The organism is Azospirillum sp. Sh1, from assembly GCF_008365135.1.
GTDB lineage: Bacteria > Pseudomonadota > Alphaproteobacteria > Azospirillales > Azospirillaceae > Azospirillum > Azospirillum oryzae.
The window spans coordinates 1-55,610 of the sequence record NZ_VTTK01000019.1 but is presented as its reverse complement, the minus strand read 5'-3'; the positions used below and the strand labels follow the sequence as shown (position 1 = coordinate 55,610).

Here is a 55,610-nt window from a genome sequence, read left to right as displayed (position 1 = left end):
GACACCGGATCGACCGGTGTCCGGCATTTCCGGGAGCATGGCCTCAACCGCCATGGCCGCGCCAGCGGAAACCGCGCCCACTTCCTCTCGGCATCACACGTCGGTGGTCGCCGGTTCCTGCACCCGCTTCACGCCGAGCAGCTTCAGCACATAGCGTTCGTACACCGGTTCGCTGATGCCCTTGCGGACCTTGCGCAGGAAATAGCGCTCGAACCCGATCTTGGCGAAATGGACCCAGCGTCCATGCGACGACCAGTTGACGTTGCGCGGCGGAATCTGCGGCATGGCGATGAAGGCGACGCCGCTGTCGCCGAAATCGGCGAGGCACAGCGCGCTCCAGGTCGCTTCCTCCACCGGCTCCTTGCCGTCGAGCAGGGAGCGGACATTGCGGGCGGCGGCGGTGACCATCGTTTCGATCATATAGCCGGTCTTCGGCACGCCGACCGGCACCGGCGTCTTTTCCACCGGCGGGATGGCGATGCAGACGCCGACGCCGAAGACGTTGCGGTGGGTCGGGTTGCGCTGGTGCTTGTCGGCCAGGACGAAGCCGCGCGGGTTGACCAGCCCCTCCACACCGCGCAGGGCGGCGATGCCGCGGAAGGCCGGCAGCATCATGGTCAGGCGGCTTTCGACCACATGCGCCGTCTTCTCCCGGCCGTTCTCGTCCATCTCCGTGACATGCACGGCGTCGGGGGTGAAGCGGTCGGTGCGGGCGTTGACGATCCACTTGATGTGACGCTCGCGCAGCGCCGATTCCAGCAGCCCCTTGGTGTCGCCGACGCCGCCCAGCCCGAGATGGCCGACATAGGGCTCCGAACTGATGAAGGTGATCGGGACCTTGTGGCGGATCTTCCGGCGCCGCAGGTCGGCATCGGCGATCATCGCGAATTCGTAGGCCGGGCCGAAGCAGGAGGCGCCCTGCACGGCGCCGATCACCAGCGGGCCGGGGTCGCGGCAGAAGGCCTCCCACCGCTCGGCCGCCTCCACCGCATGGTCGACATGGCAGATGGAGATGGTGTTGGCCCGCGGACCGAAACCCTCGATCTCGTCGAAGGCAAGCTCGGGACCGGTGGCGATCACCAGTTGGTCGTAGTCGAGGCTGGTGCCGTCGTTCAGCTCCAGCCGGTTCTCCTCAGGCCGCACCTGGCGGCAGCCGACGGGGGTGAAGGCGATGCCCTTGCGGGCGAAGGGTTCGGCAAGCGGGACGGTGATGTCCTCCCGCTTGCGCCAGCCCACGGCCACCCAGGGGTTGGACGGCACGAACTGGAAGCTGTCGCTGTTCGACACGACGGTGATCCGGTCGCCCGGCCGTGCCAGCTCCTTCATCTCGTAGGCCATCGGGATGCCGCCGATGCCCGCGCCGAGGACGACGATATGCGCCATAGCTGTGTTTCCTCTCCTGGTTCGTCGGGGCCTTCTTGTCGGTCACCGCATCCGGGTCACCGCCGGGCCTTTGCCGTTTTGGGGTGAAGAGCGCCGCCGCTCCCTCAGGAGAAGGCGACGCCGGAGCGCGCGCCCAGCCGCTTCAGGATCATTGCCAGCGGGCAGAAGCGGGTGAAGGAGGCCTGCAGCAGGTTGGCGCCGACGAAGGCGGTCAGCCAGAGCCACTGCGGGCTATGCAGTTGCGACAGCGCCAGACTGACCAGGATCATGGTCCCGGCGAAGGCCATCACGATACGATCGATGCTCATGTCCGTGTCTCCGCTGAAGAAGAAGGGGGTGCCGACGCATGGTCCGGCGGCGGCCCGTCGCAATAGAGGCCCTGCAGCACGCCGATCACCGTGGCGGCCTCGGCACTTGCCAGCGCGTAGACGATCGAATGCCCAACGCGCCGGGTGCTGACGAGGCCGTCGGCGCGCAGCCGGGCCAGATGCTGCGACAGGGCCGATTGGCTGAGACCGATGGCGGCCACGAGCGCGCCGACGCACATCTCCCCGTGCGCCAGATGGCAGAGGATGGAAAGGCGCCGTTCGTTGGCGATCGCCTTCAGCAGGCGCGCCGCGGAGCGGATATGGCGGCCATCCGAATCATTCATTGACACTAAATTAGAGTATTCTAAATTAAAGGTCAACAGGCGTCCGTCCCTTCCGTTCAAGGTGGCCCCAATGTCCCGTCGACCCTTTCCAGCCCTTCTGGTGGCCCCGCTCGCACTGGCCCTTCTGTCGGTGGCGTTTCCTTCGGTGTCGCGCGCCCAGCAGCCGGCCAGCATCACCATCCAGCCCCGCCCGGTGGAGGATCTGAAGGCCGTCTTCGCCACGGTGGAAAGCGTTCACGAGACGCTGGCCCGCACCCGCATCGGCGGCACCATCGCCGAGCTGAAGGTGAAGGAGGGGGACAAGGTCACCACCGGCCAGCTGCTGGCCACCGTCCGCGACCCGAAGCTGCCCCTGCAGATCGTCTCGCTGGACGCCCGCATCCAGGCTTTGCAGGCGCAGCAGCATCAGGCCGAACTGGAGCTGGACCGGGCGCAGCGCCTGCGCGCGAGCGGGACGGGCACGCAGCAGCGGTTGGACGACGCGCAGTCGGCGGTGGACGTCGCCCGCGCCCAGATCGCCGCAATGAAGGCGGAGCGGGCGGTGGTCGAGCAGCAGCTGCGCGAGGGGGAGGTGCTGGCCCCGGCCAACGGCCGCATCCTGCAGGTCAAGGTCATCGACGGCGCGGTGGTGGTTCCCGGCGAGACGGTGGCGAGCATCGCCACGGAGACCTATGTGCTGCGCCTGCACCTGCCGGAGCGCCATGCCCGCTTCATGCATGAAGGCGACCCGGTGCTGGTCGGCAACCGCGGGCTGGCGCCGGCCACTCCGCAGGCAACAGCGCCAATTGGTGAGACGGCGCTGAAACGCGGCACGGTGCGGCAGGTCTATCCGGAGCTGTCGGGCGGGCAGGTGGTCGCCGACGCCACCGTCACCGGGCTGGGCGATTTCTTCGTCGGCGAACGGGTGCGCGTCTATGTGGCGACCGGCACGCGGCAGGCCATCGTGGTGCCGCCGGACTGGATCGTCCGCCGCTTCGGCACCGATTTCCTGCGGCTGGCCGACGGCACCGAAACGCCGGTCCAGGTCGGCGGACCGATCCCCGCGCTCGACGGCCAGCCCGGCGGGATCGAGGTGCTGTCGGGATTGAAGCCGGGCGACGTGATCGTCCGGCCGGAGGGCGTGTGATGAAGCTCGGCATTTCCGGGGTGTTGACGCGGACCTTCATCCGCTCGCCCCTGACCCCCCTGCTGCTGCTGGCCTCGCTGGTGGTCGGCGCCGTCGCCCTGATGTCGCTGCCGCGCGAGGAGGAACCGCAGATCAGCGTGCCGATGGTCGACATCCTTGTCCGCGCCGACGGGCTGAAGGCGGACGACGCGGTCGAGCTGGTGACCAAGCCGCTGGAGGAGATCGTCAAGGGCATCGACGGGGTCGAGCACACCTATAGCCAGACCATGGACGACCGGGTGGTGGTGACCGCCCGCTTCCTGGTCGGCACCTCGTCCGACGACGCCATCCTGCGCGTGCACGAGAAGGTGCGCGCCAACATGAACCGCATCCCGCTCGGCATTCCCGAACCGCTGATCGTCGGGCGCGGCATCAACGACGTGGCGATCCTGACCCTGACGCTGGCGCCCAAGCCGGACGAGGCGGGGCGCTGGACCGACACCGCGCTGCACGGCGTCGCCGACGAACTGCTGGCCCAGCTGGTCCAGGTCGAGGATGTCGGCAAGAGTTATATCGTCGGCGGCCGGCCCGACCAGATCCGGGTGGAGCCGGACCCGGAAAAGCTGGCGCTGTTCGGGGTGACGCTGAACCAGCTGGTCGACAAGGTGAAGAATGCCAACCGGTCCTTCATCGTCGGATCGGTGCGGGCGCAGGGCGGCAGCCTGCCGGTGGTGGCGGGCCAGACCTTGCAGGGCACCGCCGACATCGGCCTGCTGCTGGTGACCACCCGCGACGGACGCCCGGTCTATGTCAAGGACGTGGCCGACATCGTCGTCGGCTCGCGGCCCGACGACAGTATGGCCTGGACGATGATGCCGGACGGCAAGGGCGGGCTGGTCCGCACGCCGGCCGTCACCCTCGCCATCGCCAAGCGGGCCGGCGCCAACGCCGTTACCATCGCCGAGCGCGTGCTGGAGCGTGTCCACGCCATCGAGACGGAGTCGCTGCCGAAGGGCCTGACGCTGACCGTCACCCGCAATTACGGCGAGACCGCCAACGAGAAGGTGAACGAGCTGCTGTTCCATCTGGCGCTCGCCACCGTCACCATCGTCGCGCTGATCGTGCTGGCCATCGGCTGGCGCGAGGGCATCGTGACGCTGATCGTCATCCCGACCACCATCCTGCTGACCATGTTCGCGTCCTGGCTGATGGGCTACACCATCAACCGGGTCAGCCTGTTCGCGCTGATCTTCTCCATCGGCATCCTGGTGGACGACGCCATCGTCGTGGTCGAGAACATCGACCGCCACTGGAGCATGAAGGACGGCCGGTCCAAGGCGCAGGCCGCCATCGAGGCGGTGGCCGAGGTCGGCAACCCCACCATCGTCGCCACGCTGACCGTCATCGCCGCCCTGTTGCCGATGATGTTCGTGTCCGGCCTGATGGGGCCGTACATGAGCCCGATCCCGGCCAACGCCTCCGCGGCGATGGTGTTCAGCTTCTTCGTCGCCATGGTGCTGACGCCCTGGCTGATGGTGAAGCTGCGGCCCGGCGAGACGCCGGCTGCGGGGCATGGGGCTGCGGGGCATGGAGATGGCGGCCATGAGGGCGGCGGCGCCCTTGGGCGGATGTATCTCGCGGTGGCGCGCCCGCTGATCCGCAGCAAGCGGCGGGCCTGGACCTTCCTGCTGGTGGTCGGCGTCGCGACGCTCGCCTCGACCACGCTGTTCTACACCAAGGACGTGGCGGTGAAGCTGCTGCCCTTCGACAACAAGTCGGAACTGCAGGTCGTCGTCGATCTGCCGCACGGCGCCTCGCCGGAGGAGACCGAGCGCGTGCTGCTGACCGCGGCACGGGCGATCGCCGATCTGCCGGAACTGGAGAGCGTCCAGGCCTATAGCGGCACCGCCTCTCCCTTCAACTTCAATGGTCTGGTCCGGCATTACTACCTGCGCGACCAGCCGGAGCAGGGCGACCTGCAGGTGAACCTCGCGCCGAAGGGCGAGCGCAGCCGCAGCAGCCACGAGATCGCGCTCGACGTCCGCGCCCGGCTGAAATCCGTGGCGGTGCCGGACGGCACGACGGTCAAGGTGGTCGAAGTGCCGCCCGGCCCGCCGGTGCTCTCCACCCTGCTGGTCGAGGTCTATGGCCCCGACGCGGCGACGCGGCAGAAGGCGGCGCACGTCGTCGAGGACGCCTTCCGCAGCGTCGACTTCATCGTCGACGTCGACAACACCGTCCGTCCGCCCGGCGAGCGGCTGCGCTTCGCGCTCGACCATGAAAGCCTGGAGTTCAACGGCGTCGAGGAACAGGCGGTCTACGACACGCTGCAGGCGCTGGTCGGCGGCGTGCCGGTCGGCTATTCCCACCGCGGCGCCGGGCGCAATCCCATCGAGATCGCGGTGCAGCTGCCGAAATCCGGCCTGTTCCTGTCCGAACGCATCCTCGCCACCCCGGTGCCGGGGGCGCGCGGAACCGTAGAACTGGGCGACCTCGTCACCATGACGCGGGAGCCGGCCTCCTACCCGCTGTTCCGCCGCAATGGCCGCTATGCCGAGATGGTGATGGCCGACCTCGCCGGCCGGTTCGAGGCGCCGATCTACGGCATGCTGGCGGTGCAGGACCGCTTGAAAACGGTCGACTGGAAGGCCGCCGGACTGGGTGCGGAGCCGGAGATCCTGCTGCACGGGCAGCCGGAGGACCAGAGCAAGCCGGCGCTGCTGTGGGAGGGCGAATGGGAGATCACATATGTCACCTTCCGCGACATGGGGGCGGCCTTCGGCGTGGCGATCCTCGGCATCTATCTGCTGGTGGTCGGCCAGTTCGGCAGCTTCAAGCTTCCGCTGGTGATCCTGGTGCCGGTGCCGCTGACGCTGATCGGCATCGTTCTCGGCCATTGGCTGTTCGGCGCGGCCTTCACCGCGACCTCGATGATCGGTTTCATCGCGCTGGCCGGCATCATCGTCCGCAACTCCATCCTGCTGGTGGACTTCATCCGCCATCTGCGCGAGCGTGGGATGAGCGTGTTTGATGCGGTGCTGGAGGCCGGGGCGATCCGCTTCAAGCCGATCCTGCTGACGGCGGTCGCCGCGATGATCGGCGCCGCCTTCATCCTGACCGACCCGATCTTCCAGGGGCTGGCGATCTCGCTGCTGTTCGGGCTGCTCAGCTCCACGCTGCTGACCGTGCTGGTGATCCCGGCCATCTACGTCGTGCTGCGCGGCGACGCGCCCACCCTGCCGCCGCAGCGGGGGGAGACGGCGGAGAGTCCGCGTGAAAAAATGGTGGCGGGGGAACTGGTCGGGACGTGAGGTGGCCACAATCGCCCTCTCCCGCCCCGGGAGAGGGAGGGGACCCACGAAGTGGGGAGGGTGAGGGGGAGTCCAAGTAACCATGCGATTCGGGATTCTTGCGCCACCCCTCACCCTTCCCTCTCCCGGGGCGGGAGAGGGAGGCTCTTACGGCGCTGAATCGCCGGACGCGCAGAACAGGTGGTAGAGGTCGCCCAGGATCGGGCGCACCCGGTCGGAGCCGATGCGGTAATGGATCGCGGTGCCCTGCCGGCGGGTGGCGACCAGCCCCTCCTCGCGCAGCTTGGCGAGATGCTGGGACAGGTTGGATTGCGACAGGCCGAGGCGGCGCACCAGCTCGCCCACCTGCTTCTCGCCCTCCAGGAGGCTGCACAGGATCATCAGCCGGTGCCGGCTGGCGATGGATCGCAGGAAGCCTTCCGCCTCCGCGGCGCGCGCTTCGAAATCGGCAGCCCCGAAATCGGAGGAGTTGAGAGTTGAGTCGCCCAGCGTTGAGGTCATCGCCTGGACCATCCTGATACCGGAAATCGCAAAATTAGCTTAATCTAAAATACCTGCTGTCCCCACCGGTTCAAGGGATTTGTCGGCCGCATGGCGACTCAGCCGATCCGCCGCAGCGACAGCCCCGACGCGGCGATGCGGAAGCCGCCGTCCGGCATCGGCTCCACCGCCTCGCCGCCGTCCAGGCGATAGCTCTTGCCTTCCGGAACCCAACCGGCCGGGCCGCGGAAAGTCACCATCTGGATGAAGCTGGTCGTCTCGACCACGGCATGGATGCTGCCGTCCTCGGCCGTCGCCTCGAAGCGGTCCGTTTCCATCTCCTGACGCAAAGGCATCCGTCTGCTCCCTCCCACATCCGTAGCGGCCCATAGCCTGCCACGGGGCTGCCGAAGCAAGGCATAAGTTTAATTTTGGTCTTCCGCGAGGAAAGCTCGTTTGTTCGCGCACCCCCGGCTTTCTATCGTCCGGCCATCGCAACAGCGGAAAACGGGGTTGGAGATGATCGGAAGACGGGAATTCCTGGCGGCGACGGGCGGGGTTCTGCTGCTGTCGGCGGCCGGGGCGCAGGCTGCGGAAAGCAGCAAAAACAAGGCCGGCAACGCGTCTAACAGCGATGCGCTGGCCGGGAAGATGACGGAGCTGGAGGCGCGCAGCGGCGGCCGGCTCGGTGTCGCGGTGCTCGATACCGCAAACGGCAAGCTGCATGGCTGGCGCGGGGACGAGCGGTTCCCGATGTGCAGCACCTTCAAATTTCTATTGGCTGCCGCCGTCCTGAAGACGGTGGACCAGGGCAAGGACCGCCTGGACCGGCGGATTCCGGTGACCAAGGCCGATCTGGTGCCCTATGCGCCCTTCGCCGAAACCCGGCTGAACGGCACGCCGCCGACGGTGGCCGAGCTGTGCGAGGCGGCGATGACGCTCAGCGACAATGTCGCGGCCAACCTGCTGCTGCCGGGCATCGGCAATCCGGCCGGCCTCACCGCCTTCATGCGGGGCATCGGCGACAGGACCACCCGGCTGGACCGCAACGAACCGACGCTGAACACCGCCATCCCCGGCGATCCGCGCGACACCACCACGCCGGCCGCCATGGTGCGAAGCATGGAGCGGATCCTGGTCGGCGACGTGCTGCGGCCGGACTCCCGCCGGCAGCTGATCGACTGGATGGTCGCCAACAAGACCGGCGACAAGCGCCTGCGCGCCGGGCTGCCGGCCGGCTGGCGGGTGGGGGACAAGACGGGGACCGGCACCAACGGCACCGCCAACGACATCGCCATCGTCTGGCCGGAGGGCCGTGCGCCGCTGCTGGTCGCCTGCTACCTGACCCAGACGGCGGAGGGCTTCAAGCAGCAGGACTCCATCCATGCCGAGGTGGCGCGGACGGTGGCCGGCCTGATCGGTTGAGGCCTTTTAAGCGGGCCGGGGCAGGCGGGTCGGGTCAGGCGGGAGATGCCGGCGCCTGCTGCGGCTGCTGCGCCCATCGCACGATGGACCGCACGGCGTTCAGGGCGTTCACATTGTCCTGAATGTGAAAATGCCGCCGCAACTCGGCGACCGCCGCCCACTCGCCGCTCTCGTGAAACGCCTTCTGGATTGCGGCGGCTTCATCCTGGCTGACGCTGAACATCCGAACCTCATGGCCGACCTTGCGACCTTCGCCGCCGATCATGCACCGGCGAGGAACAAGGTTGCAAGGCCACCGATGGTCGAGTCTCGTCAGCGGGCGGAAAATGGATGGGCGGCGGCATAGGCGGCGATCCGGCCGGCCAGATGGTCGGCCAGCGCGTCGACCCGCAAGGGGCGGCGGCGGCCGGAGGCGAACAGGAGCTGGAGCGGGGTGTCCTCGTCGCTCCAGTCCGTCAGCAGCGGGCGCAGGCGTCCGGCGGTGACATCGGCCGCGACATCCAGCCAGGATTTGTGGGCGATGCCGCAGCCCGCCAGCGCCCAGTCGCGCAGCACGGCGCCGTCGTCGGTGGCACGGTCGGCCTCCACGACGATGCTGCGTTCGCCCGCCGGCCCGGCGAAGCGCCAGCGGTTCAGCGGCTCCCGCCCGCGCAGCAGCACGAGGCAGCGGTGGCCGCGCAGATCCTCCGGCACGGCGGGGGTGCCGTGCGCCTCCAGATAGGCGGGCGAGGCCACCGGAACCCGGCGCGACGGCGCCATCCGCCGCCGGACGAAGGCGGAATCCGGCAGGGCGCCATAGCGCAGCGCGCAGTCGAGGTCGTCGCGCAGCAGGTCGGCCAGATGATCGCCCAGCAGCAGGGTGATGCGGATGGCCGGATGGCGGTCATGGAATTCGTCGAGCCACGGGCGCAGGACCGTCCGGCCGAAGTCCGACGGCGCTGCCAACCGCACCGGCCCGGCGAAGCGGCTGCGGTCCCCGGCCAGCCGTTCGGCCGCCGCGTCCAGCTGTTCCAGAGCCTGCCGGCAACTGGCGAGATAGGCGGCCCCGGCATCGGTCGGGCGGACGCTGCGCGTCGAGCGTTCGAACAGGCGGGCGCCCAGCGCCTGCTCGATCCGTTTCAGCGCGGCGCTCGCCGTCGCCGGCAGCAGGCCGAGCTGCCGCGCCGCCGCCGACAGGTTGCCATGCTCCGCGACGGCAAGCAGCAGGCGAAGGTCGTCGAGCGCGATCATTATCAAGTTCCAATTGGCAATATGTCAAAAACTCCTGGGATTATCTGCCGGGGCGCCGAGGGACACAATCGGGTTCAAGGCAAGAGGGATGGCAAACGCCGTCCGGCCTCCGGAGATTTTCCCATGACAGACCCGATCGCCACCAGAACAAGACGGCGGATTGCCGGCGGTGCGCTGTCGCTTTTCATCGCTTTGGCCGCCGCTTCCGTGCCGATGGGACCAGCGACAGCGGCGGCGGAGGCGTTGCCGCAGCCCGCCCATCTGGCCGGCGATGCCGCATCGCCGACCGTGCTGGCCGCGCGCCGCTATGCCGCCTTCTGGAACAGCGGGGACGAAGCCTTTGCCCGCGCCGCGCTGGCGCCGGGCTTCACCGACCGCACATTGCCGCCGGGTCGTCCGCAGGGCATCGACGGGCCGCTGCAGGCCTCCCGCGCCTTCCGCGCCGCGGTTCCCGATTTGACCGCCGCGATCGAGGACATGGTGGCGGACGGCGACCGGGTGGCGGTGCATCTGCGCTTCCGCGGCCACTTCACCGGGAGCTTCGGCGAGGCCCAGGGCAACGGCCAGACGGTCGATTTCCAGGCCTTCGACCTTTACCGCGTCGCGGACGGCCGCATTGCCGAGAACTGGCATCTGGAAGACAACCTGACGCTGCTGCGGCAGCTCGGCATCGTCAAGCAGTGAGGGCGGGCATCATGGACAGGAACGAAAAGGCGGCGGGTGCGGCATCGCTGGCGGATCGCAGCGTGGTCGTCATCGGCGGCGGCTCCGGCATCGGCCGGGCGGTGGCCGCCGCGGCACGCGGGCAGGGGGCGCGGGTGTTCATCGCCGGCCATGATGCGGTGAGGACCCGCATCGCCGCCGAGGCTTTGGGGGTCGAGGGGCTGGCCGCCGACCTGGGCGACCGCTGTAGCCTGGACGCCCTGTTCCGCAGCGTCGGCAGCCTCGACCATCTGGTGGTGACCGCAGGGCCGCAGATCGGCTCCCCAGCCTTTGCGCAGCTCGACCTCTCCGCCGCCCGGCGGGCTTTCGAGGTGAAGCTGTGGGGTGCGGCCGACGCGGTCCAGGCGGCGCTGCCGCATCTGGCGCCGGACGGGTCGGTGACGCTGACCTCCGGCCTGTTGTCGCGCAAGGCGAGCGTCGGGTCGCTGGCCAAGACGGTGATGAACGCCGCCGTCGAGGCGTTGGGCAAGTCCCTGGCGAAGGAACTGGCGCCGCTGCGGGTCAACGTGGTGTCGCCGGGCGTGACGGCGACGGAGAACTGGCGGGCCATCCCGCCGGCCGGGCGCGACGCCTTCTATGCGAAGGTCGGGGGCGGGCTGCCGGTCGGGCGTGTCGGCCGCGCGGAGGAGGTGGCCGCGGCCTTCCTGTTCGCGATGACCACGGGTTTCGTCACCGGATCGGTGATCGACGTCGATGGCGGAGGCTTGCTGTGAGCGGATCCCTGTTCTCCCCCTACCGGCTGGGCGGTCTGGAGCTGTCCAACCGCGTGGTGATGGCGCCGATGACCCGTGCCCGCGCCGGCGAGGACGAGGTGCCGTCGAATCTCGCCCCGGCCTATTACGCGCAACGGGCCGGCGCCGGGCTGATCGTGACCGAGGCGACCCAGATCGGTCCCGGCGCCAAGGGCTACTCGCGGACGCCGGGGCTTTACACGCCGGCGCAGATCGCCGCCTGGACAGCGGTGACCGATGCGGTGCACCGGCGCGGCGGGCCCATCGTCGCGCAGCTGTGGCACACCGGGCGGGTGTCGCATCCGATGTTCCATGGCGGGGCGAAGCCGCCGGCTCCCTCGGCCATCCTGCCGGCGGACACCGCGATCTGGGCGGTGGAGCCGGACGGGACCGGCGGGATGGTGCCCTGCGTCGAGCCGCGGGAGATGGATGGGGTGGAAATCGCCGCAACGGTTGCCCAGTTCGCCGCCGCTGCCGCGAATGCCGTGACGGCCGGGTTCGACGGGGTCGAACTGCATGGCGCCAACGGCTATCTGATCGAACAGTTCCTGCGCGACGGCAGCAACCGGCGGACCGACCGCTATGGCGGGTCGGTGGACAACCGCCTGCGTTTCCTGATCGAGGTGGTGGAGGCGGTGACGGCCGCCATCGGGGCGGAGCGCACCGGCGTGCGGCTGTCGCCGCTGATCACGCTGAAGGGGATGAGCGACGGCGATCCCTACGGCCTGTTCACCCGTGTGGTCGAGCGGCTGGATGCGCTGGGCGTCGCGCGGCTGCATTTCGCCGAGGATGACTGGAACAACGGCACGCCTCTGCCGATGGAGTGGCGCAAGGTCTGGCGCGAGCGCTTCCGCGGCACCATCATCGTCGCCGGACGCTATACGGTGGAGCGGGCAGAGGCGCTGCTGGAGGCCGGGCTGGTCGATCTGGTCGCCTTCGGCCGGCCTTTCGTTGCCAACCCGGACCTGCCGGAGCGCCTGCGCCGCGGCCTGCCGCTGGCGGAGTTCCGCGCCGACAGCCTGTTCGGCGGCGGGGCGGCGGGCTACACCGATTATCCGGCGGTCGATTCCACCGGTTGAGGGTCAGGCGCCTTCCATCTCGGCGTCGGGCTCCATGCCGCCGGACTCGTCGAAATAATCGCCGGCGACGTCCGGCCCCCATTCCTGGACCAGCGCCACCTTCTTCTGCTTCAGCACCTCCACCCGCTTTTCGGCGCGGGTGACCTCCATCCCGGCGACCAGCGGCGGGATGCCGTAATAGAGGCCCCAGCCGACGGCGGCGGCGCTGTACATCACCAGCCAGGCCAGCGGGTCGGCGAACACCTTCGCGGCGGCGCCGATGGTGTGCTGGTGCTTCCACAGGTCGATGGCGAAGGGCATGCAGCCGCAGAAATTCAGCCCGCCGACGGTGATCGGCGCCGATTTGTCGGGATCGCGGTCGACGACATAGGCGACGATGGTCGGGATCATGCCGATGCCGAACAGGATGGTGGTCGGCAGCACGATCAGCGCCGCCGGGATGATCAGCAGGATCAGCGTGAGGCCGCCGCCCTTCTTCTTCTTCTTGCGCGCCATGGCGATCCCCCCGTCGATTGACTTTACGCGATCCGGTCAGAAGGCGAAGAACAGGATGATGCCGGCGACCAGCACGGTCGACAGCAGGCTGGACGCGATGGCTGCGACCTGCCGGCCCGAGGTTTCGATGATGGAATTGCGGTCGGCGATGGTGTGGCGGATCTTGTCCATCTCCGCATCGGCCTCGCGGTAGGCGATCTGCGCCGCCTCGAACTCCAACCGGTCGCGGCGCAGCGCGTCGGGATCGTCGACCACCTTCAGCAGCTCGGTCAGCCGGCCGTTGTGCGCGGCGGCGTCCGCCATCTTGCGCACCTCCTGCTGCTGGGGCCGGTTGTGGAAGCGGCGGAAGGCGGGGTCGAGCAAAGCCACCACCCAGCTGGCAAGATGGGTCAGCCCATCGACCCCGGTGCGGGCCTGGATGTCGGACAGGATGGTCAGCATGGCGATGATGCGCCGCATCGGCTCCACCCCGCTGCCGAGCTGGGTGTAGAGCAGCTCGTCGCCGCGTTTGTGGCGGGCGCCCAGGAAGGCGGCGATCTGGCGGTCGATGGGGTCCTTGTGCCGCTCGCCGCCCGCCGCGATCCAGTCCAGCGCCCGCAGCAGCTCGGCCAGGGTGGTCGGCAGCTGCTTGGCGACCAGGCTGCTCATGCAGGGCATGGTCGGGTTCATCTCGTACAGAACACGCTCCACCCCCAGCCCGTAGCTGGAGCGGTCGAGGAAGCCGCGCAGCTGGTCGAAACTCTGCACCAGCGGCACGAATTCCGGCTTGAAGTCGGTCTGGACGTTGACCCAGAACATCGGCAGCTGGTTGGCCAGCACCTCCGCCACCGCCTGGGGGGATTCGCCGCGCATGAAGGCGTCGGCCAGCATGGTGGCGATGCCGTCCGGCATCATCGCCCGGCCGCGGTAGCGGATGGGGGCGGCGGGGTCGAGCGCGATGCAGACGCGGGCCACCAGCCGGTCGCCCTGGCTGCCGCCCTTGCCGCTGGAGGCGGTCTGGATGGCGTTGTTGACCGCCTCCGCCCGCACGTCGTCGCCCATCGACCGGCGCAGCCACTTGTCCAGCTCCCCGCTCTCGATGACGGAGGCGGCGGCGGGGGCATGGCGGGCGAAGGCGCGGGCCAGCGTGCGGCAATGCCAGTATTCCGACCCCTGGAATTCCAGCGGCCGGGCGGCGCGGCGGGAAATCTGCGGCTGTTTCGGGCTGAGCCGGCGGCCGGCCACCCACAGGTCGAGGTCGTTCAGGGTCCAGCGCTGCTTGGGATCGTCCACCAGCAGGCCGCGCACCACCTCGTTGATCGCCAGCGGCAGCCGGTGCTGCTGGACCAGCGCCGGATAGGATCCGCGCTCCAGCTTCGCCTGCAGCACCGCCTCGTCGTCCAGGCCGGACAGCGGGTTACGGCCGAGCGCCAGGATCAGCAGGGTGACGCCCAGCGAATAGAGGTCGTCCGCCATCGTGCCGGTGCCGCGCCCGGCCGGGTTGGCCATGCCGCGCTCGATCGTCTCCAGCAGGACCGGCTGGCCGTAGCCGGGCTGGGCCGACACGCAGTCGCCCAGCATCAGCCCGCCGCCGGCGAGATCGCGGTAGAACAGGTTGGTCGGGCGGATCGCGCCATGGACGACGCCGCGGCTCGACAGCTCCTTCAGCGCTGACACCAGCGGGTGGATGATCTGCCGGGTCAGCTGGTCTTCCGGCATCGGGTCCAGCGTGTCGGTCAGCGACCCCATCAGGCGCTTGCCGCCCGGCCGTTCGAACACCAGGCAATAGCGCCGCCCGCGGTCCTGCGGCCAGTCCACCAGCCCCCAGTCGAGCAGCCGCATGTGGGTGGCGTTGTCGAGGCTGCCGACGGTGGAACAGATGTCCATCCGCGGCAGGATCGAGGCATGGCAGATGACGGCGAAGGGCTCGATCCGCTTTTCGCGCAGCGCCTTGGCGGTGAAGGCATTGCCGCCGACGGCGTTCAGCAGCGGGATCGGCGCGCCCGGCTGGATTTCGTAGCGTTCGGCGAGCTTGACCGGTTCGGCGTTCGCCATCGCCGCCGCGGCGGCTCCCATCATTCCTGTCTGGGCGTCGGATGGCATGAACGGCGGATCCCCGGGGCGTGCGAATGTGCGCAGGCCTTAGGTGGCGTGAAAAGGGCAAACAAACCCTTAACGTGCGCGTGCGTAACACTATCGGATTGGACCGCAAAGGAAACCCCCCGCCGGGAAGGGCGGGGGTTTTCCGTAGGGATAAGCGGCCGAACTCTGCCTTACCCGTTCTTGACCTTGACGTAGGACCCCGGCGCGTCTTCCAGGGCGGGCAGGGCGCCGTCGCCGGGCTGGCGGGCGGGAACCTTGCCGTTGGCATACTGGCCGACCCACTTGTTCCATTCCGGCCACCAGGAGCCGGGGGTCTGGGTCGCCTTCTCCAGCCACTCGTCGGAGGTCTTGGCCAGCTTGTCGCTGGTCCAGTAGCAGTACTTGTTGGCCGCCGGCGGGTTGACGACGCCGGCGATGTGGCCGGACGCGCCGAGCACGAACTTCACCGGGCCGCTGAACAGCTGGGCGCCGCTGTAGGTGCTCTTCCACGGCGCGATGTGGTCCTCGCGCGCCGACAGGAACAGCGTCGGGACCTTGACCTTGCCGAGGTCGATCGGCACGCCCTTCAGCGTCACCGCCCCCGGCTGCGCCAGCATGTTCTTCTGGTACATGTTGCGCAGATAGAAGCTGTGCATCGCCGCCGGCATGCGGGTGCTGTCGCCGTTCCAGTACAGCAGGTCGAACGGGAACGGGTCCTTGCCCAGCAGGTAGTTGTTGACGACGAACGACCAGATCAGGTCGTTGGCGCGCAGCATGTTGAAGGTGGTCGCCATCTTGGAGCCGTCGAGATAGCCCTGCTCGGCCATCTGCCCCTCGATGAAGGTCAGCTGCTCCTCGTCGATGAAGACCGACAGCTCGCCGGCCTCGGTGAAGTCCAGCATGGTGGTGAAGAAGGTGGCCGACTTGATGCGGTCGTCCTTCTTGGCCGCCATGTAGGCCAGCGTCGAGGACAGCAGCGTGCCGCCCAGGCAATAGCCGATGGCGTTCACGTCCTTCTCGCCGGTCGCCTTCTCGATGGCGTCCAGCGCCGCCAGCGGGCCTTCGACCATGTAGTCCTCGAAGCCCTTGGCCGCCAGCGTCTCGTCCGGGTTGACCCAGGACAGGACGAAGACGGTGTGGCCCTGGTCGACCGCCCACTTGATGAAGCTGTTCTTCTCGCGCAGGTCGAGGATGTAGAACTTGTTGATCCAGGGCGGCACGATCATCAGCGGGCGCTTGTTCACGTCCGGCGTGGTCGGCGTGTACTGGATCAGCTGCATCAGGCTGGTCTGGAAGACGACCTTGCCCGGCGTGACCGCGATGTTCTTGCCCAGCTGGAAGGCGTCGTAGTCGGTCATGGAGATGCGCAGCTCACCCTTGCCGCGTTCCAGATCCTTCAGCAGATGCTCCAGCCCCTTGACCAGATTCTCGCCGCCGCTCTCGATGGTCGCGCGCAGCACCTCCGGATTCGTCATGACGAAGTTGGAGGGCGCCATCGCGTCGACGAACTGGCGGGTGTAGAAATCGACCTTCTTGGCGGTGTGGTCGTCCAGCCCGTCGACCTGATTGACGGTCGACTGCATCCACCGGGCGCTCAGCAGGTAGGACTGCTTGATGAAGTCGAACAGCGTGTTCTCGTCCCAGGCGGCGTCCTTGAAGCGGCGGTCGTCCTTGGCCGGCGCGATCACCGGCTGCGTCTCCTGCCCGAAGAAGCGCTGGGTGGTGCGCTGCCACAGGGTCAGGTAATCCTGCCACAGCGACATCTGCGCCTGCATCAGCTTGGCCGGGTCGGCCATCATGCGGGTGGTCATCTCGAGGAAGGCATGGCCGACGCCCATCGGATCCGGGCTCTTCGGGCCGGCGCCGTCGGAGGCCTGCCGCGCGAGGAACTCGGAGACCAGCCGCTGGCTCTGCTCGGCGATGCGGGTCATCGCCCGCGACATCTCGACCGGGTCGGGCAGCTTGACGTCGGGCACCTGGGGGGAAGCCGGGTTGGAAGCCTGGGGGGGGGCCTTGGTCTCGGCCATGAGCACGGTCCTTCTTCTTTGGGCGGGTGTCGCGTCGTCTCGGTCACATCGTGTCGACCACCTTGGTCCTCATGGCCCGGCTTGCGCCAGATTGGGCTTTGGGCCTTGCGGACGGGCGGCTATACAGGCTTGCGGGCGATGAATTCTGGGGGGTCTGCACCATGTCGCTGTTGGTTGCGTGCGGCGGTCCGGCCATCTGGTGCGGTGCGGGAGAAATCCTGGACCTCTCATACACCGCTGATGTGAACATTTCATTTCGCGGATCGTCGCACAAGTGTGGCGTGGCGGCCAGACACGGGGAAGGATGATGGTGACGGGCAGTCAGGACAGCGTTCGGGGCATCGCGGCGGCCGGGCGGGCGGTCGGCGCGCTAATCGTAGCGATGCCAATGGTTTTCGGGCTGTCGGCCTGCAGCGACCGGGCGCTGGACACCGGCCTTCTGGGGGCCGTCACCGGCGAGCCCTCGCCGGTCAGCGACAATTCGTCGCCCATCCGCGGCATGACCGGGGAGCGCACCGACTACCCCAATCTGGGTACGGTCCCGCCGCGCCCGACCGATCTGAGCACCGAGGCGCAGCGCCAACAGGCGATGGACCGCCTCGCCGAGGACCGTGCGGCATCCCGCCGCACGCGGGAGCAGACGGAAGCGATCCAGATGCCGGAGCCGCTGCCGACCCCGATGGCGGTTCCGCCGAAGCCGGACCTGCGGCCGGGGCGGAGCTGAGGAGCCTGGGTAAAGAAAAAGCCCCCGGCCGGATGGCCGGGGGCTTTTTGCGTTTTGGCGGGGGATGGCTTCGGGTGCCCCGTCACTCCTGGATGAACGCCTTCACATAGGACTGGCGCAACGGCTGGATCAGATAGTCCAGCGGGGTGCGGGCGGAGAGCACGATGCGGGCTTCCACCGGCATGCCGGCCTTGATCTTCAGGTTGCGGACCTCGTGGCTGTCGGCATCCTTCAGGCGGATGCGGGCCAGATAATATTCCTGGCGGGTGGCATTGTCGGTCAGGCGGTCGGCCGAGACGTAGGACACGGTGCCGTCGATGGTGCCGACGACGCGGCTGTCATAGGCGGTCAGCTGCACCTTCACCGGCAGGTCGACGGCCATCGACTTGATGTCCTTCGGCTGGATGCGGACCTCGGCCAGCAGGGCCTTGTCGTCGGGAACGATGTCCAGCACCGGCTCGTTGGCGGTGATGGTGCCGCCGACGGCCGGGTGGCCGTACATCACGACGTTGCCGGCGTCCGGCGCCTTGATGGTGCGGTTGTCCAGGCGGTTCTTGGCGTCGCGGATCTGTTCGGCCAGCTTCTGGGCGTCGCCGCGCGCCTTGTCCAGCTCGACCAGCACCTTCTCGCGGAAGTCGCTGCGGCGGCGGACCAGATCGCCCTGGGCGTCGACCGCCTGCTGGCGCGACTGCGACATGCGGGCTTCCAGCTCGTGGTCCTGGGCGTGGAGCTGCGCATTTTCCTTCTGCGCCGCCACCAGCTTGGTGCGGGTGGAGTTGCCGCGGTCCAGCAGGCCCTGGGTGATCTGGATGTCCTCGTCCGACAGCTTGATCTCGCGGTTCAGGAAGGCGCGCTGCTGCTCCAGGCTCCTCACCTCGTCGCCCAGCGTGGCGATGCGGTCCTGGGTCAGCTTGGCCTCGGTCTCCAACTGGTTGCGGCGGACTTGGAACAGCTTTTCCTGGTTAAGCATGGCGTTGTCGACCGCCGGCTCCTTGCCGCGGCGGGCGGCCAGCTCGGCCGGCCATTCGATGGCGGGCTTCTCGAACAGCTCGGCCGACAGGCGCGCTTCGGAGGCCAGCGTGTCGAACAGCGCGGCGTTCAGCATGTCCAGGCGGGTTTGCGCCTCGGTGTTGTCCAGCCGCATCAGGACCTGACCGGCGTCGACGCGGTCGCCCTCATGGACCAGGATGGCGCTGATGACGCCGCCTTCGGTGTTCTTCACCACCTTGCGGCCGGTTTCCGGCGCCAGCGAGCCCGACGCGCTGATCGCGCTGTGCAGCGGGGCCACCGCCGCCCAGCCGGTCATGCCGCCGAAGCCGACCGCCAGGACCAGGAAGCCGCCCAGCAGCAGGCCGCGCACGCCGGTTTCCGGCATCGTCGCCCGCAGCGCATGGATCGAGGTGATGGTAGCCGTCTTGCGCGACGGCTTGCCGGCGGGGGTTTCGGAGCCGTTGTCACCGGACAGCGGGGCGGGAAAGGTCGTGGTCATCGTGGTCATGGGGCTTCCTTGGCTCTGTCGGGTCTGGCGTCGCTAACCGGATGGTCGGTCTTGGGGGCGGTGCCGGCGGTCAGCCGGTGGCCCCCGCCGTGGCGGCGGACGGACCCTGAGGGCCGAGATTGCGGAGGCGGGCGAGGTTGACGGCGCCGGGCTGGGCCTGCTGCTGGTCCGGACGCGGCAGCTCCATCGCCATGCCGTTCTTCAGGACATATGTGTGGTCGGACATGTCGACGAAGATCGGGGCGTGGGTCATGACGATGGTGGTCGCCCCGCGCTCCTTGCAGGCCGCGACGAAGGCGCGGACCGCCTTGATGCCCAGCTCGTCCAGGCCGGCGGTCGGCTCGTCCAGCACCAGCAGCGGCGGCTGGCCGAAGGCGGCGCGGGCAAGGCCGATCAGGCGGGCGCTGGCGCCGGTGATCGGGGACAGCGGATCGTTGACCTCGGTCTCGTAGCCCATGGGCAGGCTTTCGATCCACTCGTGGATGCCGACGGCCTTGGCGGCCTCCTCCACCTGTTCGCGGGTGGCGGTGGTGAAGCGGGCGATGTTGTCGGCGATGCTGCCGGGCAGAAGATCGACCTGCTGCGGCAGGTAGCCGATGCCCTGTTCGGGGCTGTCGGGGGTCAGGGTGGCGACGGACAGGCCGCCCAGCCGCACCGTGCCGGCCGACGGCAGGGCGACACCGGCCAGCAGGCGGGCCAGAACCGACTTGCCCGAGCGGTTGGGGCCGGCGATGCAGACGGTCTCGCCCGGCTCGACCGACAGGGTGACGCTGCGCAGGATCGGCTTCTGGTCGCGGGGGGAGACGAACAGCAGGTTCTCGACGGTCAGGCGCTCGCTCTCCACGGGCACGGAGGGACGCTCCGGCTCACGCGACAGGCGCTTCAGCAGCGGCAGCAGGCGGCGGACGGCCTGGGCGGAGCGGACCAGCCCACCCCAGGCGCCGGCGGTCTGCTCGATCGGGGCGAGGCCGCGGCCGACCAGCATCGAGGTGGCGATCATGCCGCCGAAGGACAGGTGCTGCTCGATCACCAGCCAGGCGCCGATGCCCGTCACGGCGATCTGCAGGACCATGCGGACCCACTTGGTGGCGGCGCCGATGGCGGCGCTGCGCTCATAGCCCTGGCCCTGCATGGCGCTGGCGGTCAGGAAGTCGCGGTTGACGGCGTCCAGCGAGGCGTTGCCCATGCGCAGGCCGCGCACGGTGTCGGAACGGGAGGCCAGCGCTTCGAACAGCTTCTGGGCGCGGCCGGCCGGCAGCTTGCTCTCGTCGTTGATGTCCTTGACGGCCACATAGCCGATCCAGCCCATCACCGCCATGATCGCCATCGACACCACCAGCACCAGCGCCAGCATCGGGTGAATGACGTAGATGCCGATGACGTAGAGCGGAGCCCAGGGCAGGTCCATCAGCGCCGGCAGCGACGGACGCGAGAAGGCGCCCTTCAGCTCCAGCAGGTCGGCGAGCGGACCGTTGTCCGGACGGCCGCGGCCGGCGGCGTCCAGCGCGTCGGCGGTCAGCCGGCGGCGCCAGCGCACCTCCAGCGCATTGCCGGCACGGGCCAGCAGGCGGGAGCGCACCATCTCCAGCAAGCCGCTCAGCGTCAGCGCGAGGACGACGATGAGCGTCAGCATGATCAGGGTGTCGTAATTGCCCGACGGAATGGCGCGGCTGAACACCTGCAGCGAATAAAGCGGCATGGCCAACATCAGGGCGTTGATGGTGGCGCTGAAGACAAATGTACTAACGAGTATCCTGGTGAAATAACCGCGTTTGAAAGCGGCTTCCGGCTTATTGTTGCCGGGCTGTTGCAAAGAGTTGGACTTGGTCGAAACAGGCATGAACAGCCCTCCAATTGTCACCGGTCGGCACAGTGCCCACTGGATGCAGGCGAGTTCAGAGAACGCCATCTTGGTAAATGGGACCTTAACATTCGGGGACGTCACAGGATTGCCACCGGATGCCACCACTTTTGCGCAAGACCGCTCCGGTATTGTTTGTTCATTCGGGGTGATTTGCCCCGCCTGGCCAGCAGTGACGCATGACCTATGGCCGGTTGGAGGGGGCGGGCATTGCCGGTATCGTTGGCCGCGGCGGCAATTCCGCCGGTCCACCCCAACCACAGCCGGAGAAGATGATGGAAGGGCGCAAGGTCCCCTCGGTGGTGTTCAAGACCCGCGTGCGCGACGAGAGCGTCGGCGGACCCAACCCGTTCCGTTGGCAGGATGTGCGGAGCGACGAGCTGTTCCTGGGCAAGCGGGTGGTTCTGTTCTCCCTGCCCGGCGCCTTCACGCCGACCTGCTCCAACGAGCAGTGCCCGGCCTTCGAACGGCTCTATGACGATTTCAAGGATCTCGGCATCGACGAGGTCTATTGCCTCAGCGTCAACGACGCCTTCGTCATGTACCAGTGGGGCAAGAGCCTGAACCTGAAGAAGGTGAAGCTGATCCCCGACGGTTCGGGCCATTTCACCCGCCGGATGGGCATGCTGATCGACAAGGACCATGTCGGCTTCGGCTTCCGGTCCTGGCGCTATGCCATGGTCGTGAAGGATGGCGTCGTCGAGAAGTGGTTCGAGGAACCGGGCATCAACGACGACGGCGAGAACGGCGATCCCTACGGCGAATCCTCGCCGGAGACCGTCCTGGCTTATTTGCGGAGCTGAGACGCCCGATTCGGCACCCGGCGTGGGCCGCAGAGCCGGGCGGGATGCAGGGTATGGATGAAAGGCAGGCGGGGCGAAGGCTCCGCCGGCCTTTTCCATGACCGCTCCACGCCTGCGGGATCGGCGGCGGCAGGGTGCGGCGTTGCGTATGGATGCGTGTATCGCGCCGCCTGATATTCTTTTTATTAGACAATCACCATTGCATTGCTACCTTCGGCGCAGGCTTCGGCCACGGTTTCAGCCCCCGGGCGGCCGGCAACAATCTGATCGTGCGCCGCCCGGCTTGCCGGGACCGGATCGGCACGGCGGGGACGGATGACGCGACGAAGGGGCGGGGCGCAGATCGCCGCTGTCCATGCGACGTTGACACCCCTAGCAGGGCAAAGGTGACCCTCCCATGAGCATTTCCAAGCAAGTCATTGTGAAAGCCGCGCTGGCGGCGCTCGTCGTCCTGGCACCGCTTCCCGCGGCGGCGCAAGTCAAGCTGTCGGATCTGAAGCTGAAGATCGACCCGGCGCAGACCACGGTGTCGGGCATTTCCTCCGGCGCCTATATGGCCGGGCAGTTCCAGGTCGCCTATTCGGGGCTGGTCAAGGCGGCCGGCCTCGTCGCTGGCGGACCCTATGATTGTGCCGAGGTGTCGGAGGGCGGCATCGCCCCGGCGGTGGTGGCGCTGAAGCGCTGCATGGACGTGGCGATGGGCGCCCCCAACGTCGACGCGCTGGTCGCCAACGCCAAGGCGCGCGAGAAGGCCAAGGACATCGATCCGCTGTCCAACATGGCGCAGTCGAAGATCTACCTGTTCAACGGCGACAACGATCTGACGGTGAAGCGCCCGGTCGCCGACGCCACCGAGCAGTTCTACAAGGCGCTGGGCGTGACGGCGGCGAACTTCACCTATGTGAAGCTGCCGAAGGCGGCGCATGCCTACATCACCGACGGCTATGGCGCCGCCTGCGACTTCATCCCGAAGGAGGATGAGAAGAGCGAATACATCAACAACTGCCAGTACGATCAGGCAGGCGCCATCGTCCGCTTCTTCTACGCCGATGCCAAGATCCCGAACGCTCCGGCCGCGGCCCGCCAGCCGCAGCTGTTCAACCAGGCCCCCTTCGTCGGCGACCCCAGCCGCAGCGGCATGGCCAAGACCGGCTACGTCTATGTTCCGGAAGCCTGCGACGGCGGCAAGCAGACCTGCCGCATCCATGTCGCCTTCCATGGCTGCAAGATGGCGTCGAACCTGATCGGCGACCATTTCGCCGTGCATGCCGGCTACAACCGCTGGGCCGACGTCAACAACATCGTCGTGCTGTATCCGCAGATCGACGGCGACGCCAAGCTGTCCTCCAACCCCAAGGCCTGCTGGGACTGGTTCGGCTATACCGGCTACGACTTCGCCCGCAAGGGCGGTTTCCAGATGACCGCCGTCCGCAAGATGATCGGCGCTCTCGTCGGGGAGTGAGAGGCGGCAGTTCCCTCCCCTGCGTAGCGGGGGAGGGTTAGGGTGGGGGCATCCGAAGCCCGCACCCAGCCAACAAAAAAGCCCCTCTCCGGCAATTCGGAGAGGGGCTTTTTCTTAGCCTAAGACCGTCAGGCCTTCAGGATGCCGCGCCCCGCGAAGCGGGCGGCGACGCCGAGCTGCTCCTCGATGCGGATCAGCTGGTTGTACTTGGCCAGACGATCCGAACGGCTCAGCGAGCCGGTCTTGATCTGGCCGCAGTTGGTGGCGACCGCCAGATCGGCGATGGTGCTGTCCTCGGTCTCGCCCGAGCGGTGCGACAGGACGGCGGTGTAGCCGGCCTTGTGCGCCATATCCACCGCTTCCAGCGTCTCCGACAGCGTGCCGATCTGGTTGACCTTCACCAGGATCGAGTTGGCGACGCCCTGGCGGATGCCCTGGGCCAGACGCTTGGGGTTGGTGACGAACAGGTCGTCGCCGACCAGCTGCACCTTGCTGCCGATGGCGTCGGTCAGCGCCTTCCAGCCTTCCCAATCGTCTTCCGCCATGCCGTCCTCGATCGAGATGATCGGGAAGCGGCCGACCAGATCGGACCAATAGGAGACCATCTGCTCCGGCGACAGCGACTTGCCTTCGCCGGCCAGCTCGTACTTGCCGTTCTTGAAGAACTCGGTCGAGGCGGCGTCGAGCGCCAGCATGACGTCGTCGCCCGGCTTGTAGCCGGCGGCCTCGATCGCCTTCATGACGAAGCCGAGCGCTTCGTCGGTCGAACCGATGTTGGGGGCGAAGCCGCCCTCGTCGCCGACATTGGTGTTGTGGCCAGCGTCCTTCAGCTTCTTCTTCAGCGACTGGAAGATCTCGGAACCCATGCGGATGGCGTCGGCGCCGGTCTCGGCGCCCACCGGCATGATCATGAATTCCTGGATGTCGATCGGGTTGTCGGCATGGGCGCCGCCGTTGATGATGTTCATCATCGGCACCGGCAGCAGCGAGGCGAAGGCGCCGCCGACATAGCGGTAGAGCGGCAGGCCGGCATCCTCGGCGGCGGCGCGGGCGACCGCCAGCGACACGCCCAGGATGGCGTTGGCGCCGAGCCGGCTCTTGTTCTCGGTGCCGTCCAGGTCGATCATGGCGAGGTCGATGGCGCGCTGGTCGTCGGCGTCCAGGCCGGCGAGCGCGTCGTAGATCTCGCCGTTGACGGACTCGACCGCCTTCAGCACGCCCTTGCCGCCGAAGCGGGACTTGTCGCCGTCGCGCAGCTCGACCGCTTCGTGGGCGCCGGTGGAGGCGCCCGACGGCACTGCGGCGCGGCCGAAGGCGCCGCTGTCCAGCGCAACGTCGACTTCCACGGTCGGGTTGCCGCGGCTGTCCAGGATTTCGCGGGCGTGAATCTCGGTGATGACGCTCATGGTCGGTCGATCCTTCGAGGAATGGCAGCCGCGTTGTCTCGCAGGCCGCGTTTTAAGGCGCGCAGGCTTGATAGCCCCGACGTCCGGGCGATGCAATATCTGCTTCGGCTTACAACCACGCGAAAATGCGGGGTTTTGCCGCGGAAATCAGAGGAATCCCTCCACCAGCGCCGCGAATTCGGCCGGACGTTCGGCATGCAGCCAATGCCCGACCCCCTCGATCATGCGGATTTCCGCCTTGGGGAAATGACGGCGGATGGCGTCGTGATGCTCCGGCCGGATGTAGTCCGACGCACCGCCGCCGATGAAGAGGGTGGGGCCGTCATAATGGGCGCCGCCGAAATCGGGGAAACCGATCAACCCCTCCATGTTCGCGCCGATGGAGTCGAGGTTGATCCGCCAGGAGAAGACGCCGTTCTCCAGCACCAGATTCTGCATCAGGAAGGAGCGCAGCGGCGCCTCCGGCACGGCATCGGCCAGCTGGGCCTCCACCTCCGGCCGGCGGGTGACGCCCTCCAGCTTCGCCGCCTTCATCGCGGCGACATAGGGGGCGTGGGTGTGGGTGTAGGCCACGGGGGCGATGTCGGCGACCACCAGCCGTTCCACCCGGTCGGGATGCGCCAGCGCCAGCGCCATGGCGGTCTTGCCGCCCATCGAATGGCCGACGACAGTGGCGCGGGCGAAGCCGCGGTCGTCCAGGAAGCGCAGCACGTCGGCCGCCATCTCCGGATAGCTCATGCCGTCCGCCCAGGGGGCGCCGCCGTGGTTGCGCAGGTCCAGCGCATAGACCCGGTGCTGCTCGCCGAAGCGGCGGGCCAGCGTCTGCCAGTTGCGGGCCGAGCCGAACAGCCCGTGCAGGACAAGCATCGGCGTTCCGCCGTTGGCTTCGCCGGCTTCCAGATAGGTCAGGGGGAGGGCTTGCTGCGGCATGTCAGGGGCCTTCGACCGAATGGGTGATTGGAGATGCGTTCTGGACGAATGCGGGCGGCGATCCTATGACGAACGCGGCCGCATCGCTAGGATGCCGCCGGGCATCATCCGCATCACAGAAGCGACCCTGCCATCGTGTTCCGTCATATCCTGTCCGTCGGCGGCCTGACCCTGGCCAGCCGGGTGCTCGGTTTCCTGCGCGACGTGCTGACCGCGGCGCTGCTCGGCGCCGGGCCGGTTGCCGACGCCTTCTTCGTCGCCTTCCGGCTGCCGAACCATTTCCGCGCCCTGTTCGCCGAGGGTGCCTTCAACTCCGCCTTCGTGCCGCTGTTCTCGGGCAAGCTGGTGCAGGACGGTGCCGCTGCCGCCCGCCGCTTCGCCGACGAGGTGATGACGCTGCTGGTCATCGTGCAGATGGTGCTGCTGCTGGCGGTGCTGGCCTTCATGCCGCAATTCATGAAGGTCTTCGCCCCCGGCTTCGCCGACGACCCGGAGAAATTCCGGCTGGCGGTGCTGTTCACCAGCATCACTTTCCCGTACCTGCTGCTGATCTCGCTGGTCTCGCTCTATGGCGGCGTGCTGAACAGCATGAGCCGCTTCGGCTCGGCCGCCGCGGCGCCGATCCTGATGAACCTGTGCCTCATCGCGGCGCTGGTGGTTGGCACGCCGCTGATGCCGACGGCGGGACACGCGCTGTCCTGGGGCGTTCTGGCGTCGGGCGGCGCGCAGTATCTCTATCTGGCCTGGGACGCCCGGCGGGCCGACATGACCCTGCGGCCGGTGATGCCGCGCCTGTCGCCCGACGTGAAGCGCTTCCTGACGGTGCTGGGGCCGGCGGCGCTGGGATCGGGGCTGACCCAGATCAGCCTGTTCGCCGACACGCTGATCGCCTCGGCCCTGCCGACGGGGGCGGTGTCCTACCTCTATTACGCCGACCGGCTGAACCAACTGCCGCTGGGGGTGATCGGCATCGCCGTCGGGACCGTTCTGCTTCCGGAAATGTCCAAGCGGATCAAGAGCGGCGACGAGGCCGGTGCGGTCGACAGCCAGAACCGCGCCATCGAGCTGTCGCTGGTGCTGACCCTGCCGGCCGCCGTCGCCTTCCTGGTGGCGGGCACGCCGATCCTGTCCGTGCTGTTCCAACGCGGCGCCTTCGGCCCGTCCGACGCCGCCGCTTCGGCGCTGACCCTGCAGGCCTATGCGCTGGGGCTGCCGGCCTTCGTGGTGATCCGCAGCCTGGTCAACGGCTTCTACGCCCGCCACGACACGGCGACGCCGGTGCGGGTGGCGCTGGCGGCGGTCGCCATCAATGTGGCGCTGAAGCTGGTGCTGATGGGACCGCTGGCCCAGGTCGGGTTGGCGGTCGCCACCTCGGTCGGCGCCTGGGTGAATGCAGGGCTGCTGGCGCTGCTGCTGCACCGCCGTGGCCTGTTCCGCGCCGATGCGCGGCTGACCCGCAACCTGCCGCGCATGGCGATTGCCGCCGCCGTCATGGCGGGCGCCCTGTGGCTGGCGACGGAGCGGCTGGCCCCCTGGCTGGGCGCCGCCGGCGTGGTGGAACGGCTCGGCGGGCTCCTGGTGCTGGCAGTGGTTGGGCTGGCCGTTTATGCCGTCGCCGCCGTCCTGCTGGGGCTGGTGCGGCGCAGCGACCTCGGCCGTCTGCGCCGCCGCCGGGCGAAGGCGTAACTCAGCTTTCGGACTGCAACGGCCGCTGCGGATCGGCGCTCCATTCCGACATGGAGCCGTCATAGAGCCGCACCCCCGGCACGCGCGCGATCTCGCTCAGCGCGAACCAGGACACCGAGGCGAGGTGGCCGGTGTTGCAGAAGGTGATGGGCTGGTCGCGCAGCGGCAGTCCGGCCTGATCGGCCATCGCCTTCACCGCCTCGGGCGAGGCGAAGCGGTGCTCCGCCGGGGAGAAGAGGGCGGCGATGTCGAGATTGACCGCGCCGGGGATGGTGCCGGCGGCACGGGCCTGCGGGCTCTTGGCCTTGCCGGCGAACTGCTCGGGCGAGCGGGCGTCGTGCAGCGGCGTGCCGCCGGCCTGCACCGCCGCCTCGACCTGCTCCAGGGTGGCGCGCAGGTCGGCGCGCGGGCGGACGGTGAAGCGGGTCGGCTGGCGAACCGCCGGCTGCGGTTCGACCGGTCCGCCGGCCGCGGTCCAGGCGGCGAAACCGCCGTCCAGCACCGATACCGCGTCGTGGCCCAGCATCTTGAAGGTCCAATAGACGCGGGTGGCGTTGCCCATGTCCGATGCGTTGGCGCCCGCCGCCACCAGAACGACATGGTCGCCGTTGCCGATCCCCAGCCCGCCGATCAGTCCCGCCAGCACATCCGGTTCCGGCAGCATCCCGGCCCCGCCGCCAACCACAGTCCGCCAACCGGCCGTTGCGTAGTCGGAATGAACCGATCCCGAAACGAAGCCGCCGGCAGGCGGGGTCCGCACGTCGAGGACGACGATGCCGGGGCTGTCGAGCCGGCTTTTCAGCCAGGAAGCGTCCACAAGCGGGGAAATGCTGCTGTCGGTCATCAGGATAAACCCGGTTCCGGTTGGTCGATGCCCTGTCGTGCCTGGATTGTTGCGCATCGGCAACGAAAAGACCGACAAGCGGGCGGGCGGACAGTGTGGGCGAAGCGCCGGTATGGGAAAAGCCCAATCTTGTCGCAATCCCCATCGGTCGGTGGCGTTGCCGGCTAGCCCGTCCGGGGTGTAGGATGTCCCGTTCGTGTAAGAGGGCGCCATTTCCGGCGCGGGAGCTTGGACAGCCATGGCCAACATCGACGACCTGCTCGGCGCCGCCGATCCCAACGACGGCGACGCCTCGTCCTTCGCCATCGGCGACGCGCCGGTGGAGATCAAGGTCGTCATCGGCACCGCCATGCTCCGCGTCCGCGACCTGCTGAAGCTGGGCCGCGGCGCCGTGGTGGAACTCGACCGTCATCTGAAGGATCCGACCGACGTCTATGTCGAAGGCGTGCTGGTCGCCCGCGGCGAGGTGGCGATCATCGACGACAAGATCGGCGTCACCCTGACCGACTTCATCAAGTCCAGCCGCGAATGGAAGCGCTGACGGCGTCTTCCCGCCGTCCGGAATGCTTCATTCGGTAGCAGCCGCGCCCACGCTGGCGCCTTGACGGCGGGCGGTGGCTTTTGGTCTCGTTATGGGTGGTCGTGGGATGTGCCGTCGCCGACGGCATCGCCGGCCCGGAGAGCGAAGCCATGCCCCACCACGCCGTCTCGCCATCCTCCTGCCTGCCGCGCCATTTTTCCAATCCGCATGCCGACCATGACCGGGTCTATGGCCCGTCGGAGCGCGCGATCCTCAGCCGCGCCGCCTTCGAGGAGGCGATGGCGGAGATCGGCGCCTGGCCCGGTTATGCGCCCACCCCGCTGCGCTCCCTGCCGGGACTGGCGCGGGAGGCGGGGATCGACCGCCTGTGGTACAAGGACGAAAGCGCCCGCTTCGCTCTCGGCAGCTTCAAGGCTCTGGGCGGGGCGTACGCCGTGCTGCGCCTGCTCGCGCGGGAGGTGACGGCGCGGGTGCCCGGCGTGCCGGTGACGGCGCTGGACCTCGTCGTCGGCCGCTATGCCAAGGTGACACGGACGCTGACGGTCACCACGGCGACCGACGGCAACCATGGCCGGTCGGTGGCCTGGGGCGCGCAGGTGTTCGGCTGCAATTGCGTGGTGTACGTGCCCGCCGCCTGTACGCCCGGCCGCCGCGACGCCATCGAGGCGTACGGGGCGCGGGTGGTGGTGGTCGACGGGTCATACGACGACGCGGTGCGCCGGGCCGCCGCCGATGCGGCGGAGCAGGGCTGGTTCGTCGTCTCCGACACCTCCTATACCGGCTATATGGATGTTCCGCGCGACGTGATGCAGGGCTACACCATGATGGTGGAGGAGGCGATCTCGCAACTGCCCGCCAGCGAGCGGCCGACCCATGTCTTCGTGCAGGGCGGCGTCGGCGCGCTGCCCGCCGCGGTCTGCGGCCATCTGTGGGAAAGCTGGGGCCGGCAGCGCCCGCGCTTCGTGGTGGTGGAGCCGCACAGCGCCGACTGCCTGTACCAGAGCGCGGTGGCCGGGCGTCCGGTGCGGTCGGAGGGCGATCTGGACACGGTGATGGCCGGGCTTGCCTGCGGCGAGGTTTCGCTGCTGGCCTGGGCGATCCTGGAGCGCGGCGCCGACGATTTCCTGACCATTCCCGACGAAGGGGCGATCGCCGCCATGCGCAAGCTGGCGGAAGGCAAGCATGGCGGCCGTCCGGTGGTGGCCGGCGAATCCGGCGTTGCCGGTCTGGCCGGGCTGCTCTGCGCCGCGGCACATGAGGAAACCCGGCTGGCGCTGGGCCTCGTGCCCGACGCCCGCGTGCTGGTGTTCGGGACCGAGGGGGCGACCGACCCGGAAGTTTACGAGCGCATCGTCGGCCGTACGCCGGAGGCGGTCGCCGAGGGGCTGGTCAGCGCAGCAGGTCGGTGACGATGTTGGCGCCGTCGGCGCTCAGCCGGTCGGCGGTCTCGCGGTAATCGCGGGCGCCGGAGAAGCCGCCCTCCGCCGTCACCCGCTGGATCCAGGCCGGCGAGGCGCCGAGCGACACCAAACGGTCGACCATCATCTGGATGGAGCGGATCGTCATCCGGCCATTCTCGGCCATGCGCGGCGCATGCACCATGAACTCCGCCCGCGGGGCGGCATAACGCGGATAACCGGCCAGATAAAGGCCGACGCACATGCTTTCGCAGGAGTCGCCGTCGCGCACCCGCGTGGCGACCGGCCGCCCGCCCTGGCGTTCGGCCAGCACGGCGTCGATCATCCGGTAGCCGGCGGCGGTGAAGCCGCCGGGGCTCGACAGTTCGATCACCAGCGGTCGGCGGGCCGGCAGGGCGCGCAGGGCATCGACGAAGTTGCGCTCCGCCCCCGGCGTGATGATGCCGTCCAGGCGCAGGACGGTGACGTCGCCCTGGTCGTTGCGGGACATCGCCGCATCGGGAAATTCGGACGAAGAGGGCGCGGCGGGCACCGGGTTCACGGTGACCGGGCTGAGCGACAGGCCGTCAGGGTGAGTGGCGGCATGGCCGAGTGCGGCGCCCGCCATCAGCAGCGCGCCCAGACCGACACCGAACCCGACCTTCCGCACCAGCTTCCGCACCGACATCATACCCTCCCGCGCTCGTCCTGTTCAGCGTGGCGGGCAAAGCTTGCCTGAGGGTTAACGGCGCGTCTGTGGCCGGCCGCACAATGGGGGTAGGGCGGGGGTAGGGCGGTGGTAGGAAAGCCGCGGCGCGATAAAGCGTGCGCGCGGGCGCAAAGGGCGTTAGAAGAAACAGGATTCCAAGGGTATGGCCGGGGCGCCCTTTTCCAGGGCGGCGCCCGTCCGGTCCCGTGCCGTGAACGTCGAAGAGCGGAACGATGTCGTACATCCAGGGTGAAACGGGCGATTGGGAAGTCGTGATCGGGCTTGAGGTCCATGCCCAGGTGATTTCGAACGCGAAGCTGTTCTCCGGCTCCGCCACCGAATTCGGGGCCGCGCCGAACAGCCAGGTCAGCTTCGTCGACGCCGCGTTCCCCGGCATGCTGCCCGTCATCAACGAATATTGCGTCGAGCAGGCGGTGCGCACCGGTCTGGGCCTGAAGGCGCAGATCAACCTGAACTCGGTCTTCGACCGCAAGAACTACTTCTATGCCGACCTGCCGCAGGGCTATCAGATCAGCCAGTTCCTGCAGCCGATCGTCGGCAAGGGCGAGATCGTGCTGGACCTGCCGGACGGCACCAGCCGCACCGTCGGCGTCACCCGCCTGCATCTGGAACAGGACGCGGGCAAGTCGCTGCACGACCAGCACCCCTCCAAGACCTACATCGACCTGAACCGGTCGGGCGTGGCGCTGATGGAGATCGTGTCGGAACCCGACATGCGCAGTTCGGAGGAGGCGGGCGCCTACGTGCGCAAGCTGCGCTCGATCCTGCGCTATCTCGGCACCTGCGACGGCAACATGGAGGAAGGCTCCATGCGCTGCGACGTCAACGTGTCGGTGCGCAAGCCGGGCGACGCCTTCGGCACCCGTTGCGAGATCAAGAACGTCAACTCGATCCGCTTCGTCATGCAGGCGATCGAGTATGAGGCGCGCCGCCAGATCGAAATCATCGAGGAAGGCGGCAAGATCGACCAGGAGACCCGGCTGTGGGACACGACGAAGTTCGTGACCCGCTCCATGCGGTCGAAGGAAGAGGCGCACGACTACCGCTATTTCCCCGATCCCGACCTGCTGCCGCTCGAACTCGATGCGGACTGGGTGGAGGACATCAAGAAGACGCTGCCCGAACTGCCGGACGACAAGAAGGCCCGCTTCATCGAAGATTACAAGCTGTCGGTCTATGACGCCGGCGTGCTGGTCTCGGAGAAGTCGAAGGCCGACTATTTCGAGGCGGTTGCCAAGGGCCGCGATCCGAAGCTGGCCTCCAACTGGGTCACCGGCGAGCTGTTCGGCTATCTGAACAAGGCCGGCAAGGAGATCGAGGAGAGCCCGGTGTCGGCCGAAAATCTCGGCGGCCTGATCGACCTGATCGCCGACAACACCATCTCCGGCCGCATCGCCAAGGAAGTCTTCGAAACGATGTTCGAGACCGGCGAGAAAGCCGCCGACATCGTCGAGAAGAAGGGTCTGCGCCAGGTCACCGACACCAGCGCCATCGAAGGCTCGATCGACGCCGTTCTGGCCGCCAACCCCGACAAGGTGGCGGAGTTCCGCAGCGGCAAGGACAAGCTGTTCGGATTCTTCGTCGGTCAGGTGATGAAGGCGACCCAGGGCAAGGCCAACCCGGCCATGGTCAACGAAATCCTGACCAAGAAGCTGAAAGGCTAAGCGGCCACAGCCTGTTGGCGGGGCGAAATCCCCACCCTGTCCGAAAGAAAGCCTCTCCGCCCGGCGGAGGGGCTTTTTTCTTGGGTACTGTCCGTCTGTACGGTAAAGCCACAGTTGAATTTTCCCGGTTTCCATCGTCACAGTGCTGGAAACGGTGGAGGAACCATGGCGGCGGAGCCGGTGATGGTGGCGCTGGCGGCTGGGGCTGTCGGCGGTCTGCTCGGGGTGCTGCTGGGCCGGTATGCCGGGCGCCGGACGGCCGTCCGTCCGCCGGGCATGTCAGGCACTGGTTCCGGCACCGGCTCCGGCAGGGTCGCGTCGGCGCCGCCCCTCCATGAACCGGAGATCGGCGAGCGGCTGGAAATGGCGCTGGAGGCGACCGGGGCCGCGGTGTGGGACGCCGATCTGGTGGCCGGCACCTGCTGGTGGTCGGACACCTTCCCGCGCATGCTGGGCTATCGCAGCCGGCCGGCCATGCCCCCCGATTTCTGGGAACGCCGGCTGCATGCGGAAGACCGCGACCGCGTGCTGGCCCACATCGCCTCGCATCTGGCGGGGGAGACCTCGGCCTACGCCTATTCCTACCGCCTGCGCCACGAGGCCGGCGGCTGGGTGTGGATCGCCGCCAAGGGCCGCGCCTTTCGCGACAAGACCGGCCGGGCGGTGCGCTATGCCGGCATCATGACCGACATCACCGAGGCTCGTCGGCAGGAAGAGCGGCTGCGCGCCAGCGAGGAACGGCTGCTGAAGATCATGGAGGCGGCGCCGATCGCGGTGAACGTCACCACGCGCGACGGCCGCTGGCTGTTCTGCAACGCCCAGTCCGTGCGGCTGATGGGGCGCGACAGGGCGGAGCTGATGCGCTCGCCGGTGGCGGACCTCTATGCCGACCCAGCCGACCGCGAGGCGCTGATCGCCCGATTCGACCGCGAGGGCGCCTTCCGCAATGCAGAGATCCGCTTCCGCCGGCCGGACGGCAGCATCGTCTGGGTGCTGTCCTCGTGGAACAGCATCGAACTGGACGGCGAATCGGCGCTGCTGACCTGGCTCTATGACATCACCGACCGCAAGGCCGCCGAGTCGGCGATGATCCAGGCCAGGGAGGAGGCCGAACAGGCGCTGGCCGACCTGCGGGAGGCGCAGGAAAGCCTGATCCAGGCCGAAACCATGGCATCGTTGGGCCAGCTGGTGGCGGGGGTGGCCCACGAGATCAACACGCCCATCGGCATCGGCCTGACCGCCGCCAGCCACATCGGCGAACAGGCGCAGTCCCTGCGCGACCGCTTTACCGGCAACGCGCTGCGGCGTTCCGATTTCCTCGAATTCCTGGATGGCCTGAGCGAAAGCAGCCGCCTGCTGATGGCCAACATGGACCGCGCGGCGTCACTGGTGCAGAGCTTCAAGCAGGTCGCGGTCGACCAGTCGTCCGGCGACCGGCGGGTGTTCGAGCTGGGCAGCTATATCCGCGAACTGCTGTTCTCCCTGCGGCCCCGCCTGAAGCGCACCAACCTGAAGATCGCGGTGGAGTGCGACGACGAGCTGACGATGGACAGCTTTCCCGGCGCGCTGGGGCAGGTGCTGACCAATCTGGTCATCAACGCCGTCGTCCACGCCTATGGCGACGGCGAGCGCCTGTCGGAGAAGCCGTCCGGCACGATCAGGATCACCGCCCAGCCGGACGGGGCCGACAAGGTGCGGATCGACTTCATCGACGATGGCGTCGGCATCGCGCCGGAACATCTGTCGAAGGTCTTCGACCCCTTCTTCACCACCAAGCGTGGGCAGGGCGGGTCAGGCCTTGGGCTTCACATCGTGTTCAACACCGTCACCGGCCCGCTGGGCGGCACCGTGTCGGTGCAGTCCTGGCCGGGGCAGGGCACCCGCTTCACCATCCTGCTGCCCCGCGAGGCGCCGGCCATGCAGCCGGCCCTGGCGGAGGAGCCGGCATTGGGGTGAGGCGGAACCGCGGCCCCGCGGACAGCGGATCAGGCGACGTGCAGTTCGTGGAACTGCAGATGCTTGGGCCGCCGGCCACGGCGCTTGGGCGCCGCGAAGTTGGCGAGCGCACCGTTTTCCCCGCGCAATTCAGCGTTGAGTTCCTGCACGCAACGCTGCAGCAGTTCCTTTTCGCGCTGGTCCTCGCGGTCGGTGATCTCCAGGCAGCTCAGCTTGATCTCGACAAGGTCGATCAGCGTTTCCGCGCAACGGCGTGACAGGGTCATGGCATCCTCCACGGCGACGGGGTGCGGCGTCACTGTCCGGCGGGGCGGGCCTTCGCGATACCCCCGCGCGACCGAGTTGTGCGTCACCCAGGCTTTTTATTGCTCATGGTGGCATCATATCCGCCTTCCGTTAAAAAGTACCTAAAATTTTATACAGATTTGTCCTTCTCTGTCGATTTTCGGGAAAAGCGGATTTGTGTCTCCGTAAGCGTTGACAAGGCTACGGCCGGCCGTTAGAACCCTCCCCACGCCAGCGATGCCCCACGGGCAACCGCACTGGCTGGAGGGGTGGCCGAGTGGCTGAAGGCAACGGTTTGCTAAACCGTCATAGGGTTTAAAGCCCTATCGTGGGTTCGAATCCCATCCCCTCCGCCATCTTGCTTGGCAGGCGCCAAGCCATTGAATTTCCCAAATAATTGATGCGTTTGACGTTCGCGACTGCGCACGGCCGATTGGTGCGCCGATGGAAAAAATCGGGGCACAATCATCTTTCCTATGTTCAGCGAGCCAGCCCACAATTCCCCCACCCTCGGGAGGATGGCGCAGTGCCGCCTCTTAGGACCAGGGCAGGGAGAACCGGATCGCGGCGCACAAGCCGTCCCTTGCTTCTGACCGGACCGGGGGCGGCAGGGCCCCCGCCAGCCAGCTCCGGCCGATCATCCACACCGCCGCCTATTGGCTGCCGTCGGCCCTGGGTTGTTTCCATCCGGGTGGTTGGCTGCCGCCGGACCGTGGTATCCACGGGGCATCGTCAAACCGATGGCAGATCGCGGGGCCTTCCATGCCGTTTCCTTTCCAGGCGCTTGTCTTCGACCTCGACGGAACGCTGATCGATAGCGCGCCCGACATGACCCGCGTGCTGAACCGCACCCTGGCCGAGTTCGGCCGCCCGGCGCTGACCGAGGCGCAGGTGCGGACGATGGTCGGCGACGGGTCGGCGATGCTGGTGCGCCAGGCCTTCGCCGCGACGGGCGCGCCGCTGGGGGACGAGACGGTGCAACCGGTGCTGCGCCATTATCTCGACACCTATTACGACGACGCGGAGCCGCCGGTGCTTTATGCCGGCGTGGCTGAAACGCTGGCGGCGCTGGCCGGTCGGGGTGTGCGGCTGGGGCTGTGCACCAACAAGCCGGAGCGGATCACCCGGAAGCTGCTGGGCATACTGGGGCTGGAGGGGCTGTTCGGCGCCGTGGCCGGCGGGGACACGCTGGCGGTGAAGAAGCCGGACGGACGCCATCTGACCTGGGTGCTGGAGCGGCTGGACGCGTTGATGCCTGCGGGGGCGGTACCTGCGAGGGCGGCGATGGTCGGCGACAATGCCAACGACGTGAAGGCGGCGCGGTCGGCCGGCGTGCCGGTGGTCGCCATGAGCTACGGCTATCCCCGCATGCCGGTGGAGGAATTGGGCGCCGACATGATCCTGGACCGTTTCGCCGACCTGCCGGACGGGCTGCTTCGGTTGGCGGCTGCCGATTGAGCGGCGGCCGGCACCGGATGCGGTACGGACGGTCGCATACACTGATACTATCCCTTTGGACAGCAGGGGTATCCCTCAGGACCCGCGTGCCGGCTCGACAAAGCCCCTAAACTGTTAGGGTCGATCCGGCTCCGCCGGGCGATAGGACGCCGATCCGGGGGAGGACGCGCCATGATGCAGGATGATGCCCTGATGGTCGGTCCGCTGACCTTCATCGCCACCGTCCTGCTGCTGACGCTGGCCGTAACCGGCAGGCACAACAAGCAATCAAGAACCTGCCGGTTGCGGGTCGGGCGGCGGCGCGCCATGCCGCCGCCCGGCCGGCGTCACGGCGGTCGCCGATGGGAAGGAACTCCACCATGGTTTCTCGCATGGCTCGGATCGTTCATATGGGCAAACTGGGCGGCTATGCGGCGCTGCTGGACGGCGCGCTGCTGGAACCCGATGGCCGCATCCTCTGGCCGTCGGTCTCGGCGCTGACGGAGGCTTTGCGGCGGGCCGGCATCACGCCGTCCGACATGATCCTGGACACCCGGTCTCCCGCCGGCGTCCGGCCGGCCGGCGCGGTCAGCGCGCCGGCGGCCGCATCGCCCCGATCTGGCGGTCTGCCGCTGGCGGCGTGACCGCGGTCAGGTGGACCACAACGCTGCCGAAATCGCTGTCCGTCTCCAGCCGCACCGGCAGGGGCGGATAGCCGGCGGCGACCGGGGCCAGCCACAGATCGACGGGGGGCCTGTCCGCCGGATCGCTGCGCTGCCAGAAGCGGCCCGACGGTGATGACCGGGCATAGCCGGCCACCGGCTTGTAGGTCACCCGGCATTGCTGGGCCACGCCGGCGAAGACCGAGTAGCGCGACGGGTCGACGATCCGCCGACCCACCTCGCTGAACACCATGTCGTAGCGGCGGCGTCCGTCGAACACCGGCAGCGACCGGTCGCAGCTTTGGCTCGCCCCCACCGCGAACAGCAGGTCCAGCACGGCGCTCAGCGGGTCCAGCGTGCCCCGTTGCAGTGCCGGCGGCACCGGTTCGCGGTCGTCCTTTTCCGGCGGCGGCGAGACGCTGGCGGCGACATCGCCCTGGGGTCCGTAGGTCAGGGTGACGTTGCGCGGTTCGCCGCGAAGCTGGCTGGTCTGGCGGTGGCTGGCCGGCCGAAGGTCGTCGCCGCGGACATAGCCGTCGGTCAGCGAATCCGTGCGCCAACTGAACAGCCGGCCGATGGTGCCCCCGGTCACCGCCGACACCTCTATCCGGTAGCGGTCGCCGGTCACCTCCAGCATCGCTTCCACGTCCAGCGCGGTGATGCCGCCGACGAAGACACGGTAGGTCGCCTTCACCGGCTCCGCCGACGCCATGGCGGTGGGAAGCAGGGGAAGGGACAGGCCGGCTGCCATCAGGGCTGCCCGGACAGGATTGCGAAGGCGGCGGGGGCTGGGTTGGGGCACGGTCCGGGGGCTCCTGCGGTCGGCTGATCTTTTTTAAGATGGGGATGAATCTGGTGCTTGACACCCGGTGGGGAAGGCCGTAGAAACCCGCCCACCGCAGCGGCGGGGCCGACGAAAAACGGTCGCGACGCACAAGAGTTTCGGTAAAGAGTTTCAAGGTTCGGGCGCGTAGCTCAGCGGGAGAGCATTCGCTTCACACGCGAAGGGTCACAGGTTCAATCCCTGTCGCGCCCACCATCACGAAAAGGCTTCGGACGAACGTCCGAGGCCTTTTTGCTTTCCGGCACCGGCGGCCGTGCGCCGCGCGAAAATTGTGTATTATATAATGCTTATATGAATGGCGAATCCGCGGTCGATTGACGCAGATCAGCCCTCTGCACGCTGCAATGCGGTAATAGGGGGGCCATCCCTGTCACCCGCTTCGGAAAGCCAATCAGATGGACGATACCCGTATCGCTTTGCTCTCCCTCGGCCTGCTGGTCGCCGTGCTCGCCGTCATCATCGGTTCGGTGGTCTTCGTCCCGTCCTTCACCGCCCTGCTGGCCACGCTGCTGGCCTGGGCCAACCTGGCCTATCTGGTCGGCATCACGATTAAGCGTTGATCCAATTCCGCGGCGGGGCGCAGCCTGCCTCGCCGCGGATGCACAACCTTCAGGGTCCGGCAACAGTCTGTCCTGCGGAAAGCTTTTCTGGACAGGAACGGTCCGTCGGGTTATCCAGCGCCCGGTTTCGCTGCGCCCCCGATCTCGCTGTGCCAAGGACCGACGCCATGACGCCGACCACTCCCCAGACCTCCAGTCCGCTGCCGATCCTGAGGACGGTGGAGGACCTGAGAGCCCAGGTTGCGGCCTGGCGGCGGGAGGGGCTGACCGTCGCGCTGGTGCCGACCATGGGGGCGCTGCATGACGGGCATCTGGGCCTGGTGCGGCGCGGTCGCGAACTGGCCGACCGGGTGGTCGCCAGCGTCTTCGTCAACCCGACCCAGTTCGCCCCGCACGAGGATTTCGACCGCTATCCCCGCGACGAGAGCGGCGATTCCGCCAAGTTGGCCTCGGCCGGCTGCCACGCGCTCTATGCGCCCACCGTGCGCGCCATGTATCCGGAGGGCTTCGCCACTGCTATTTCAGTCGGCGGCCCGGCGGAGGGGCTTTGCGGCGCCTTCCGGCCGCAGATGTTCGGCGGCGTCGCGCTGGTGGTGACCAAGCTGTTCCTGCAGGCCCTGCCCGACGTCGCGGTGTTCGGCGAGAAGGATTACCAGCAGTTGATGGTGATCCGCCGCTTCACCCGCGACCTCGACATTCCGGTCCGGGTCGAAGGGCTGCCGACGGTGCGTGAGGCGGACGGGCTCGCCATGTCGTCGCGCAACGCCTATCTCAGCACCGACGAGCGCGCCCGCGCGCCCGAGCTGCACCGGGCGCTGACCGCGGCGGCCGAGGCGCTGGCGCGGGGGGCTGAGCCCGACGGCGCCCTGACCGGCATCCGTGGCCGCATCGCCGAGGCTGGGTTCGGCACCATCGACTATGTCGAGCTGCGCGATGCCGAAACGTTGGAGCCGGTGACCGCCGTCACCCGTCCCGCCCGCCTGCTGGCCGCCGCCTGGATGGGCAAGGCCCGCCTGATCGACAATGTGCCGGTGATTCCCGTCGGTTGACATACCGGGGAATGAGCGCCGCCGGCCCAATGGCATTTGACCGGAATTTGTTGCGCGCCTAACATGATTTTCATCGGGCATGGTCCCGATGGGAATCGGACCCCCGCGATGGGGGCGGAAAGGCGATCTTGCGGCTCGTTCGTCGCAACCGGCAGGGGGAAACGGTTTCCCTGATGCCGCTCGTTCTGACCGGCCTCCTGCTGACGCTGGCGGCGCTGGGTGCGGGCGGCGCGATGATTGCCGGCCGCAACCGGGCTCCGGCCCCGCAGGCGCAGACAGGTCCCGACAAGAAATACGCCGCCCTGCCGATGATGACCTTCAGCCTTGGCGGCGGCGATGCCCGGATGGTGGACGTGAAGGTCCTGCTGGAGATCGATCCGTCGGTGGACGGCAAGGTAGCCGACCCCTACGTCCCGCGCATTACCGACCGTCTGTCCGACCGTATGCGCCAGATCGACCCGCAGCAGCTGACCGGCGCCGACGGGGCGAAGCTGATGAAGAGCACCATCGCCGGCGTGCTCGACCGCGAACTGCGCGGCGTGCGGGTGAAGGAGATCCTGCTGGACCGCATGGTGGTCAGGTAGGGCCGGCAGCGCTGCCGGCCCACCCTTGGACGAGGTTATTCGACGAGTTCAGTCGGCCAGCCGGGTGGTCAGACGCGGGGCGGTGCTGCTGGCCGCCGCGACATAGCGGGCGCGCAGCGGCTTCAGGACGAACAGGGCGAGGAAGGCGGCCAGCGCGTTGACGATGGCGACGCTGTAGAAGACGGTCTGCCAGCTGCCGGTCGCTTCCACCATCAGGTTGCCGACGGGGACCAGCAGGGCCGCCACGCCCTTGGCGGTGTAGAGCATGCCGGCGTTGGTCGCGGCGAAACGCGAGCCGAAGGTGTCGCCGCAGCAGGCCGGGAACAGGCTGAAGATCTCGCCCCAGGCGAAGAAGACCAGCCCGGTCAGGATGACGAAGGCCACCGGATCGGCACCGTAGGCGCTGAGCGCCATCACCCCGACCGCCTCGATGGTGAAGGCGATGAACATGGTGTTCTCGCGCCCGATATGGTCGGACACCCAGCCGAAGAAGGGCCGCGTGATGCCGTTCATCACCCGGTCGATGGACAGGGCGAAGGTCAGCGCCGGCAGGGTCAATCCCAGGATGCTGACCGGCGCGTCGACCAGACCCATGTCGGCGGCGATGGGGCCGAGCTGGGCCGTCACCATCAGACCGCCGGCGGCGACCATGGTGAACATGCCGTACATGATCCAGAAGACGGGAGTGCGCAGCATCTCCTGCGGGGCATAGTGGCGGCGCTGCGGGGCTGCCGTGCCGCGGCTCTGGCCGTATCCCATTTTCGGCGGATCGGTCATGAAGCAGGCCAGCACCAGGATCACCAGCCCCTGGCCCAGGCCGAAGGTCATGAAGGTGGTCTCGAAGCCGGAGGTCTCGATCATGGTGGCGATCGGCACGACCGTCAGGGCGGAACCGGCACCGAAGCCGGCGGCGGTCAGGCCGGCGGCCAGCCCGCGGCGGTCGGGGAACCATTTCAGCGCATTGCCGACACAGGTGCCATAGACGCCGCCGGCGCCGATGCCGCCGATCACCGCGGCCAGATAGAGCAGCGCCAGCGAATCCGCCACCGCGTTTAGCGCCCAGGACAGGGCGCACAGCGCGCCGCCCACCAGCACGACGATGCGCGGACCGAATTTGTCGACGAACCAGCCCTCCACCGGCACCAGCCAGGTTTCGGTGACGATGAAGATGGTGAAGGCCACCTGGATCGCCGTGCGGCCCCAGCCATGCTTGTCGTCGATCGGCTCGACGAACAGGGTCCAGCCATATTGCAGGTTGGCGATCATCGACATGCAGACGATGCCGATGGCCAGCTGCATCCAGCGCCCGCCCCAGGGTGCGACCCGGGCCGTTTTGCCGTGCGTCTCACGCACCATGTCCTTCCTCCCCAATGCACCCGACATGTTCTGAACGGCGTCTTCTGTTCGACATCTTCTATTCGGATATCCGGACCTGTATTTTCGTCCCTGTTCTTGATTTCTGGTGTCCGGTCCGAAAAAGGCCGTGGGATGGAACCTTCCACCACCAACTTGTGGTTGCTGGCATGCCAAATGCCCCATGCCCGCCTTCACGATCATCAGTTTGACTGACTATGTCAATACGAACCATTTGCCGACGCAGTGACATGCATGCGAATTGTCCATGTGAATCCGCTGGAATTCCGCGATCCGGAAAAAGCGGCGGTTCGCGGATGGCCGGAAGCACTACGTCATTGCGATAATGCTCGGCCGAACAGGAGGAAGCCGTCCTATGCCGTTGCCCGACCCGCCGCTGCTGGTCATCACCGACCGCCGTCTGGCCGGGCAGCCGTTGCCGCAGGTGGCGGAACGCCTGTTCGCCTGCGGCGTGCGCTGGCTGTCGTTGCGGGACAAGGACCTGCCCGATGCCGAGCGGGTGGAGCTGGCTCGCGCATTGATGGTACGCGCCCGCCGGTGGGGGGCCTGCGTCACCCTGCACGGCGAGCCGGCGTTGGCGGCGGCAGCCGGGGCGGACGGGGTGCATCTGCCGTCCGGCGGCGATCCGGCGGCGGCGCGTGCGCTTCTGGGGCCGGGGGCGCTGATCGGGGTGTCACTCCACGACTCGGACGGCGCCGAGGCGATGGCGCGGGGAGGGGGGCAGGCCGATTACGTGACCCTGTCGCCGGTCTTCCCGTCCGCCAGCAAGCCGGGCTACGGCCCCTGTCTGGGTGCGGCGGGATTGCGGCGGTGGGTAGAACTGGGCGTGCCGGTGATCGGGCTGGGCGGCATCGACCACGCCGGCAGGGTGGCCGAATGCCGGGCTGCCGGGGCGGCGGGCGTGGCGGTGATGGGGCTGGCGATGCGCGACCCGAAAGCGCTGGCGCCGCTGCTGGACGCGCTGGCGCCGGTCAGAACAGCCGTGCCGTCCTCCGGTTGACCTCTGGCGCGTTCCACGCCGGTCGTCCTGGACATTTCAACGGCTTGCATGCATCTGGTATGTAGGATACGAAAATGCCGGAAGCCTAATGCGTAACCATGCTAGGGCTTACCGGGTGCGCCGCGACCGTCGGCGAGACATGAGGACATCCACTCCATGACCTTTCCCGCTCTCAACGTCCAGCCCCTCGACACCGGAACCACCTTCCGCAGTCAGGTCTACCACGCGCTGAAGCAGGCGATCACGGAGATGGACATCTACGACCATGACCGCGAGATCCGGCTGGACGAACGGCAGCTCAGCGACAAGCTCGGCGTCAGCCGCACCCCGATCCGCGAGGCGCTGACCCTGTTGGAGCAGGAGGGCTTCATCCGCCTGCAGCCGCGCCGCGGCATCTTCGTCGTCCGCAAGACCAAGACCGAGATCGTCGAGATGATCCAGGTCTGGGCGGCGCTGGAAAGCATGGCCGCCCGCATGGCCGCCGAACACGCCCCGGCGGAGGAGATCCACAAGCTGTGGGACCTGTTCGGCAGTTTCGAGCAGCGCAGCCCGAAGGACCATGTCAGCGAATATTCCGACGCCAACATCGCCTTCCACAAGAGCATCATCCAGCTGAGCGGGTCGAAGCTGATCCAGGACGTCACCGACAACCTGTTCATCCACATGCGGGCGATCCGCAAGCTGACCATCGGCCAGGAGGACCGGGCCGAACGCTCGATCCACGACCACCGTGCCATCATCAAGGCCCTGGAAGAGCGCAACGCCGACCTCGCCGAACGGCTGGTGCGCGAGCACACCATGGGTCTTGCCGCGCATGTCGAGAAGCATTGCGATTTCCTGGAGTGATCGCGCGGTCAGGGGGGCGTTAGCCCCCCACCTCAAACCGTCACCGCCTCTCTCTGCGGCGTCTCCGCCTTCGGCGCGTCGTCGCCGTCGATGGTCACCACCCGCAGGGAATTCGTCTTGCCCGGCGTCCCGAACGGCACGCCCGCGGTGACCACCAGCGACTGGCCGGAGCTGCCGATGCCGGTTTCCGCCGCCGCGGTCAGCGCCCGCCCGACCATCTCCGAGAAATTCGCCACGTCGTCGGTCAGAACGGCATGGACACCCCAGGCCAGCGACAGCCGACGCGCCGTCGCGTGGTTGGCGCTGAGGCCGAGGATCGGCACGCCCGGCCGTTCGCGCGACGCGCGCAGCGTGGTCGATCCGGTGGTGGTGTAGGTGACGATGGCGGCGGCGCTGATGGTTTCCGCCACCTGTCGCGCCGCGGCGGTCAGCGCGTCGGGGGCGGTCGCCTCCGGGTTGGGATGGTCGGCGTCCATGATGCGGCGATAGAGCGGGTCGCCCTCCACCCGCCTGACGATGCGCTCCATCATCGCCACCGCCTCGACCGGATAGCGGCCGGAGGCGGATTCGGCGCTCAGCATCACCGCGTCGGCCCCGTCATAGACGGCGTTGGCGACGTCGGACGCCTCGGCGCGGGTCGGGGTCGGCTCCGACACCATGGATTCAAGCATCTGGGTGGCGACGATCACCGGCTTGCCCATGGCGCGGCTGAGCCGGATCATCTTCTTCTGCAGAGCCGGCACGTCTTCCGGCGGCAGTTCCACGCCCAGGTCGCCGCGCGCTACCATCACCGCGTCGGACAGCTCGATGATCCGGTCCAGCGTCGGCAGGGCGGCCGGCTTCTCGATCTTGGTCATCACATGGGCGCGGTTGCCGATCAGTTCGCGGGCCTCCAGGATGTCCTCCGGACGTTGGACGAAGCTGAGCCCGATCCAGTCCACCCCCAGGTCGAGACCGAAGGCGAGGTCGCTGCGGTCCTTCTCCGACAGGGCGCTCAGGGCCAGCGCCGCGCCCGGCACATTGACGCCCTTGCGGTCGGACAGGGTGCCGCCGGCCACAACCTCCGTCTCGGCGAAGTCGGCGCCGCAATCCAGCACGCGCAGCCGGATGCGCCCGTCGTTCAGCAGCAGGTCGAGGCCGGGTTCGAGGCTGGCGAATACCTCCGGGTGAGGCAGGCAGACGCGGCGGCTGTCGCCCGCCGCGCGGTCGAGGTCCAGGCGGAAGCGGTCGCCGATGGCGAGATCCACCGGTCCGGACCCAAAGGTCCCAACCCGCAGCTTCGGCCCCTGGAGGTCGAGCAGGACGCCGATCGGCCGGCCCAGCGTCTTTTCGGCGGCGCGGATGCGGGCGTAACGCTCCGCATGTTCGGCCTGGGTGCCGTGGCTGGCGTTCAGACGGAAGACGTTCACGCCCGCCCGGGCCAGGGCCGTGATCTGGCTTTCCGACGAACTGGCGGGACCCAGCGTGGCGACGATCTTTGTGCTGCGGTGAAACGGCATGACGACAGCCTTCCTCCGCCCGGCCCTTTGCGAAAAGGGGCGGGACTGGCGAATGATGATGAGCGAGGTTTGGTGTTGCCCGGATGCTGGAAGTCCTAGGCCGGACGGTCAAACGGCACCCGCCCCTTATTCCGCATCGTGAGAGTGGTTCTTCCCGCCGCGCATGGACAGCCGGGCCGCCCGTCGGCGACAGTGGTGCATGTCCGAGACCGCCCCTCAGAACCCTGCTACCCCCCATCCGGCCGCCACGCTGATCCTGCTGCGCGACGGCCCGGACGGGTTGGAACTGCTGGTGATCGAACGCCATGCCGGCCTGCGTTTCGCCCCCGGCGCCACCGTCTTTCCCGGCGGCCGGCTGGATGAGGCGGACCATCATCCGCTGTGGCGCGCCCGCTGGCCGGAGGGGGAGCCGCCCGCCGACCTCGCGCACCGCGTCGCGGCCCTGCGGGAATGCGTGGAGGAGTGCGGCATGCTGCCGACCCGCGATCCACTTCCCTCCGCGGCGCTGGCGGACCTGCGTCGCGGGCTGGCGGCGGGAGAGGGCTTCGCTGCGGCGCTGACGCGGGTCGGAGTCGCCCCCGCGCTCGACCGTTTGGCCGTGCTGGCCCGCTGGATCTCGCCCGAATTGCTGCCGCGCCGGTTCGACACCTTGTTCTTTCTGGTCACGGCACCGGACGGGCAGGAGCCGGTCTGCGACGGCGGGGAGGCGGTCGGCGTTCTGTGGGCCACCCCGCGCCGCCTGCTGGCGGAGGAGGAGGCCGGGCGGCGGCGGCTGGTCTTCGCCACCCGGATGACCCTGCTGCGGTTGGCGGGATGCGCCGACACGGCTGAGGCGATGGCCTGTGCGGCGGTGTCCAGCGAGTGCCTCCCGCCGCCGATCCTGCCGCGGCTGGTGGAAACGGCGACCGGCCCGGTGTTTCGGATTCCGGCCGGCTGCGGCTTTTCGCCACTGGAGACCTCCGCCGAAAGTGTTAGGCTTGGGTAAGATTAGGCAAGTTCAGGCGGGTTTCCGCGATGTGAAAATTGCGCGGGCATGCTATTGTGCGACGCGACATGAGCAATCAATCTCCAGCTTGATGCTCGGCGCCGGATGACGGCGGTCGAAGCGGAGGCTGGAGGATCGCGGGATGGATGTCGGGTTCATCGGAGACGGGAAGATGGCCGAAGCGATCATGGACAGGCTGCGGGAGGCCGGGCACCGGCTGCACCGCCACCCCCATGGCCGCGGCGACTTCCGCGACCGGGCCGGCAGGTGCGACGTGGTGATGATGCTGTTGCCCGATGCGCCCGCGGTCGAGTCCGCCCTGTTCGCCGAGGACGGCTTTGCCGCCGCCCTTTCGCTTGGCGCGCTGGTGATCGACCTGTCGGTCCTGCCGCCGGCGGAGGCTTCGGCCAACGCGTCCCGGCTCGGCGATCTGGGCGTCCCGCTGGTCGATGCGCCGGCAGTCGCCGGTCCCGTCATCGATCTCGGCGGCAGCGACGCGGCCTGTGCGCGGGCCGAACCGCTGCTGCGGCTGTTTACCGATGGCGTCGTCCGTGCCGGCGGTCCCGGTTCGGGGCAGCGGGCGCGTCTGATCCGCATGTCGGTCGGGAAGCTGTCGGACATGAAAATGGTGGACAGGAAAAGCGACGATCCGGATGGACTGCACCGGCTGCTGCGTCTGATGGCCTTCGACGGGCCGGCTGAATCCAGGTTGGGCATATCATGAACACCTCCACCGCCCCCGACATCGCCCCAATGCGCCGCCCGGCCGCCAGCCTTTTCGCGACCGCACATGACATGATCGTCCCGTTCGGGGCCGGGCTTGCCGCCGGTCTGGTCTCCGGGCGGGCCGATGTGGAGCGGCTGGGCAACAAGGGCGCGCGTCTGGTGGAGATGGCGGCGCTGGGCATTCCGGTGCCGCCGGGCTTCGTCATCGCTGCGGAGGCCGGGCGCGGGCTGGGCACGGATGATGCGCTGCCGGCGGGACTGCTGAAGCGGATCGACGACGCCGTCCTGGCGCTGGAGCGGCAGGCGGGCGGACGTTTCGGGGACGGCGACCGGCCGCTTCTGCTGTCGGTCCGCTCGGGCGCGGCGGTGTCGATGCCCGGCATGATGGACAGCATCCTGAATCTCGGTCTCAACGACAGAACAGTGCAGGGGCTGGCGTCGTCGTCGGGCGATGCCCGCTTCGCCTATGACTGCTATCGCCGGCTGGTCCAGTGTTTCGGCTGCGTCGTGATGGGGGTGCCCGGCCACCGGTTCGAGGCGCTGCTGGACGAATACAAGGAGGAGCGCGGGCTTCAGCGCGACGGCGAACTGACGGCGGAGGACTGGCGCAGCCTGATGCCGCGCTTCCTGCGGCTGGTGGAGACGCGCTGCGGCCGTCCCTTTCCGCAGGATCCGGCCGAACAGCTGCGTCTGGCGGTGGCGGCGGTCTTCCGCTCCTGGATGAACCCGCGCGCGGTCGCCTTCCGCGCCCTGCACGATGTTCCGGAGGATCTGGGGACGGCGGTGACGGTGCAGGCGATGGTGTTTGGCAACCGCGGGCCGGAGTCCGGCACCGGCGTTCTGTTCACCCGCGATCCCTCCACCGGCGCGCCCGGCCTGTGCGGCGAGTTCCTGGCCGACGCCCAGGGCGAGGACGTCGTGTCCGGCACCTGCGATCCCGACCCGCTGAGCGCCAGCCAGCCCAACCCCGACCGCTCGATGGAGCACCGCATGCCGGCGGTCCATGCCGAGCTTTGCCGGGTGGCCGAGCAGCTGGAGCAGGCCTTCGGCGACATGCAGGACATCGAGTTCACCGTGGACGGCGGGCGCCTGTTCATCCTGCAGTCGCGCAGCGGCAAGCGCTCCTCCGAAGCGGCCGTCCGCATCGCCGTCGACATGGCGGAGGAGGGGATCATCAGCCGCGACGAGGCGGTGGGCCGCGTCGACCCGCAGGCGCTCGACGAGCTGCTGCGCCCGACCCTGACGCCCGAGGCGCTGGCCGCCGCCATCGCGACCGGGCTTCCCGCCTCGCCCGGCGCGGCGACCGGCCGGGCCGCCTTCACCACCGAGGACGCGCTGCGGCTGTCGCGTGGCGGGGCGCCGGTGATCCTGTGCCGGCCGGAAACCTCGCCGGAGGACATCCACGGCATGCAGGCCGCCGTCGGCATCGTCACCGCCCGCGGCGGCTTCACCAGCCACGCCGCCACCGTCGCCCGCGGCATGGGCCGCCCCTGCGTCTGCGGCGCCCGCGGGCTGCGCATCGACCTGGAAGAGGGGGTGATGCGGGCCGGCGAGGTGACGATCCGCACCGGCGACCTGCTGACCATCGACGGCAGCAACGGCGCCGTCGTGCTGGGGACCGCCGCCCTGCAGCGGCCGGTGCCGGACGGTGCGACCGCCCGGCTGCTGGACTGGGCGCGGGAGTACGGGGTGGGGCTGGCGGCGGATTGAGGCGTAGAGGCGGAGGCGTGCCTTTGCCCCCTCCCTAGCCCTCCCCCACCTTCGGTGGGAGAGGGAACTGCCGCCGCCATATGAGTAAATTCACGCCGCAAAGCTCCAACCCCCTCCACCGCAAAGCGGGGGAGGGATGGGGAGGGGGCCCCCACATGCAGCGCCCCCTCACCCCCGCATCAGCGCCGTCAGATGCGCCGCGCAGCCTTCCGCCAGACCGGTCGCGTCATAGCCGCCTTCCAGCGCCGACACCACCCGGCCGCCGCAGACACGGTCGGCAAGCTCGACCAGCTTGCGCGTCACCCATTCGAAATCCTCGGCGGTGAAACCGAGCTGGGCCAGCGGGTCGCGCTTGTGGGCGTCGAAGCCGGCGGAGATCAGCAGCAATTCCGGCTGGAACGCCTCCAGCGCCGGCAGGATGGCGCGCTCCACAGCCTGGCGGAACTCGACGGAGCCGCTATAGGGCTCCAGCGGCAGGTTCAGGATGTTGCCGTCGACGCCGCGCTCCCACGAATTGCCGGTGCCGGGATAAAGCGGCGACTGATGGGTGGAGGCGAAGAACAGGTCGGGGTCGTCGGCGAACATCGCCTGGGTGCCGTTGCCGTGATGCACGTCGAAATCGACCACGGCGACGCGGGTCAGCCCGTGCACGTTGCGGGCATGCTCCGCCCCGACGGCGATGTTGTTGAAGACGCAGAAGCCCATGGCGCGGGCCGGTTCGGCATGGTGGCCGCAGGGGCGCACCGCGCAGAAGGCGTTGGTCGCCTCGCCGGCCAGCACCGCGTCCACCGCGGCGCAGACCGATCCGGCCGCGCGCAGGATGGCGCCGCGCGACCCCGGCGACAGCAGCGTGTCGCCGTCCAGCCGCCGATAACCATTGGCCGGCACCGCGGCGAGCACGGCATCGACATAGCTGCGGTCATGCACGCGCGACAGCTGCTCCACGTCGGCCTCGGGGGCCGACCGGCGCTCCAGGTCACGGAACTCGGGCCGGTCCAGCACTTGCCACACCACGGCCAGCCGTTCCGGCGCCTCCGGATGACCGGGGCCGGTGTCATGCGCGAAGCAGTCGGGATGGGTGAAGATCAAGGTGGTCACGGGGCGGCCTCTCCCATAGGAAAGGCGCCGCCGGACAGGATGTGCCGGCGGCGCCATGGTCGGGGAATGGTTCAGTGGGTGTAGCTGGTGGTGGCCGGCGGCGGCTCCGCGACCGAGGCGACGGTGCCTTCAAGCTCCTGCAAATGCAGACGGGTGAAGTCGCGCGCGCTGACGACGCCGACCAGATGGCCGTCCTCCAGAACCGGAAGATGGCGGATGTGGTGCTTGTCCATCAGTTGCAACGCCTGCTGGACGCTGTCGGACGGGGTGCAGGTCACCGGCTGGCGCGTCATCAGTTGCGACACCGGCATGGACAGCAGCGAACCGCCGCGCTCCAGCAGGGCATGGACGACGTCGCGCTCCGACAGGACGCCGGCCAGCGTGTTGCCTTCGGTGCGGCAGACATCCTTGACGATCAGGGCGCTGATGTTCTCCGCCTTCATCAGCTTGACGGCCTCGGCGACCGTCGCGCTGGTCCGCACGGCGACGACGCGGGATTCCTTGGTGCGCAGGATATGTTCGACCTTCATGGCGTGACTCCTGATCGGCTGGCGGCTGGCAGGAAAACCGTCTGTCGGGCGGCTCCCCTCGGGGCGGCAGGGCGCCCGGCCGGGCGTCGTGCTATGAATATGGTATGCCAGATACAGTACGCCACGCAAACAATTTCGACGTCGGGCTATGCGATGGTGCAGCGCAGTTGGAATCGCGTTGTCGGAACCGTAATGCGAAAGCACAAGAGGCAAAATGTTTGATGTGCGGTATGTTTGTTATGCACACGAAACACCGGAGGCATGCGGTATGTGCATGTCCGGCATCGTGTACCTTGTATACCAAAAAACTTGAACCGCTTGCTGCGGCGCGTCATAACGGAATGGTCACGCCGAAGCCGACCAAACAAAAAAAGCACCCCCCGAGACACTGGAGCGATGAACATGTTGGAAATGCTGGTTCTGGCGCTTGTGCTGTCCGTCTTCGGCGGCACGGTCCACTACATCCTGTCGATGCAGATCGCCAACGCGGGCAAGACGCAGCGCGATTTCTCCTCTGCGCCGCTTCGCCTCGCCAACCCGACCGAAGCCGATCTCAAGGAGCCGGAAGACGAACTGCCGCCGGGTCCGGCCTGGGCAAGCTTCCCCCGCGCCTTCTGAGCTGCGGTTCCCCACCTGACAGATCGTAAGAAAGACGGCCCTTCCAGGCCGTCTTTTTCGTTTCGACTCCAGTCCGGCATGCAGTCCGCTCAGGCGAGCGGCAGCACCAGCTGGAAGCTTTTGATGGTCATCCGCTTGCGGTGATAGAAGCGGTGGGCCTCGCCGCGCTGGATGCCGGAGATGATCTCCATCTGGGCGCAGCCTCGCGCCCGCGCCTCGCCCGCCAGCCAGTCGAACAGCTTGTCACCCAGCCCGTAGGACCGCTTGGCGGAGCTGGTGACCAGATCCTCCACATACATATAGCGACCGCGCGACAGCGTCTCGTGGACGCGGAAGCCGCCGCAGCCGGCGATCTCGCCGTCCAGCCGCAGAAGGGCGAGGTTGTAGCCGTCGTCCATCTGGCGGCGAATCTGCGCCCGGTAGGCTTCGGGGTCGGTCATGTGGGTCCGCAGCTCCTTCATGATCGGATAGCTTGCGGCGATATCGGCATCGTCACGCGCCACGACGATCTCGATGTTCTGCTGCTGGTCCATGGCGGTCGACTCCTTATCAATATGGGTTCTGCCGGGAAGGGCGTCAGCGCCGGCGGCGGAGACCATGCCGGCCGGCACATGCCGGGCCGAACCGTGCCGTCGGAACTGGCATACCATATGCCAATAGATTGTCCGGCCAAAAGCCGCGCCGCCCCGCTTTCCGCGTGCCGGAAAATCGAAACGCGACTCTCGCCCCCGGCGCCTGGGCGAATGCAGCCTGCGGAAACAGTTCGCCCAACCCACTAATCGCTTGTCAGGTGTCCGGCATCTGGTATACCATATTGATAATTCCAGATCGGATCAGGACTGCGCCGGTCTGGCGGGAGGCGAAAACCCGTCACCCAAGCAGCGCCCCGAGGCCGCATCCTCGCCGCGCTGCCAAGCAAAATTGAACAACAGCGTCAAATCTCTGAAAGCATCTAAGAAGACGCCCAAAGTAAAAGCCTTAGCATCAAAACAGAAGCGACGCCCGAATCGGCAGAGAACCGCTTCCTAGGAGGAGATAGAAGATGCAGCATACGAATTCGGAGGCGCAGGGAGCACCGCTCGGCGGCCGCTGGATGCAGTTGGTTATCGGCGTGATCTGCATGTCGATGATCGCGAACCTGCAATATGGCTGGACGCTGTTCGTCAACCCCATCGATGAAAAGTACCATTGGGGCCGTGCCGCCATTCAGGTCGCCTTCACCATTTTCGTCGTGACCGAAACCTGGCTGGTGCCGGTCGAAGGCTGGTTCGTCGACAAGTTCGGTCCCCGCATCGTCGTTGTGGTCGGCGGCATTCTTTGCGCGCTGGCCTGGGTCATCAACTCGATGGCCGATTCTCTGGCGCTGCTCTATCTCGGTGCGGCCATCGGCGGCATCGGCGCCGGCGGCGTGTACGGCACCTGCGTCGGCAACGCGCTGAAGTGGTTCCCGGATCGCCGCGGTCTGGCCGCCGGCCTGACGGCTGCCGGTTTCGGTGCCGGTTCCGCCCTGACGGTCGTGCCGATCGCCAACATGATCGAGACCTCCGGCTTCCAGCAGACCTTCCTGGTGTTCGGCCTCGGCCAGGGCCTGATCGTCTTCGCGCTGGCCTGGTTCCTGAAGGAAGCCGATCCGGCCCTGCTGCCGAAGAACAAGTCCACCGTCAACCAGAGCCGCCGCAACTACACCCCGCAGGAGACGGTGAAGTCGCCGGTCTTCTGGGTGATGTACCTGATGTTCGTCATGGTCGCCGCCGGCGGTCTGATGGCCACCGCCCAGCTCGGCCCGATCGCCAAGGACTTCCACCTCGACGGCATGCCCGTCAGCATCATGGGCCTGACCCTGCCGGCGCTGACCTTCGCCCTCACGATCGACCGCGTGCTGAACGGTGTGACCCGTCCCTTCTTCGGCTGGGTGTCGGACCATATCGGCCGTGAAAACACGATGTTCATCGCCTTCGCCATCGAAGCTGTCGGCATTCTGGCGCTGAACCAGTGGGGTCATCACCCGGTCGCCTTCGTCGTCCTGACCGGTCTGGTGTTCTTCGCCTGGGGTGAAATCTACAGCCTGTTCCCGTCCTGCTGCGCCGACAGCTTCGGGTCCAAGTTCGCCACCACCAACGCCGGCCTGCTCTACACCGCCAAGGGCACTGCCTCTCTGGTCGTTCCCTTCGCCAACATCATAGTGGCCTCCAGCGGGTCCTGGCAGACGGTGTTCTTCTTCGCCGCCGCGGTCAATGCCATCGCCGCCTTCATGGCCCTGTTCGTCCTGAAGCCGATGCGTGCCCGTCAGATCGCCGAGGACACCGTCCAGCCGGTCAGCGGCAAGCTGGCGACCGAAGGCGCCGACTGAAAGGGAAAGGGAGTTCCCGCCGACCGGGGGGCCGGCCGGGACTCCGGATAAAGGGCGGTGCATATCACCGCCGAACGACTAGACAAGCCGGCACCGGGACCACCGCATTGGTCCCGGTGTCGGTTTGTCGCGTTTTGGGAGGCCGCTTCATGAACCGCATCGGAGGGTGAGCGTCACAAATCACGCATCCCGGCAAAGCCCGCTTCAAAGGCTGATATTCTGTATACAGAATACGATTCGCATCGTCAACACCGATCGAAAGGGGTGGATCGATCATGCTGGGTATCGTCGTCCTGATGCTGGCGGCCTTTTCCTCGGGCGCGCTGAATGCCGTTGCCGGCGGCGGCGCCTTCATCACTTTCCCGGCATTGCTGTTCGCCGGGGTGGCGCCGGTCGCCGCCAACGCCTCCAGCACGGTGGCGCTGTTTCCCGGACAGGCCGCCAGCAGCTGGGCCTACCGGCGGGAGATCGCGGCCGGCGGGCAGGTGAATGTTCCGGTCTTCGCCGCGCTCAGCCTCATCGGCGGGCTGATCGGCGCGCTGCTTCTTCTGCTGACGCCGAATGCGGTGTTCGCGCGCTTCGTGCCGTGGCTGCTGCTGTTCGCGACATCCATCTTCGCCATCGGCGCTTATGCGCCCGGCATCGTGTCCAGGCTGCGGCTGGGCGGGCGCAGCGTGCTGGTGGTGCAGTTCCTGATCTCCATCTATGGCGGATATTTCGGCGGCGGCATCGGCTTCCTGATGCTGGCGGCGCTGACGCTGTTCGGGCTTCGCGACATTCACGCCATGAACGGGCTGCGGCTGTTGCTGGCGATGCTGATGAACGCCGCGGCGGTTGGGACCTTCATCGTCGCCGGGGCGGTGTCCTGGCCGGAGACGCTGGCGATGGCGGTCGCGGCGATGGCCGGCGGCTATGCCGGCGCGATGGGAGCCAAGCGGGTCGATCCGAAGCTGCTGAAAACGCTGGTGGTCATCATCGGAACGGCGTTGACCCTCTACTTCTTTGCGAAGGGAGCCTGATTCGGTCGGGTAGGCGTCCGATTCCGCAATCTTCGACCGAGCCCCCACATTCCGCATTGACATACGGTATGTGGTATACCAAACTCCAAACACAGTTTGCGCGACAGACTGTTGGATGCCGCTGCAAAGCAACCGGTCCGCCGATGGATGCGGCCGGTGTGGGCAGGCTGGCGTCGTCCAGCCCCACAGCATTCAAAAAGTGAAATCGGGGGAGAGGGGAATCCGGCATGAAGATCTGCATCTACGGATCCGGGGCCATCGGCGGCTATCTCGGCGTGCGCCTGCACCAGGCGGGTGCCGAAGTCAGTCTGGTGGCGCGCGGTGCGCATCTGGCGGCGATGCGCGAGAACGGCGTCACCTTGCTGATGGGGGAGGAGAAGACCGTCGTCCACCCCCGTTGCACCGACAACCCGGCCGAACTCGGCCCGCAGGACTATGTGATCATCGCGCTGAAGGCCCACTCCGTCCCCGGTGTCGTGCCCGCGATGCAACCGCTGCTCGGTGACGACACCGCCGTCGTCACCGCGGTCAACGGCATTCCCTATTGGTATTTCCACGGCACCGGCGGCGAGTTCGACGGCCGCACGCTGGAGACGGTCGATCCGGGTGCTGTCCAGTGGAACGGCCTGGGGCCGCAGCGCGCCATCGGCTGCGTCGTCTATCCGGCGACGGAGGTGGTGGAGCCCGGCGTCATCCAGCATGTCTATGGCGACAAATTTTCGCTGGGCGAGCCCGACGGATCGAAGTCGGACCGTGTCGTCGCGCTGTCAAAGGCGATGGAGGCCGGCGGCCTGCGCGCGCCCGTGCTCGACCGCATCCGCGACGAGATCTGGCTGAAGCTGTGGGGCAACCTGTGCTTCAACCCGATCAGCGCACTGACCCACGGCACGCTGGAAGGCATCTGCGGCGATCCGGACACCCGCGCCGTCGCCAAGGCGATGATGCTGGAAGCCAAGGACATCGGCGACAAGCTGGGCGTCCATTTCCGCGTCGACGTGGAGCGCCGCATCAACGGCGCCGCCGCGGTGGGCGCGCACAAGACCTCGATGCTGCAGGACCTGGAGCGCGGCCGGCCGATGGAGATCGATCCGCTGCTGTCGGTGGTGCAGGAGATGGGCCGCATGGTGGGCGTGCCGACGCCGACCATCGACGTGGTGCTGGCGCTGGTGAAGCAGCGGGGCGAGAACGCCGGCTGCTACAGCCGGCCGCAGTCCGCGGCTGCCGCTGCCGCACCGGAAGCGGTCGCGGCCCAGTAAGCAAAGCAGGTGGCGCGGCCGGCGCCGAGCCCGAAGGGACCATGGGGCCGGCCGCATCGAACAGGGGGAGGAGCGTCATGAAGGTCGAGGACATTCTCCGCAAGAAGGGCACGCGCATCGGCATGGTGCGCATCAATGAAACGGTCGCCACCGCGCTGCGCCTGATGAAGGCGGAGAACACCGGCGCGCTGGTGGTCAAGGATGTCTGCCGCACCGAAGGCAACACGGTGGTCGGCGTCATTTCCGAACGCGACGTGGTCCGCGCGCTGGTCGATCGCGGGCCGGGCATCCTGGAGCAGGCGGTATCGGCGCTGATGACGCGCGATCCCTATTGCTGCAGCCCGTCGGATTCGGTGCGTCACGTGCTGAGCCTGATGGACGAGCACGGCATCCGCCACGTCCCGGTGCTGGAGGGCACGACCCTGGTCGGCGTCGTCAGCGTCCGCGACCTGATCCGCCGCCAGTTGGAAGAGCTGCCGGTGGACAATCTGCCGGCTGGAGAACTGCCCATCGCGGCCTCGGCCGCCGAAAGCTGGGACTTCCCGGTCGTCGCCAACCAGTGACCGGTGCCGGTGGGGCCGGCGCAAACCGGTTGCCGGCCCACCTGCCTTTGCCGCTTCGGCGCTTGCCCGCCCAGATCCAGCCCGGATCCGGCCCTGATCAGGAAGCGGGTGGATTCTTGCCCGCCGCCATGGCCGGCCTTCGAAAGCAAACGACATGAAGATCGCGATACCCAGGGAGCGCCGCCCGGGCGAGCGCCGCGTCGCCGCGTCTCCCGAAACCGTCAAGAAATTCAAAACTCTCGGACTGGACGTGGTGGTGGAGAGCGGGGCCGGTCTCGGCTCCAGCATCACCGACGCGGCCTACGAGGCGGCCGGTGCCGCGATTGCGGCCGACGAGGCGTCGGCGCTGGCCGATGCCGACATCGTGCTGAAGGTGCAGCGGCCGCTGATCGCCGGCGAAGGGGACGTGGA

The 55,610-nt window shown here is 68.0% G+C and carries 52 protein-coding genes, 2 tRNA genes and 1 pseudogene; 32 read left to right on the top strand and 23 right to left on the bottom strand.

Features of this window, described 5'->3' with window-relative positions; translation table 11 throughout:
* Nucleotides 1-93: 93 nt before the first annotated feature.
* From FZ029_RS19190 to FZ029_RS19180, 3 genes are all read right to left on the bottom strand, one after another.
* Nucleotides 94-1,383 (bottom strand): FAD-dependent oxidoreductase, encoded by a 1,290-nt coding sequence (locus tag FZ029_RS19190; RefSeq protein WP_149271041.1) that lies wholly within the window; start codon nt 1,381-1,383, stop codon nt 94-96.
* Between the two features lie 104 nt (nt 1,384-1,487).
* Complete coding sequence (locus FZ029_RS19185) at nt 1,488-1,691, bottom strand: DUF2892 domain-containing protein (RefSeq protein ID WP_149271039.1); 204 nt, start codon at nt 1,689-1,691, stop codon at nt 1,488-1,490.
* Nucleotides 1,688-2,035 (bottom strand): metalloregulator ArsR/SmtB family transcription factor, encoded by a 348-nt coding sequence (locus FZ029_RS19180; protein ID WP_149271037.1) that lies wholly within the window; start codon nt 2,033-2,035, stop codon nt 1,688-1,690. The genes FZ029_RS19185 and FZ029_RS19180 overlap by 4 nt, the downstream gene beginning before the upstream one ends.
* A 70-nt stretch (nt 2,036-2,105) precedes the next feature.
* Between FZ029_RS19180 and FZ029_RS19175 the strand changes: the two genes are divergently transcribed.
* Complete coding sequence (locus FZ029_RS19175; protein ID WP_149271035.1) at nt 2,106-3,161, top strand: efflux RND transporter periplasmic adaptor subunit; 1,056 nt, start codon at nt 2,106-2,108, stop codon at nt 3,159-3,161.
* Nucleotides 3,161-6,451: an efflux RND transporter permease subunit gene (locus tag FZ029_RS19170; RefSeq protein WP_149271034.1), complete on the top strand. Its 3,291-nt coding sequence runs from the start codon at nt 3,161-3,163 to the stop codon at nt 6,449-6,451. Before FZ029_RS19175 ends, FZ029_RS19170 begins: the two co-directional genes overlap by 1 nt.
* A 147-nt stretch (nt 6,452-6,598) precedes the next feature.
* On the opposite strand, the gene FZ029_RS19165 is transcribed toward FZ029_RS19170, so the two are convergent.
* Nucleotides 6,599-6,952, bottom strand: coding sequence for a metalloregulator ArsR/SmtB family transcription factor (locus FZ029_RS19165; protein ID WP_149271032.1), 354 nt, complete (start codon nt 6,950-6,952; stop codon nt 6,599-6,601).
* Between the two features lie 98 nt (nt 6,953-7,050).
* Nucleotides 7,051-7,287, bottom strand: a complete 237-nt coding sequence (locus tag FZ029_RS19160) for a hypothetical protein (protein ID WP_149271031.1) — start codon at nt 7,285-7,287, stop codon at nt 7,051-7,053.
* Nucleotides 7,288-7,450: 163 nt separating this feature from the next.
* Here FZ029_RS19160 and bla point away from each other — a divergent pair, with 163 nt between their 5' ends.
* Nucleotides 7,451-8,356, top strand: coding sequence for a class A beta-lactamase (gene bla, locus FZ029_RS19155; protein ID WP_149271029.1), 906 nt, complete (start codon nt 7,451-7,453; stop codon nt 8,354-8,356).
* Nucleotides 8,357-8,390: 34 nt separating this feature from the next.
* Here bla and FZ029_RS19150 read toward each other — a convergent pair whose 3' ends face one another.
* Both FZ029_RS19150 and FZ029_RS19145 read right to left on the bottom strand, forming a co-directional pair.
* Nucleotides 8,391-8,579 (bottom strand): hypothetical protein, encoded by a 189-nt coding sequence (locus FZ029_RS19150; protein WP_247892392.1) that lies wholly within the window; start codon nt 8,577-8,579, stop codon nt 8,391-8,393.
* 89 nt (nt 8,580-8,668) lie between these two features.
* On the bottom strand, nt 8,669-9,586 hold the full coding sequence (locus tag FZ029_RS19145; RefSeq protein WP_149271025.1) for a LysR family transcriptional regulator: 918 nt from the start codon (nt 9,584-9,586) through the stop codon (nt 8,669-8,671).
* Between the two features lie 123 nt (nt 9,587-9,709).
* Here FZ029_RS19145 and FZ029_RS19140 point away from each other — a divergent pair, with 123 nt between their 5' ends.
* From FZ029_RS19140 to FZ029_RS19130, 3 genes are read left to right on the top strand one after another with little or no spacing between them, the layout of a single operon-like run.
* The gene (locus FZ029_RS19140) at nt 9,710-10,270 is read left to right on the top strand and encodes an ester cyclase (protein ID WP_149271023.1); all 561 of its coding nucleotides are present in this window, start codon (nt 9,710-9,712) and stop codon (nt 10,268-10,270) included.
* An 11-nt stretch (nt 10,271-10,281) separates the two neighbouring features.
* Nucleotides 10,282-11,022, top strand: a complete 741-nt coding sequence (locus FZ029_RS19135) for an SDR family oxidoreductase (RefSeq protein WP_149271021.1) — start codon at nt 10,282-10,284, stop codon at nt 11,020-11,022.
* Complete coding sequence (locus tag FZ029_RS19130; protein ID WP_149271019.1) at nt 11,019-12,119, top strand: alkene reductase; 1,101 nt, start codon at nt 11,019-11,021, stop codon at nt 12,117-12,119. Before FZ029_RS19135 ends, FZ029_RS19130 begins: the two co-directional genes overlap by 4 nt.
* A gap of 3 nt (nt 12,120-12,122) precedes the next feature.
* Here FZ029_RS19130 and FZ029_RS19125 read toward each other — a convergent pair whose 3' ends face one another.
* From FZ029_RS19125 to phaC, 3 genes are all read right to left on the bottom strand, one after another.
* A complete protein-coding gene (locus FZ029_RS19125) occupies nt 12,123-12,614 on the bottom strand; it encodes a hypothetical protein (protein WP_109152802.1) in 492 nt (163 codons plus the stop codon).
* Between the two features lie 36 nt (nt 12,615-12,650).
* Nucleotides 12,651-14,696 carry a serine/threonine protein kinase gene (locus FZ029_RS19120; protein ID WP_247892391.1) on the bottom strand — a complete coding sequence of 682 codons (2,046 nt, stop codon included), beginning with the start codon at nt 14,694-14,696 and terminating at the stop codon, nt 12,651-12,653.
* A 170-nt stretch (nt 14,697-14,866) separates the two neighbouring features.
* Complete coding sequence (gene phaC, locus FZ029_RS19115; RefSeq protein ID WP_149271017.1) at nt 14,867-16,702, bottom strand: class I poly(R)-hydroxyalkanoic acid synthase; 1,836 nt, start codon at nt 16,700-16,702, stop codon at nt 14,867-14,869.
* A 382-nt stretch (nt 16,703-17,084) separates the two neighbouring features.
* Here phaC and FZ029_RS19110 point away from each other — a divergent pair, with 382 nt between their 5' ends.
* Nucleotides 17,085-17,426: a hypothetical protein gene (locus FZ029_RS19110; protein WP_247892390.1), complete on the top strand. Its 342-nt coding sequence runs from the start codon at nt 17,085-17,087 to the stop codon at nt 17,424-17,426.
* A gap of 82 nt (nt 17,427-17,508) precedes the next feature.
* Here FZ029_RS19110 and FZ029_RS19105 read toward each other — a convergent pair whose 3' ends face one another.
* Together FZ029_RS19105 and FZ029_RS19100 are read right to left on the bottom strand one after the other, a co-directional pair.
* On the bottom strand, nt 17,509-18,924 hold the full coding sequence (locus FZ029_RS19105; protein ID WP_149271013.1) for an HlyD family type I secretion periplasmic adaptor subunit: 1,416 nt from the start codon (nt 18,922-18,924) through the stop codon (nt 17,509-17,511).
* 70 nt (nt 18,925-18,994) lie between these two features.
* Nucleotides 18,995-20,623 (bottom strand): ATP-binding cassette domain-containing protein, encoded by a 1,629-nt coding sequence (locus tag FZ029_RS19100; RefSeq protein WP_247892389.1) that lies wholly within the window; start codon nt 20,621-20,623, stop codon nt 18,995-18,997.
* Between the two features lie 437 nt (nt 20,624-21,060).
* Between FZ029_RS19100 and FZ029_RS19095 the strand changes: the two genes are divergently transcribed.
* Nucleotides 21,061-21,588 carry a peroxiredoxin gene (locus FZ029_RS19095; RefSeq protein ID WP_149271115.1) on the top strand — a complete coding sequence of 176 codons (528 nt, stop codon included), beginning with the start codon at nt 21,061-21,063 and terminating at the stop codon, nt 21,586-21,588.
* A 397-nt stretch (nt 21,589-21,985) separates the two neighbouring features.
* Entirely contained in the window at nt 21,986-23,050 is a 1,065-nt protein-coding gene (locus FZ029_RS19085; RefSeq protein WP_149271009.1) for a PHB depolymerase family esterase, read from the top strand.
* Nucleotides 23,051-23,178: 128 nt separating this feature from the next.
* Here the strand turns inward: FZ029_RS19085 and eno are convergent, their stop codons facing one another.
* Nucleotides 23,179-24,456 carry a phosphopyruvate hydratase gene (gene eno / locus FZ029_RS19080; RefSeq protein WP_149271007.1) on the bottom strand — a complete coding sequence of 426 codons (1,278 nt, stop codon included), beginning with the start codon at nt 24,454-24,456 and terminating at the stop codon, nt 23,179-23,181.
* A 147-nt stretch (nt 24,457-24,603) separates the two neighbouring features.
* A complete protein-coding gene (locus tag FZ029_RS19075) occupies nt 24,604-25,386 on the bottom strand; it encodes an alpha/beta fold hydrolase (RefSeq protein ID WP_149271005.1) in 783 nt (260 codons plus the stop codon).
* A 135-nt stretch (nt 25,387-25,521) separates the two neighbouring features.
* Here FZ029_RS19075 and murJ point away from each other — a divergent pair, with 135 nt between their 5' ends.
* Nucleotides 25,522-27,072, top strand: a complete 1,551-nt coding sequence (gene murJ / locus FZ029_RS19070) for a murein biosynthesis integral membrane protein MurJ (protein WP_149271003.1) — start codon at nt 25,522-25,524, stop codon at nt 27,070-27,072.
* Between the two features lies 1 nt (nt 27,073).
* Here murJ and FZ029_RS19065 read toward each other — a convergent pair whose 3' ends face one another.
* Complete coding sequence (locus FZ029_RS19065) at nt 27,074-27,916, bottom strand: sulfurtransferase (RefSeq protein ID WP_149271001.1); 843 nt, start codon at nt 27,914-27,916, stop codon at nt 27,074-27,076.
* Between the two features lie 238 nt (nt 27,917-28,154).
* Between FZ029_RS19065 and fliN the strand changes: the two genes are divergently transcribed.
* Nucleotides 28,155-28,457, top strand: a complete 303-nt coding sequence (fliN, locus tag FZ029_RS19060) for a flagellar motor switch protein FliN (RefSeq protein WP_085084056.1) — start codon at nt 28,155-28,157, stop codon at nt 28,455-28,457.
* A 149-nt stretch (nt 28,458-28,606) separates the two neighbouring features.
* On the top strand, nt 28,607-29,866 hold the full coding sequence (locus FZ029_RS19055; RefSeq protein ID WP_149270999.1) for a diaminopropionate ammonia-lyase: 1,260 nt from the start codon (nt 28,607-28,609) through the stop codon (nt 29,864-29,866).
* Here the strand turns inward: FZ029_RS19055 and FZ029_RS19050 are convergent.
* A complete protein-coding gene (locus tag FZ029_RS19050) occupies nt 29,847-30,545 on the bottom strand; it encodes a hypothetical protein (protein WP_247892388.1) in 699 nt (232 codons plus the stop codon). The two genes, FZ029_RS19055 and FZ029_RS19050, sit on opposite strands and share 20 nt — an antisense overlap.
* A 251-nt stretch (nt 30,546-30,796) precedes the next feature.
* On the opposite strand from FZ029_RS19050, the gene gatB reads away from it, so the two are divergent.
* Nucleotides 30,797-32,248, top strand: coding sequence for an Asp-tRNA(Asn)/Glu-tRNA(Gln) amidotransferase subunit GatB (gatB, locus tag FZ029_RS19045; RefSeq protein WP_149224732.1), 1,452 nt, complete (start codon nt 30,797-30,799; stop codon nt 32,246-32,248).
* Nucleotides 32,249-32,413: 165 nt separating this feature from the next.
* Entirely contained in the window at nt 32,414-34,204 is a 1,791-nt protein-coding gene (locus FZ029_RS19040; protein WP_149270998.1) for a PAS domain-containing sensor histidine kinase, read from the top strand.
* A 29-nt stretch (nt 34,205-34,233) separates the two neighbouring features.
* On the opposite strand, the gene FZ029_RS19035 is transcribed toward FZ029_RS19040, so the two are convergent.
* Entirely contained in the window at nt 34,234-34,470 is a 237-nt protein-coding gene (locus FZ029_RS19035; RefSeq protein ID WP_014188024.1) for a hypothetical protein, read from the bottom strand.
* 282 nt (nt 34,471-34,752) lie between these two features.
* Here FZ029_RS19035 and FZ029_RS19030 point away from each other — a divergent pair.
* The 3 genes from FZ029_RS19030 to FZ029_RS19020 all read left to right on the top strand — a co-directional run bounded on the left by FZ029_RS19030 (nt 34,753) and on the right by FZ029_RS19020 (nt 36,570).
* Nucleotides 34,753-34,845 (top strand) — tRNA-Ser (locus tag FZ029_RS19030).
* A gap of 406 nt (nt 34,846-35,251) precedes the next feature.
* On the top strand, nt 35,252-35,947 hold the full coding sequence (locus tag FZ029_RS19025; RefSeq protein WP_149270996.1) for an HAD family hydrolase: 696 nt from the start codon (nt 35,252-35,254) through the stop codon (nt 35,945-35,947).
* 371 nt (nt 35,948-36,318) lie between these two features.
* Nucleotides 36,319-36,570 carry a hypothetical protein gene (locus tag FZ029_RS19020; RefSeq protein ID WP_247892387.1) on the top strand — a complete coding sequence of 84 codons (252 nt, stop codon included), beginning with the start codon at nt 36,319-36,321 and terminating at the stop codon, nt 36,568-36,570.
* On the opposite strand, the gene FZ029_RS19015 is transcribed toward FZ029_RS19020, so the two are convergent.
* Nucleotides 36,515-37,390 carry a DUF3108 domain-containing protein gene (locus FZ029_RS19015; RefSeq protein ID WP_149270991.1) on the bottom strand — a complete coding sequence of 292 codons (876 nt, stop codon included), beginning with the start codon at nt 37,388-37,390 and terminating at the stop codon, nt 36,515-36,517. The two genes, FZ029_RS19020 and FZ029_RS19015, sit on opposite strands and share 56 nt — an antisense overlap.
* 162 nt (nt 37,391-37,552) lie before the next feature.
* Here FZ029_RS19015 and FZ029_RS19010 point away from each other — a divergent pair.
* The 4 genes from FZ029_RS19010 (at nt 37,553) to FZ029_RS18995 (ending at nt 39,625) form a co-directional block, all read left to right on the top strand.
* Nucleotides 37,553-37,627, top strand: a tRNA-Val gene (locus FZ029_RS19010).
* Between the two features lie 200 nt (nt 37,628-37,827).
* Nucleotides 37,828-37,992, top strand: a complete 165-nt coding sequence (locus tag FZ029_RS19005; RefSeq protein WP_085084036.1) for a sugar tyrosine-protein kinase — start codon at nt 37,828-37,830, stop codon at nt 37,990-37,992.
* A 167-nt stretch (nt 37,993-38,159) separates the two neighbouring features.
* The gene (gene panC, locus FZ029_RS19000; RefSeq protein ID WP_149270989.1) at nt 38,160-39,041 is read left to right on the top strand and encodes a pantoate--beta-alanine ligase; all 882 of its coding nucleotides are present in this window, start codon (nt 38,160-38,162) and stop codon (nt 39,039-39,041) included.
* A 173-nt stretch (nt 39,042-39,214) separates the two neighbouring features.
* Nucleotides 39,215-39,625, top strand: coding sequence for a flagellar basal body-associated FliL family protein (locus FZ029_RS18995; protein WP_109156474.1), 411 nt, complete (start codon nt 39,215-39,217; stop codon nt 39,623-39,625).
* 48 nt (nt 39,626-39,673) lie between these two features.
* Here FZ029_RS18995 and oxlT (FZ029_RS18990) read toward each other — a convergent pair whose 3' ends face one another.
* Entirely contained in the window at nt 39,674-40,981 is a 1,308-nt protein-coding gene (gene oxlT / locus FZ029_RS18990) for an oxalate/formate MFS antiporter (RefSeq protein ID WP_149200146.1), read from the bottom strand.
* 373 nt (nt 40,982-41,354) lie between these two features.
* On the opposite strand from oxlT (FZ029_RS18990), the gene FZ029_RS18985 reads away from it, so the two are divergent.
* Nucleotides 41,355-41,999 carry a thiamine phosphate synthase gene (locus FZ029_RS18985; protein ID WP_149270987.1) on the top strand — a complete coding sequence of 215 codons (645 nt, stop codon included), beginning with the start codon at nt 41,355-41,357 and terminating at the stop codon, nt 41,997-41,999.
* 156 nt (nt 42,000-42,155) lie between these two features.
* Entirely contained in the window at nt 42,156-42,845 is a 690-nt protein-coding gene (locus FZ029_RS18980; RefSeq protein ID WP_149270985.1) for a GntR family transcriptional regulator, read from the top strand.
* A gap of 32 nt (nt 42,846-42,877) precedes the next feature.
* On the opposite strand, the gene pyk is transcribed toward FZ029_RS18980, so the two are convergent.
* Entirely contained in the window at nt 42,878-44,344 is a 1,467-nt protein-coding gene (gene pyk / locus FZ029_RS18975) for a pyruvate kinase (protein WP_149270983.1), read from the bottom strand.
* 199 nt (nt 44,345-44,543) lie between these two features.
* Here pyk and FZ029_RS18970 point away from each other — a divergent pair, with 199 nt between their 5' ends.
* From FZ029_RS18970 to FZ029_RS18960, 3 genes are all read left to right on the top strand, one after another.
* Nucleotides 44,544-45,329, top strand: coding sequence for an NUDIX domain-containing protein (locus FZ029_RS18970; protein ID WP_149270981.1), 786 nt, complete (start codon nt 44,544-44,546; stop codon nt 45,327-45,329).
* Between the two features lie 172 nt (nt 45,330-45,501).
* Nucleotides 45,502-46,053, top strand: a complete 552-nt coding sequence (locus FZ029_RS18965; protein ID WP_247892386.1) for an NAD(P)-binding domain-containing protein — start codon at nt 45,502-45,504, stop codon at nt 46,051-46,053.
* Nucleotides 46,050-47,765, top strand: coding sequence for a pyruvate, phosphate dikinase (locus FZ029_RS18960; RefSeq protein WP_149270977.1), 1,716 nt, complete (start codon nt 46,050-46,052; stop codon nt 47,763-47,765). Before FZ029_RS18965 ends, FZ029_RS18960 begins: the two co-directional genes overlap by 4 nt.
* Nucleotides 47,766-47,933: 168 nt before the next feature.
* On the opposite strand, the gene FZ029_RS18955 is transcribed toward FZ029_RS18960, so the two are convergent.
* Together FZ029_RS18955 and FZ029_RS18950 are read right to left on the bottom strand one after the other, a co-directional pair.
* Nucleotides 47,934-48,863: a histone deacetylase family protein gene (locus FZ029_RS18955; RefSeq protein WP_149270975.1), complete on the bottom strand. Its 930-nt coding sequence runs from the start codon at nt 48,861-48,863 to the stop codon at nt 47,934-47,936.
* A gap of 71 nt (nt 48,864-48,934) precedes the next feature.
* Nucleotides 48,935-49,393 (bottom strand): CBS domain-containing protein, encoded by a 459-nt coding sequence (locus tag FZ029_RS18950; RefSeq protein WP_149200138.1) that lies wholly within the window; start codon nt 49,391-49,393, stop codon nt 48,935-48,937.
* 396 nt (nt 49,394-49,789) lie between these two features.
* On the opposite strand from FZ029_RS18950, the gene FZ029_RS18945 reads away from it, so the two are divergent.
* Nucleotides 49,790-50,011 carry a hypothetical protein gene (locus FZ029_RS18945; protein WP_109446998.1) on the top strand — a complete coding sequence of 74 codons (222 nt, stop codon included), beginning with the start codon at nt 49,790-49,792 and terminating at the stop codon, nt 50,009-50,011.
* A gap of 89 nt (nt 50,012-50,100) precedes the next feature.
* Here FZ029_RS18945 and FZ029_RS18940 read toward each other — a convergent pair whose 3' ends face one another.
* A complete protein-coding gene (locus tag FZ029_RS18940) occupies nt 50,101-50,544 on the bottom strand; it encodes a GNAT family N-acetyltransferase (protein WP_149200137.1) in 444 nt (147 codons plus the stop codon).
* A gap of 509 nt (nt 50,545-51,053) precedes the next feature.
* Here FZ029_RS18940 and oxlT (FZ029_RS18935) point away from each other — a divergent pair.
* From oxlT (FZ029_RS18935) to FZ029_RS18915, 5 genes and pseudogenes are all read left to right on the top strand, one after another.
* Nucleotides 51,054-52,361 (top strand): oxalate/formate MFS antiporter, encoded by a 1,308-nt coding sequence (gene oxlT / locus FZ029_RS18935; protein ID WP_149270973.1) that lies wholly within the window; start codon nt 51,054-51,056, stop codon nt 52,359-52,361.
* Nucleotides 52,362-52,636: 275 nt separating this feature from the next.
* Entirely contained in the window at nt 52,637-53,380 is a 744-nt protein-coding gene (locus tag FZ029_RS18930; RefSeq protein ID WP_149270971.1) for a sulfite exporter TauE/SafE family protein, read from the top strand.
* Nucleotides 53,381-53,607: 227 nt separating this feature from the next.
* Nucleotides 53,608-54,636 carry a 2-dehydropantoate 2-reductase gene (locus FZ029_RS18925; protein WP_149270969.1) on the top strand — a complete coding sequence of 343 codons (1,029 nt, stop codon included), beginning with the start codon at nt 53,608-53,610 and terminating at the stop codon, nt 54,634-54,636.
* A gap of 77 nt (nt 54,637-54,713) precedes the next feature.
* Nucleotides 54,714-55,199, top strand: a complete 486-nt coding sequence (locus FZ029_RS18920; protein ID WP_149270967.1) for a CBS domain-containing protein — start codon at nt 54,714-54,716, stop codon at nt 55,197-55,199.
* 154 nt (nt 55,200-55,353) lie between these two features.
* Nucleotides 55,354-55,610: pseudogene (locus FZ029_RS18915) on the top strand (NAD(P)(+) transhydrogenase (Re/Si-specific) subunit alpha); the annotation flags it as partial.

Coding starts and splice junctions, on each gene's coding strand:
- FZ029_RS19190 (WP_149271041.1), bottom strand. CDS start 1,383: ATGGCGCATATCGTCGTCCTCGGCGCGGGCATCGGCGGCATCCCGATG.
- FZ029_RS19185 (WP_149271039.1), bottom strand. CDS start 1,691: ATGAGCATCGATCGTATCGTGATGGCCTTCGCCGGGACCATGATCCTG.
- FZ029_RS19180 (WP_149271037.1), bottom strand. CDS start 2,035: ATGAATGATTCGGATGGCCGCCATATCCGCTCCGCGGCGCGCCTGCTG.
- FZ029_RS19175 (WP_149271035.1), top strand. CDS start 2,106: ATGTCCCGTCGACCCTTTCCAGCCCTTCTGGTGGCCCCGCTCGCACTG.
- FZ029_RS19170 (WP_149271034.1), top strand. CDS start 3,161: ATGAAGCTCGGCATTTCCGGGGTGTTGACGCGGACCTTCATCCGCTCG.
- FZ029_RS19165 (WP_149271032.1), bottom strand. CDS start 6,952: ATGACCTCAACGCTGGGCGACTCAACTCTCAACTCCTCCGATTTCGGG.
- FZ029_RS19160 (WP_149271031.1), bottom strand. CDS start 7,287: ATGCCTTTGCGTCAGGAGATGGAAACGGACCGCTTCGAGGCGACGGCC.
- bla (WP_149271029.1), top strand. CDS start 7,451: ATGATCGGAAGACGGGAATTCCTGGCGGCGACGGGCGGGGTTCTGCTG.
- FZ029_RS19150 (WP_247892392.1), bottom strand. CDS start 8,579: ATGTTCAGCGTCAGCCAGGATGAAGCCGCCGCAATCCAGAAGGCGTTT.
- FZ029_RS19145 (WP_149271025.1), bottom strand. CDS start 9,586: ATGATCGCGCTCGACGACCTTCGCCTGCTGCTTGCCGTCGCGGAGCAT.
- FZ029_RS19140 (WP_149271023.1), top strand. CDS start 9,710: ATGACAGACCCGATCGCCACCAGAACAAGACGGCGGATTGCCGGCGGT.
- FZ029_RS19135 (WP_149271021.1), top strand. CDS start 10,282: ATGGACAGGAACGAAAAGGCGGCGGGTGCGGCATCGCTGGCGGATCGC.
- FZ029_RS19125 (WP_109152802.1), bottom strand. CDS start 12,614: ATGGCGCGCAAGAAGAAGAAGAAGGGCGGCGGCCTCACGCTGATCCTG.
- FZ029_RS19120 (WP_247892391.1), bottom strand. CDS start 14,696: ATGCCATCCGACGCCCAGACAGGAATGATGGGAGCCGCCGCGGCGGCG.
- phaC (WP_149271017.1), bottom strand. CDS start 16,702: ATGGCCGAGACCAAGGCCCCCCCCCAGGCTTCCAACCCGGCTTCCCCC.
- FZ029_RS19110 (WP_247892390.1), top strand. CDS start 17,085: ATGCCAATGGTTTTCGGGCTGTCGGCCTGCAGCGACCGGGCGCTGGAC.
- FZ029_RS19105 (WP_149271013.1), bottom strand. CDS start 18,924: ATGACCACGATGACCACGACCTTTCCCGCCCCGCTGTCCGGTGACAAC.
- FZ029_RS19100 (WP_247892389.1), bottom strand. CDS start 20,623: ATGCCGCTTTATTCGCTGCAGGTGTTCAGCCGCGCCATTCCGTCGGGC.
- FZ029_RS19095 (WP_149271115.1), top strand. CDS start 21,061: ATGGAAGGGCGCAAGGTCCCCTCGGTGGTGTTCAAGACCCGCGTGCGC.
- FZ029_RS19085 (WP_149271009.1), top strand. CDS start 21,986: ATGAGCATTTCCAAGCAAGTCATTGTGAAAGCCGCGCTGGCGGCGCTC.
- eno (WP_149271007.1), bottom strand. CDS start 24,456: ATGAGCGTCATCACCGAGATTCACGCCCGCGAAATCCTGGACAGCCGC.
- FZ029_RS19075 (WP_149271005.1), bottom strand. CDS start 25,386: ATGCCGCAGCAAGCCCTCCCCCTGACCTATCTGGAAGCCGGCGAAGCC.
- FZ029_RS19065 (WP_149271001.1), bottom strand. CDS start 27,916: ATGACCGACAGCAGCATTTCCCCGCTTGTGGACGCTTCCTGGCTGAAA.
- fliN (WP_085084056.1), top strand. CDS start 28,155: ATGGCCAACATCGACGACCTGCTCGGCGCCGCCGATCCCAACGACGGC.
- FZ029_RS19055 (WP_149270999.1), top strand. CDS start 28,607: ATGCCCCACCACGCCGTCTCGCCATCCTCCTGCCTGCCGCGCCATTTT.
- FZ029_RS19050 (WP_247892388.1), bottom strand. CDS start 30,545: ATGATGTCGGTGCGGAAGCTGGTGCGGAAGGTCGGGTTCGGTGTCGGT.
- gatB (WP_149224732.1), top strand. CDS start 30,797: ATGTCGTACATCCAGGGTGAAACGGGCGATTGGGAAGTCGTGATCGGG.
- FZ029_RS19040 (WP_149270998.1), top strand. CDS start 32,414: ATGGCGGCGGAGCCGGTGATGGTGGCGCTGGCGGCTGGGGCTGTCGGC.
- FZ029_RS19035 (WP_014188024.1), bottom strand. CDS start 34,470: ATGACCCTGTCACGCCGTTGCGCGGAAACGCTGATCGACCTTGTCGAG.
- FZ029_RS19025 (WP_149270996.1), top strand. CDS start 35,252: ATGCCGTTTCCTTTCCAGGCGCTTGTCTTCGACCTCGACGGAACGCTG.
- FZ029_RS19020 (WP_247892387.1), top strand. CDS start 36,319: ATGGCTCGGATCGTTCATATGGGCAAACTGGGCGGCTATGCGGCGCTG.
- FZ029_RS19005 (WP_085084036.1), top strand. CDS start 37,828: ATGGACGATACCCGTATCGCTTTGCTCTCCCTCGGCCTGCTGGTCGCC.
- panC (WP_149270989.1), top strand. CDS start 38,160: ATGACGCCGACCACTCCCCAGACCTCCAGTCCGCTGCCGATCCTGAGG.
- FZ029_RS18995 (WP_109156474.1), top strand. CDS start 39,215: ATGCCGCTCGTTCTGACCGGCCTCCTGCTGACGCTGGCGGCGCTGGGT.
- oxlT (WP_149200146.1), bottom strand. CDS start 40,981: ATGGTGCGTGAGACGCACGGCAAAACGGCCCGGGTCGCACCCTGGGGC.
- FZ029_RS18985 (WP_149270987.1), top strand. CDS start 41,355: ATGCCGTTGCCCGACCCGCCGCTGCTGGTCATCACCGACCGCCGTCTG.
- FZ029_RS18980 (WP_149270985.1), top strand. CDS start 42,156: ATGACCTTTCCCGCTCTCAACGTCCAGCCCCTCGACACCGGAACCACC.
- pyk (WP_149270983.1), bottom strand. CDS start 44,344: ATGCCGTTTCACCGCAGCACAAAGATCGTCGCCACGCTGGGTCCCGCC.
- FZ029_RS18970 (WP_149270981.1), top strand. CDS start 44,544: ATGTCCGAGACCGCCCCTCAGAACCCTGCTACCCCCCATCCGGCCGCC.
- FZ029_RS18965 (WP_247892386.1), top strand. CDS start 45,502: ATGGCCGAAGCGATCATGGACAGGCTGCGGGAGGCCGGGCACCGGCTG.
- FZ029_RS18960 (WP_149270977.1), top strand. CDS start 46,050: ATGAACACCTCCACCGCCCCCGACATCGCCCCAATGCGCCGCCCGGCC.
- FZ029_RS18950 (WP_149200138.1), bottom strand. CDS start 49,393: ATGAAGGTCGAACATATCCTGCGCACCAAGGAATCCCGCGTCGTCGCC.
- FZ029_RS18945 (WP_109446998.1), top strand. CDS start 49,790: ATGAACATGTTGGAAATGCTGGTTCTGGCGCTTGTGCTGTCCGTCTTC.
- FZ029_RS18940 (WP_149200137.1), bottom strand. CDS start 50,544: ATGGACCAGCAGCAGAACATCGAGATCGTCGTGGCGCGTGACGATGCC.
- oxlT (WP_149270973.1), top strand. CDS start 51,054: ATGCAGCATACGAATTCGGAGGCGCAGGGAGCACCGCTCGGCGGCCGC.
- FZ029_RS18930 (WP_149270971.1), top strand. CDS start 52,637: ATGCTGGGTATCGTCGTCCTGATGCTGGCGGCCTTTTCCTCGGGCGCG.
- FZ029_RS18925 (WP_149270969.1), top strand. CDS start 53,608: ATGAAGATCTGCATCTACGGATCCGGGGCCATCGGCGGCTATCTCGGC.
- FZ029_RS18920 (WP_149270967.1), top strand. CDS start 54,714: ATGAAGGTCGAGGACATTCTCCGCAAGAAGGGCACGCGCATCGGCATG.